The organism is Cryobacterium flavum (assembly GCF_900103805.1).
Classification (GTDB): Bacteria; Actinomycetota; Actinomycetes; order Actinomycetales; family Microbacteriaceae; genus Cryobacterium; species Cryobacterium flavum.
Genome location: NZ_FNIB01000009.1, coordinates 1 through 54,558 on the forward strand (window position 1 = coordinate 1; position 54,558 = coordinate 54,558).

A 54,558-nucleotide genomic window follows, 5' to 3' on the forward strand; every position below is an offset into this window, starting at 1 on the left:
CCGCGCAGCAACATGCCGGGCGACAGTGTGGTGCGAACACCCCGTCAGCTCCGCAGCAGCGCGAAAAGATCGTGTCAGATCATACGCAGCGAGAATTTCCATAACTTCTACGTCTACCTTCATAAATGGGCCTCTTCCTGAACTGGCTTGATGCGTCTAGATACCGCAATCAAACCCCAGGGAGAGGCTCCCGCCGGTTAACCGGTCGGGCTCAGAAAAGGAAGTGGGCAGATCTCATGGCCACCAACGGGCAGATCTCCTGGCCGTCAGCGGGCAATTCCGTGGCCGCCTACGGGCAGCTTCTCATGTCCGCCGACACCGGTGCTTGGCGCCGGCGTCACCATCCGCAGCGGAACCTTCCGTGGCATCTCTGGCCCCGGCCACTGCCCCACGCTCGGCCGCAACTCCGTGATTCTCGAAGTGGTCCTGGCCGATGACCTGGCCGAAGAGCCCGGCCAGGTTCACAGGCCGGTGATGACTGAGGAGTGGGCGGTAGCGGTCGAACGCCGGCATCAGCGCTGTGCGGATGCTGGGTTGCTGTAGCTCACACCAGTCGAGTTGACCGGGGCGCTGCACTGAGAATTTAGTTTCGCGGTGTGGCACCCCGTAGCCAGCTCAGGTGCACGGATCCGTCACCTGACTGGGCGAGTCGAGACGCCCGGCTGTCGTCAGCATCCCAAGCTTGCGCAGGCTGACTAAGACGTCAGCCTCCGATCTTCCGGCCACCACCAAGGTGTTCCCTCCTATCAGCGCACGCCGAGCAGCTGATCCGCGGGCTGCGCTAAGCGGGGCAACGATGACTAAGGGGACTACTCCTGCCCACGCACCACCGAGGTCACCGCGGCCGGTTTTGTTCGCGTGAAGGCGATCTACCTCGTAGGCCGATGCAGTCTCTTCTGCCCAGGTCCCGTTCTCCGTCGCTTGCAGCATCAGCCCCTCCTGGGCGAAGGCGGCACACGAGACAATAAATTGATGGCGGGCTTCAGCCTTCTCAGCCGGGGCCCCGGCGACCGGATAATTCGGCACGAGGCTGGTGATCAGGGTCTCGACACTTTGCGAACACCAGATTTCATCATTCGTCAGCATGCCGCAGATGACGAAAAGCGGCTTGGTCTTGCGCGGTTCAGCTTCCATGCCCACGTCATGCGCGGCAGAGCCACTGCCAAACTGCTTCCTCAGCGCCCGACTACTCGTTTAGCTCCTGCAGGCGCGGGTCGTCGAGGTCGAAGTCGAGGAGACCCAGACTTGCCGCGTCTTCACAAACGGGCGTGTGCGGGTCGCGGGTGCATGTGAGACCCATGAAGTAATGTGCGTCGTCGGTGGTGTACTCAATCAACGACCCCGCACCTGGATGGTCCTTGACCGCTGCAACCCAGCCCTCGACATCATCACAGGCTGAGAGAGTGGCGATTAACTCAGCGTCGTTGTTCATGCCGACTGCCTCCGCATCAGCCATAGCTGAACTGCATTCAGGGGATGCAGAAGATGAGCAGCCCGTAAGCGTTCCCAGCAGGAAAAGGACGGGTACGACGGTCCAGGCGAAGGTCTTCCTCATGCTCGCACTCTACCGGCTTTGGAGTGATACAAGATATCAAGGAGGGGTTCTGTGTCGCTACGATTGGCTCATGCAGCGGATAGGTGTCGCAGTATCAGTGCTCTTGCTTACTGGGTGCACTGGCAATGCCCCCGCGGGAGTAAGCACACCGTCGCCGACGCCAACAATCGCCCAACCGGCTGCGCCGATCTCAATTGAAGAGGCTTGCGTTGACTTGCTCGGCATGAGCGACGAGCCAGAGCTCCGTGGCATGTCTCTGATCGACTACCAAGGCGATTATTGGAACTGGCTTCTCGAGATCCGGGATGTTACCCACGCCATAGGGCCGGGACTCGGCCTGACCAGTTCATCTGCCAGTCTGGCAGTGACTCAACTAGGCACCGCGGCCGCTGCAGAGTTCTCAGTTCTTGTGCGTGAGATGAACCGCGAGCGCGTGCGCGGCGTCGAATCCGGTCCCATAAAGACTTCGCTCACCAACGCCCTTAAAAACGTTGAACGGCTCTGCGAATAGCACTTCATTCCGCAATCCTCCCGAAGGTCGGGACGGGCAGTGATCGGTGGGGTGCAACCGAGACGCGTTGACGCAGTTGGGCTGCGATTTTTCTCTTCGGCAAATTACGGATTCCTGCCGCGCATGCATGTCTCGGAGCCGCTCACCCGAGGGGCTCTGGCCCTTCTGCGTCAGATAAACGAACGGCGAGTCCCACTGCATGCGGAGCTCGCCGTTTGTCATTGGAGGGCCATCTGACAGAAGAAAACGAGAGCATCATGAGCAAATCAAATACAGACAAGAAGCCGGGCCAATGGTTGGTAATTTTCGCCACCGTATCCGGCGAGCATTTTCACGGCCGACGGGTGATGAACACAGAGTACGAGCCCTACTCGACGAGGGCTGAGGCCCACGCATTCGTGCAGGCCGCCCTCGACTTGTACAAAGAACTGCGCCCGTTAAGCGACTTGTGGAGGCGCGGCGCCGATGGTGACACCGTAAGTTTTGACATGACAGCGCTTGCGATTCGACCCGTTCTCCCTCAGGGACATCTCGCCACCGCCCGGAGCTGGCAAGCCGAAATGCAGGCGGCAGTTGTTCGTGACGGCCGTGACGTAGTTCTCGCCCACCACGGATGAGCTCAGGCCGCGGCGGTCACTGCAGCAGGTGGTGACCGCCGCGGAGGGCGTAGAAGACGGCCCCGTGCTCCGCCCTCACGTCTCGTCCTCCTCGGCCACCAGCCCACGATACCGCTCACCGTAAACCGCGAGCAGCGCAAAAATCTCGTCAACCGTCCCCAGGTATGTTCTCCCGGAATCCCGCCAAATATCAGCTATCTAGTTGACCGCCTCCGCATCCGTGATCAGTCCGTCGTAAGCACTGCGCGCGTAGAACGCCACCAATTTGTTGGCTGCACCTCGCAGCCGGTGGATGCCGACATCGGTGTTTCGAAAAGGATCCGAAGAACTCATACCCGTCCCATGCGCGGCACCCCGCCCAGAGTCTCGGGCCGTCACCCGATCAGCCGTGCGCCACCGGGCGGATGATCGAGGGTGTGGTGAGCAACGGTTGTGCGGGTTGCGTTGTCGTGCGACAGCGGTCGGCAGCCTAGAGCGGCCTATGTTGTGGTGCGGCCGGCAGTGGCGGCGGGCGACGGGCGTCGTAGTGCGGCCGGCAGGAATCACTTACCGGCAACCTTCACGAAAGGCTTTCGTGAAGATCAGGCTTTCCGGGCGGCTTGCCGGCCGTTGTGCGTTAGATTCCCGATCTGACCCGGCGGGAGTCAACGTTCTTCAAAATAGAGGTGGTGAAACCGAGCGCGGGTGAATCCTCGCCGTCACTGTTCGACCTATCCTTAGGCATCTGTGGCCTGAGTTGTCAGGAACCAACGGACTACCCCGCCGCCATGACTCAGCGCCAGTTGTCTTCACTGTAAATATAGTCGCCAGAATATTCTCTGCTTAAGCTTTCCGGTTTGAAAACTGGAAGCCCGTCTTCGACTCGAGCGCTGAAAATCATAGACATCTCCTCGAGGTCTTCGGAAAACACAGTAGGCGTGTCATTGTAGACACCGCCATTGTAGGTGTATGACAGGTGCTGTTCTGTAGCTGTTTTCTGGCTGGCGCCCAAAGTTTCAGCTGTCACACTGAGGGCGAAAGTAGGCGCCTTTCGGAGCTCCCATTTCACCTCAGCGACCGCCGCACTTCTGACATAAGACCAGTTTGGGCATGCATGGTCCCGAGTGTCTGCTGGTTCCGCAAAGCAGGCGCTGATGAACGTAGCCAGCTCAGACTCGAACTGTTCGACGACGGCTTTCGCCGGTGTGAACTGCCAGTCAATTACATTGTCCGAGGCCGTACTTAGCTCGATCGGCTCAGAAGAGACCAGCGTGTTATCGGCAACCGCAACTTCGTACGTACCTGGGAAAACGAGCAACGCTCCGTCGTCTGAATTTGCTGGCGTCACCTTGGCATCATTAACGGCGAGCTTCGGAAGCAGTGTGCCGAAAGGCGCCGCGATGGTTGCGTATCCACCTTTCACCATCCAGCCGTCCGTCGTTTTTGATGCCAGAAACTGAACTTCAGCGGTCTCGCCGTTGACGTCGTAGGTTGCGGAGACTGGGACCTCTTTTTCGGAATACATGTCGTCGGAAGAGGCGGCAGAGGACCCGGCGATCAGCACAACAATGTTGGTGATGGAATCCGACTTCTTGAGGACAGCGTCTGTGAGAAGAACACGCTGTTCATCGGGTACGCCAGGGTTGATGAGCTCAACCGCTCTTACTGCGTCCCCTCTTTGGACGGCTTCTAAGAATGACTGGACGATTTCATCGGGTGTCTCGGCTGCTGCAGAACAGCCCGAGAGCATAGAAACAGATAGTGTGACCGCGCCGATGACGCCGACGCTCTTTCGGAGTACAGGAGATTTCTTCAATGACTATGCCTTTCGGACGGATATTGCGGCTCGGAGATGTGCGAGTGATCAAAAAGTCTTAGCGGGACGCACGCGTGTGTTGATAAGTCAGTCATCATGGAGGCTGAGAATCCCCCGCCGCGGGTTCTTTGTTCTGTTTGAAGATCGACCAATTACCCCACGCGCCGGTCGCTTCAATCCCAGCTCTAGTCTCATGCTAACCGTCGAAGAACTTTGGTCGTCTGCAATCGGATGCCCTGAAACTGGGTACAAATGATGAATTTCGACAAGGGGGATATTAAAATCCACGGTCTGGACCTAAACGCTGTACTGTCCTGCCCGACTCCGACCAAGATCCGTATATGCCCTCACCCCTCACGCTGCGATTGCCCGGGCGAGCACGCTCCGAACCTCGTCGACGCTGGCGAGAGAACCGTGACGTTTCGGGTCTTTTTCTCTCGCCCACCTGTTGGCATGCTGCGCGGCCAGCGCCTCGCCCACGGTCGGTTCCCGCATGAGCTCTTCGCGTAGCCCCTCGACGATCCATGCTGTGTGCGCTAGGCGACGTTCGGTCGGCTCGAGCTCAGCGAAGCCGGTGACTGCGCTGGACTTGAACCACCGTCTAACTGATCCATCGAGAGCGGACTTCAGGTACGCGTCCCAGTCACGGACCTTGGAAGGGGTACGTCGCTTCGCGATAGTGCCAATCAGCTTGGTGACGATCAATGCGGCTTCACCCTCGACGTCTGCGAGCTGCGTGTACCAAGGGTCGGCGTTATCTCGGCACCATTTCTTTGAGGAAAACCCGATGGCCGGTAGCACGCTCATGATGATCGCGTCCCGTGCCGCCCGGCGGTCGTCGTGGGGCATCTCCAGCATCTGACGGACGGCGGCGTCCACATGGATCATCGGGCAGCCCCAAAGACTGCACCGTTCGGGCGGATTTTGGCACGGATCGAGATGCGATTCATGGCCTCATCGCGGATCGCTGAAACCCGATATTCGCCGAGCCCCAAGTCTGCGGCGATCGCGCGCATGGTGCGCGGTTCTTGACCGTCGAAACCAAAGACGCCGCGAATCACATACTGCTCGTCTACCGTCAACGTGGCGACGATCTCGTTGAGGCGGCGAGCTCGGATCTCTTCCTCGTCCAGCTCCTCCATCACCTCTTCAGCGGAGGGGGCGTCAGACACCAATCTCCCGAAGAGAGATTGGCCTGTTTCAGTGACATCATCGAGTGAGGCGAGATAGAGCATGGTGCGGTCCTTATGTGATGGGCCGCCTGTTGACTGCCTCACCACATAGATGTGGTCGCCTGCGCAATAAAACGGCTATTAGAGCTTCTCGCCCTACCCCCAGTTCGGGGGTCATTTAGTCAAACCAGAGGTTTGCCTAGTTCGCGAGGCCCGTGCTCTGATCGTCGACCGGCGCTACGCCGTGGCTGAGTCCCGCCCAGCCTTGACGCGCTCGACGCTCACACCGAACTTCGTGGCCAGCGCACGCAGTGTCGGAGCTGGCCCGTCAGCCAGCGCAAACTCAGCCTGGATCCGCAGATCAAGATCTCGATCCGTGGTCGATTTCGCTCTGCTCACCATCGGCTGTGCGGCGACCGCCGGACCCTGGTTCGCGAGTCGGGTCCGAGCAGCGGCCAGCTCCGCCGAATCTGTGGTCTCAGCCACGAGGATGCGAAGCAGTCCATCGGTGGCCGTCAGCACACCAAGAGGGAAGAGCGTGCTGACCACAGCCAGCCCAATCTGCACCGGAAGCCCGGCATCCTGCGATACGGCGAAGCCGTGCCATATATTGAGCCCGACACTCGCCAATGTCCACCCCCACATCAGCGCCCACTGGCGACCTTGGGCTGAGCGGAACCAAGGCACCCGTGAACCGGCGGCAGGCATACCTTCGCGATCACGAATGATGACGAGGGCGAGAGCGCTGGTCAAAATGAAGCTGTCGACGCCGGCCGGCAGGAGCCAAACTTTCCAGCTGCTCAGGTGCATGAGTTCCGCGATCGCGACTTGTGCGGAAAACGAGAGCATGAAAGAAGCAGCCATAGCTAGAAGCGTCACCGCCGAAGTCAGTGCAATAAACCCGGGGCTCTGAGGGCTGAGCTGTTTAGAAATTTTTCTAGAGCCTGAAGTAGTTGTAGAGCCTGGTTTAAAAGATGCCACGAGTTGTCCGCCTCCTGCAGATATGAATTCCGACATCACGTATGTGTCCGGCAAAAGCACGCATCTGCGAAACCCGAGCCACCTGCACCACAGCACCACCTGCCTCAACAGCCCGGCGCCCCGTCACCCATCCAGAACAACCACGCCAAGAACCCCGACCAGCACCACGCCCAGAAAGACAACAGCTATTCGGAAAGCTGGCCGGCGATCAGGGAGGTAAGAGGCGCGAAGCGCCGGGTTTGAGCTGCTCATCATTTCGCCGGACACATATAAGGCATACAACTTCGCGGGTGCGCGTCGGCTCCGCCGCCCGCCCCGCGAATAGAGCCTTAAGTACCAGGAGAGAGCATGACCGTATTTTTCACCGAAACCCCAGATCTAACCCCGCGCCCCGAACCCATAGACCTGAACGCGCTACTGCGCCCTCAACTCTTTTCTAAGCACGGATCACCTGACATCGAACCGACCATCCTTCGATGCCTGACCACGGCCCTCACGAATGAACTTTCCCCAGCCCTCTGCCGTCGTTGGCTCATCGCAAATGCTGAACCTCCGATCGTCACCGCTTGCTCTTCCGCCCCTCGTTGGTTTCGCCTCGTGGCCGCCTGCCGTCAATACCTGGCCACCACAAATTCAGAGGAGGGGGAGCAGGCCCGGCGGTTTGAGGTTGCGCGGCGCATGGTCGCACGTGTCACCTCACCACTGCCCGCCGGTCGCCTGTCATGGCAGCGCGAAGTCAACGCCCGCGTCGCACTCACGATCATCGCGATGCGCCAGCTCGAGCAGGGCTTCACCAGCGTGCGGATCAGCGGCGGCTATCTCGCCACGCAGATGAACCTCGCTCGCCATTCGGCCACCGTCCTCCTGAAGACGATGGAGAAGGACATCCGCTGGATCCGTAGGGTTGGTGCACGTCACGGCGCCCTCAAGTGGAAGCAGCCCCACCTGGCCGGCCCCACCGGTGCCGAGCTGCGCGATCGCGCTTGGGAGCACGCCGCGACGATCGACGCCCTGGCCAGCGGCAACTTCGCTCAGGACCCGCTCGCCGAAGTCCTGGCGTCCGTCGCCCATCCCGCTTGGTCGTACTCGCAAGCTCTGGCCGCTGAGGGCTCAGAGAAGGAGGTCCGTATCCTCGGGCCGCGCGCATGGATCGCCTTAGTTCACGAGCGTGCCGGCCTCCCCGATGACAGCGGCCTTGGCCTGACAAAAGCCGCCGTCCGCAAGACGAAGCGGTCGCTGCTCGCGGAGCTGCCCGAGGCATTCGACACTGATGGTGACCTGGTTGCGGCTCTCGATGAGAAAGCGCTGGCGACGGGGGCGCTCGTCTACAGGGCCGAAAAGGAGCGGTTGTGGTTGGTCGAGGCCGCGGAGACCGCACGACTACTGAAGGAGTTCAAGGCGATGAAGGCGGCGCGCGTTGTTGCTCGGCGCGCTGTTGGTGCCGTGCTTCGAAAGGCAGAGCATAATGAGGGCGTGCTGGGGCCGATCCCACACGATGTCAGCGCTCTTCCCGCCTGGGCTTCAGCGGCCGCCGCCCACTTCAACGGCACAGTCGACCACCTGGGCGACCGCGAGCTCTTGCCATTCGCCCGGGAGATGCTGGCCGAACATGTGGCGGCTCACGGGCATGATTCAGCAAAGGCCGAAAAGGTCGCTGGCTTCGTATTTCGGGTCGCAGCATGAGCCTCGAAATTCGCCGCACACATACACAACGTGTGGCTGATCCCTCGCCGCGACCGCTGCTCGTGCCTCCTGCCGGGCAGCGGTCGTGCACGCAGCTGGCCGATGAAACCGGAACCCTCCGATGACCGGGGCTGTCTCTATCCGCTCGACCGGCGCCGCCACCATCACCGCTCCCGTGTCGAGTCGCAGCACGCAGAAGACCGTTTGGCACAAAGCAGCTGCCACCTTCACCGATCTTCCGCGCACCGCCCAGACCGCAGCACCCTCGTCCGGCGTCCTAGCTGAAGCGGTCGTCACTCTTCGTGGTGCGACCCGCGATTCGGGCCGGCTGATCCAGACGAGGCTCGGTTTCCGTGCGTACGCCGACCGCGTGTTTGTGGTGATGGTCACCCGCCAGCTGCGCGCTCGGGCTGACGGCAAGCTGGCGCCTGTCGGGGAATGGACGGTGGCCGATGCCGTGACGCACAAAATGGCTGCGGGGACTGCGGCCGTTCACCAGACCGCGACAGTAGCCGCAGGTGCGGCCGGCCCGGCTGCCGGCGGTCTGGCGGTAGCCGCACCCGGCCGTGGAGCTGCGGATGCCATCGACGCGGAGAGTTATCTGCCGCCGAGCATCCGCAACGACTTCGAGGCCGCCGTCCGGGAACCGAAGACACACCTCGGAAATCTTCTCCGCTGGCCCACCACCCCCACAGCCCATCAGGAAGTGCGTGTCTTGCGCCTGGCCGCTGGCAAAGCCGTGGTCATTGCAGCGGACCGTCCCGACCACCACGCGGCAGCGTGGACCATCACAAAGTGGACTTACACCTTGGCGTCCCCATCCGCCGGGTCGAAAAGCCTGCCGACCCGCACCCCTTCACGAACTCTCGGGCAGTAGTAACCGACCGGCCAGCCTGCGGCAAAGCCACAGCGGTCACCGTCCTGCTGGTCGTCCCGGTCATCGAACCGGGCGGGGGAGGTCTGGGTTCGGGCTCGCTGTTGCCGGCACGTTACCCGCTCCGGACGACGGGGCGGCTGGTGGCCGAGGCCTTGTCGTCAGGAGATCGGTCCTTTTCGTGGGACTTTGACCCGATCACCGAGCCAGAGGTGGCCGTCGGCTGCACCGGATTGATGAGCTTCAATCCAGACGGGGCGGCGTTCACCGGACGATGGATAGAACTGTAAACGTAAGTGCCGGCGCACGATCCAACGTTTCTCCGCTTTCCTGCCGCTGCCTTTTGAGATTTCGCGTTCGTGGGTTTCGCCAGGTGCGTAGATCAAGGAGACGTGATCAGCGGGGGCGTCGGCGTCGTCAGCCGGGCTCCGTAGTGGCCGACCCGCGGGCGTGACTGTGCGCGGCCGCCGGGCCGGAATCGGGCGGTCAATCTCGTCGGACGGCGGTGGCCGTCGTATGGCCCGGGCTATCGCTGCGACAAGGGCGAGTGCCTGATCGCCGTTCTCACCTTGAACGGAACCGACGTGCGCGGCTGCGACCAACGGGGGTGTTGCCAGCCCGGCTCGGAGGTCAGCCACTGAAAGTACGGCCGCGGTCAGCTCGTCAGCTCCGTGGCTCCACAGGAGAATTCGGTCTCCCGATTGGCTGCCGGCGTTGGGTACGCACAGGACAGCGAATCCTGTCGTTGATGGCAGCTCATAATCTTCGGGTATCGGGATTCGCCCATCCGCGTCTTCTTCGACAGCGAGAGTTGCAGCCGCCGAAAGATAGTAGAACTGCCGATCTCGAACTGCGTCACTGATGATGTTTGTGAACGGCAGCCCGCGGCCGAGCACATGAGAGGGCAAGTTAGCCAGAAGGGCACTAGTCAACTTTTGGTCACCGAAGACACCGTGGGCTGCCGCATAACGCCTGACGAGAGGCCCCGGCCCCTTACCGCTTTTTTGTCCGGTGCGTTTCTTGTGCTCAGTTCCCCGACGCTCTCGATTGAACGTGAAAATGGCATGCTCATCCTGGGACGGTCGAGTGCGCAGCAAGAGATAGTCGGCGAGTTCGGGTACACCGGTCGCTTCAAGATTCAGCGGGAGTGACACTCGTCTTGTTAATTTTTCAGGAATCGAATCCCGGAGGACTGGAACGATGCTGGCGAGGTTGGTGTCGAAGCCGCCCGTAAAATCGCGCTTCCGAACGAGGGCGAGCTGATCCATTACCTGAACGATATTCGATCCAGCTTCGAACATTTGGAGGACCGTAAGACCGTTGCCAAGGACGACATTGAGATGATCGGGTGTGACTATCCAGCCACGTGATCCGAACGCCCGGCACATCGCCGGAATGTGAGCTCGGTCTTCTGGAAGGCCGGCAGCCACCCACCTCCTGTGTTCTTGGTTGCTTATCCCGTAGCGACTCCATTGAGTGTCGCTGCGGGCGACAATTGCCTGTCGTACGTTCCTGCCCGAATTCTTCTCGGAGACTACAGGTACGGGCTTGGGCACAAATAATGGCTTGGGTGCAGGTAGTCTTCCGTCGATGCGCCGCTGCGCTCGCTGAGCACGGTCGGTTGACTCTTGGTCCGCTCTCGCTCTTCCCTTCCGCGCAATATCTTCAATTCGTGCGTCTATTTCTGCGGAGCGGAACTTCCCGAGCTCGACTGAAACGGCCTGCTGCTCTGCTTCTTCCTGCCTGCGTTTGGCGACTGCAGCAACTGCAATTTGAAGCGCTTCCCTCTTGGCCTCACCAAGCCGTGAGGCGCGACTTGTGTCGATGAGGACTCGGGCTGAGCGGAGCGCCTTCTGCTCTTCCCTGCCAGCATCCCGGGCAGCTTGCTGAGCGGCGAGCAAAGCGCGCTGTTCCGCACGCGCGGCGCGGACCACACGTTTAGCATCGGCGATCTCAGCCGGTGTCGCTGGCGGCGGTGGCGGTTGCTTGAACGCAACAAATGGTTCCGTGGCATCCCACCGTTTCCCTGGCGGTGCGGGGACGGGGTACGGGGTCGACCGGATTGGCGCCGGAGGCGGTGCGGGGGCAGGATCCGGAACTGACCGTATTGGTGTCGGAAGCGGTTTCGGCGCGGGCGCGGCGAGCGGGTGCTTCAGTTCGACGTACCCGGCGGCGATGAGGTGCGCGCGAGTCCGCCGGGCTATTAGCGGCTCCATTGAGCTGCTCGGACCTTTCAAAAATTCACCATCGGCCTTGAGCATCCGAAGAACGATTTTTACATCGATTCCAAAAGCGCGTGCCAGCTCATGAACTCGTGGCTTTGCTGACATTAGGTTCCCCATCCCCTTGCGTCTTTGCTGTCTTCGATCCTATTGGGGTGGTCCGACGTTACCGCCGACCTGCACCCCGTCACGGATCTTCGGGCAGCAAAGCCGCGGCTGCCGCCGGCTCCGCCGTCGACGAGCTGGCTGCCGGGTTGTAGGCGGGCGCCCGGCCACCGAAGCCCTCCCATCTGGCGTCGCCGAACATGACCGTCAGCCTTCACCACCACCGCCTGGTCGTGGACCGGGCCGTGTTTCGGAGAGCCGGGTTTGAGGGGTTGGCTGGGATGCCGGACACATATATGACATGGACCAAACTTTTTACGATGTTCTGAATGTGGGATCTGATGCGCCGGCGGCCGAGATCAAGCAGGCGTATCGTCGGCTGATCCGCGCGTACCATCCGGACCAGGCTGGCGATCGTGGGACTGAGATGACGCAGCGGTTGAACGCGGCGAATGATGTGTTGCGGGTTCCGTCGCGTCGTGCGGCTTATGACCGGGAGCTGGCGGAGGCGAGTGAGCCGATTGTGGCGGAGCCGGAGTTCGTGCCGTCGCCATACTCAGATCCGGTCGACGTTTCGGTGCCACGCCCGGCCAGTGGAACCGCCAGTGGTCCTGCCCGGTCGCCGGCCCGATATTCGGAATTGCGGCGGGCATGGTGGGCAGCAGCCATCGGGCTTGTTGGCGCCGCTGTCGCCTTGCTAATTCTGCCACCCAGCAATTGGATTCTGCTGACGTTCGCGGTGATCCTGGCCGCGGCGATCGTCGCCCTGCGCCAGCGGCTGACCGTTTGGTGCGTCGTGATCCTCGCTGTGGCCACGGTAGTCTGGCCGCTCGCCGCTGGTGACGTCCTTTTCTTCCCGGCGTGGCTCGCTGACGCCGGCTCGGTCTCCATACTCGCCCAGTCCCTCCTCGGCCCGTTGGCGCTGTCCGTGAACCGGCTTCGAGGAGCCCTGGCCGTTCTGCGGGCCGCACGCCCAAACTCGTGACCCGGGTTTCGGGGGTCGACGTTTTTGCCGGACACATATATGGCATGACCTCCTACGAGAAACACCCGAACCGCCTCACCGCTCGCCTGATTGGTGAGAACACAATCTCGCTTGAAACGAGCCGTTCGAAGCCGACGCTGCCCTATGTGGTGCGCTGGACTTTGCGCTCTCTGAGCCTCGGCGGCGCGTTTGCTGGCGCCGAGATTGTGGAGGCGAAGCCCGGCATCGTCGTCGTGAAGGTTGAAGACGCGGACGTCATCGACCTTGACTTCCTCGACGCACTGCTCATCGCTCTGGCTTCACGGTGGGCGCTGGTTCACGGGCTTGATACGGACGACATCGACCTGAATGTCCGAGCTGCCTGATTGTGCAGCGGTTCGCTCGCGACTCAGTCAAGACGTTGCTGATTTCAGCGGTCACCTTATCCATCTGCCTGGCGCTGGCTACGAGCTGGGGCTGGATTTAGCCGGACCAATCTCGGCGGTCGACGTTTTTGCCGGACACATACATGTAGACAGAAAGAAGAGGCTCATGACCAGGTCCACCGAATATCGCGGCGTCATCTCGGTTTCCGTCAACGATTTTGGTGGGCACCAGGAACTTTTGGAGATCCACGCGACACCGCGTGGCCCCGTCGATATCTTGGACGCTGATCTGACAGCGGCTGGCGTCGGTCGCCGCGGTCCGATTGCAGCTGCGGTCACCGAGCACGGTGTCTTCGCGGAGGTTCCCGCGTCCGGCGTCCGGCCGGTTATCACCGCGCTCGTCGGCCTTGGCTGGACGGTTTTTCACGACGGAGGGCTCAACTAATGGCCGCCTCACCAACCGCCCGCCGGGCTGGGCGACATGTTATGCGGATGGTTTTGCGTTCCATGAAAAGATTCCTGGCTTTGGTGCCGGTCATCCGATACGACGGTATGGGGCCGGGAGCTGCCGGGTATCCGAGCAAGTTTGATCTGCAGGCGAGCCTTTTTATCTGGGTCGCTGTGCTGCCGTTCTTGGTCGTTGGAGCTGGCGCGATTAATCCTTGGGCCTACCTGGGGCTCATACCGCTGCTGCCGGCGGGGGCATATTTCGCGGCGAGACGATCGGCTGCCGCGCTCAACAGCGAGCCTCTGCGTCGTCGGGAGTGGGCGACGCGGTTCGCCGGGATGGTGAAAGCTACGCCGGCGACGGTCGAGGGTGGGGCGCCGAAAGTGCGCGGGTCCTTCTATGCGATTGCGGTCGCCGTCGTTCTGCTGGGTTTCGGTGCGGCGCTGCCTTGGCTCGTGAACGGGGCGTTTGCCGGTGAGCTGTCGTGGCTTCAGCTGTTCGCATCCAAATGGGCTCTCGTCTCATGGGCTGGATACGCCATCGTGCTCGTCGTCAGCTGGATGGTCGGCCGGGCATACGGCCGCGAAGGCTCAGATGCTCGGCAGGTCGAAGCGCTCTGGACAGCGCAGGTCGCAAAGATTCTGGACGTGAGTGTCTCCGACTTTGAGGCCGGGTCAGGCGCTCTCGCCTGGAGCCGCGACCAAGAGAGCCTGACGGTTACCGTCCCCGTCGCCGCCAGAACGCGGTTGAAGGGAATCGATTTAAGGTGCGAATTAATCGCACCGGGCTGGTGTGTCGCCTCCGCCGGCTACGACATCGTCGAACTCGTGCGAGTGGAGAACCGGCCCGAAGTCATGCTCGGCCGCCAAGCGATGGCTGCTTCTGATGGCCTGGTTGTCGGCGTTGAAGACCTTCCAGACAGCGAGCTGCGCCCCCACGCCGCCCGCTGGGCACTCAATCCTGATACCCGCGTCACCGTGGATCGCATCAGTTTCCTCGCCGCTGAACAGGGTTCGCAGGTCGTCGAGTGGAGCGAATGGAAGCATGAAGCGATCATCGCGAAGCTCTCCGCACGCGTCGTTCAGGTCCGTGGCCGTCTGGCCGAACTCCTGAACTGTGCACCACACGCCATCGAACTTTCGATCACCATGCACGCGACCGAGCACCGTATCGAAACAGTAAGCATCATGCGCGCGCCGAGCCTCGGGGTTGACGCGGAGAAGCGACTCACGCTCTGGAAGAACCTGATCGCTGCGATCCCCGGCGGCTCAAACGGCTGGCGGATTGACGACGACCCGATCACCGGCCGCGTCGTCCTGACTTACGGCGGCCGGCTTGCCCTCCGTCCGAGTGTGTCGATGGCTGAGATGCTGCCGGAGACATTGGACCCCGACGACTGGGCACGGCTCCCGCTGGGAGTCGGCCCCGACGGTGAGGTTGTGAGCATCAACCTAAAGGCGGGCCCACACACGATCGTCGCTGGTCCGACGGGGTCCGGGAAAACGGTCGCCCTCCTCCAAATCATGGCCTCTGCTATCGCCCGCGGTCACCAGGTTGTGCTCATCGACCCAACCAAGGGCGGGCTGGACTTTCTGCAGATCCGTCAGCTGACCGTCGCCTGGGCAACCGAAAGTCTTGAGGCCGCGCAGGCGGCGATGGAAGCCATCTATGCGGAGGTCGGACGGCGCAAAGCCATTCTCCAAGAGCACGGTGAGGTGAAGTGGAGCGACCTCTCGCCGGAGGTCCGCGAGCGTGAAAACGTTCACCCAGTGCTCATCGTCATCGACGAGTTCGGAAGCCTGGTCCTCGGTGAGGATGTTCCGAAGGGGCTGCCGAAAGACAGCCCGTACGTCGTCGAAGCGGAGACGAAGAACGCTGCCAAGAGCATCATTCGCACGCTAACTGGGCGTATCGCACGTGAGGCTCGTTTCGCCGGCCTCCACCTCGCTCTCGGCATTCAGCGCCCGGACGCCTCCATTCTCGGCGGCGAGTTGCGCAGCAACCTGACGAGTGCCGTGCAGCTCGCACCCCCCGGAAAGCCAATCTCTCGAGAAGCCATGACCATGCTCATCCCCGGCGACCAAGCCCCGATCGCCTCACAGACTCTCGCCGATCTTGACGACGGAAAATCGCCCGGACTCGCCGTGGTCGCAGCCGACGGTGGTGGTGTCGCCGGATTTCGCGTCGCATACGCGCCCGCTCGCGAGATCCCGGTACTCCTCGAACGCCTAGGAGCGCCGTTGCCCAAACAGTGGACGATCGCCACGTCAGTCGCAGCGCCCGTCTTCGGCGTTCGGAAGCCGAAGACCGTTGAGCCAGAGGTCATTGATCTGGGCACCGTCGTCGTCGACTTCGACTTCGAAGCCGCCGAGCCTGCGGCCACAGCTTTTCCATTCTCATTCGACGACTAAACCAAAGGAATCACACATGCAGTTCATCATCCCAGCCGCCATCCTCGCCGTGGCCACCGCACTCACCCTGCAGCCGTGGCGCTGGTTGTGGCAGGCCCGACTGCTCGCAGCATTCTTGCCTTGGGCAAGTGTCGCACTCTTCCCGATGTACGGCGGCCCGGTGGTGGGAATCACGCTCATCGCTGCCACCGCATGGTTCTCGATCCGCTGTCTGCAAAGCCTGATGCCCGTGTCGATCGCCCAGTTCGCCGCCGACCTGAAGCCGCGTTCGGAGGGCAGTGTCATCCGCCTCCTATTTCAAGGCTTTGTCTGCCAGGTGCTTCTGATCGTCCTCCTTTTCCGATCCGATGATGAGAAGGGGAAGACAAAGGAGCAGGCCAAGGAAGCGGGCTGCGATCAGCGCAACCGCCTCCGCACCGGCATCCGAGAGTCCCGCCGCGCTCTCCCCGCCGCTCTCGCCTGGCGCCGATCCCACTGGGCCGGATTCGCCACGGTCGTCGGCGTCTGGGCGCTCCTCACCGTCACCCACCTCGGCGACCTGGCCTCCGTCATCCTGCTGGCGATCCCCGCCGCCCTTTTGACCGTGGCCCTCATCGAATATCGGCGAGTGGTACCGGTCCGCGTAGTGCCGCGAGCTCGTCGTGGTGCCGGCGTTGTTAGCACCATCGAAAACTAGGAGAACAAAATGGAAAACGAAGGGCTTGAAATGGCAGACCAGACAGAGGGTGCCGAGAGCGTGGCACGTGGCGGACGTCGGAACATGCGGAGCGGCCGTGGTCCGGGCAGCGAGAAGGTGACGCGTGTTCGCACGCCCGTCATGCTAGCCGCAGGATTTGTCGCAGGGGTCGTGATCACTGCGCTGATCGGCTCGGGAATCGGGCAGGGGGTTGGGGATGCGGTCGCCTCCATCGCCAAGCCGGTGGCGACCGCTGAAGCCGCTGAAGCGGCTCAGGGACCTTCCGCCGAGGAGCTGGCCGCCGAGGCCGCAAACACCGCCCTGGTCGCAGCTGTGGCCGCTGCTGGCATGACAATGACGCCGGCAGCTGACGGGCTTCCGGCTGTGGTCACTGGGCACGCGAGCGTGACGTGTTCCGATTATGCGTGGATCCGCTTTAACGTGGAGGGCCCGGGCATCGTCACGGTAACCACCGATGGGGCCACAGTTACAGGTGAGGGAGTTGCTAGCGGATCCAAGATGCTTTCTGAGGCGGGAACAGCGACGGCAACGTTCACGGCCGAGGGTGGGCTGCCGGTCCTCACCTGGGAGGCCGGCGCGCGAGGCGAATGCGTGCTGGGCTAAAAACGGGCGGGACACAGCCTCGGTGCCAAGCGGCACCGGGGCTTCCTGCTGCCCGCAACCAGGGTGGCAGGCAGCCGAATTTCTGGGGAGCTCTGCGGCACCAGCTTTTCCCAACCGTGTGACATTGGCGGCGGGCACGACGAAGCCTCGGCGCGGATTGCGCCGAGGCTATCTGTTCGGGGGTTGGGGTTAGGCAGTGGCCGACCGACGGCTCAATACACCGTTATCGAAATCCGACTTTGGCGTGCTGGCTGGCGTGCTTTGTCCGCTTCGTATTTTTCCTTCCAAGCGTCAAACTCCTGAATGGCCTTATCCAAATCAGCGAGCCGGTCCTCTTCGCTTCGGCTTGCCTCCCAGCCGACAGGAAGGAGAAGGTAGCCGGCTGCATCCCTGTTACCGTTCGCGACAACCTTGGCCGCAGCGCCAATGTTCAAGGCGTATGCCGTCTCGATTGTCCACACCTCGTAGTCGCTGTAATTCTTTGAGGATTCGCCAAGATGGGAGCGAATATATTCCGGGTGATAGTCGCCACCCTCGCTCCATGGTTCAGTTTCGCCACTGGTCGCACCCACAGCCCCCGCTCGAACAGCCGGAACTTCCGAGCCAACCGCCACTGCGGGCCTAGGTCCAGCACTGGGCGACCCCGGAAGATTCCTCTCAGCCGGCACCAGGTTCTTATGCCTGATACCGGTGCCGACGTCGCCATTTGGTAACCTCACCGCGACACGGACCGGGGTGAGCTTGCTGGTCATTTTGTTTCTTGCCATTTTGTTGCTTCCTTTGAACTGTTAAATGGATACTGCTTGGGATAAAATCACCCGCTTTCGCAGGCTTCGGACATATCATGCGCGGCGGATCTCGGCCTGCGGCCGAAACCACGACCGCCGGCAGGAGGTGCGTGCCGGCGGTCGGTTCGGGGATTAGGAGGGGGTCGTCTTGCGAGCGGCCAGCGTTGCTTTGGCGGCGGCCGCGATCTCAGGAATCGCGTCCTGCGCCAGCAATCGCAGCTCAGCCGTTGTCGACAGGGTGCTCGCTGCGCGGTCGGCTCGATACACCGGCTTGTGGCTCTGTGACTCCCAGCCGATGTCACCGTGCGGCTCACGGAGTTCGAAGATTTGTTGGCGAAGCTCCAGCGCTTCCCGATCGGCCGGCCACCCCTCCGGCAGGTGATGGGCATGGGCATCGAGCAGAAGTTCGAGCTGGCGGGCCTCCGTGAGCGCCGCGACTTTGGCCCGGCTGTCGGTGCGCCGTCGGTTCGGGTAGCCGAGATCCTTCAACTCTTTGAACTCGGAGGCGGTCATCGGGGCTTCAGGCTTCTCGGTCTGAAGATCAGTGAGGGCAGCAATCAGAGTGGCGGAGTAGGAGCCTTTGGAGCCTGCCTTTACCCACGCCTCCATGACCTCATCGAGCTGGGGGTAGCGATCCTGGACGGTGTCCGCGGCCAGGGCTCCGATCAGACGGTGCCCCGGGTTCCGGCTGTCGGCGAGGATGCGCATGATCGTGACCAGCTCATCGTCCGTGCGGACGTCAAGCGATTGAGTGTTCGCCTGCTCGACGATCTGCTCTCGGGGATCGACGGGCTTCGGGCCGGCAGAAGGTGCGCCGGGGGCGGAGGTTGGTGTCAAGTTTTTGTAGCGGGTGCCGAGGGAGGTACCGGAAGCACGGCGGATTTGAACTTTTACGGGTGTGAGTCTTGGGTTGTTTTTAACGATGAGCTGTTCCTTTGTTTGATATTCGATGTCAGTCTCGGAATGCGGACGACGGGTGGTGCACCCGCACGTTGCGGGCTTCGCTCCGCGGCTGGGGGAGGGGCCGCGGAGCGAAGGATGGGGCGGTGGGTTACGGGGTTAGGCCGTCTCGGCCGCCGGGGGTGGTCACCTGGAACTCATGGAGCGCGGCAACCAACGCCGTCGCGTACGAGCCGAGGGGGCCGCCCTTCTTCCAACGCGCCATGTCCGCGCCGAGCTCCGGGAAGCGCTCCTGGATGGTGTCAGCAGCCAACTTCAAGATGAGGCGGCGCATGGGGTTGCGAGCACTGTTGAGCACTTGCACGATGACGACGAGCTCAACCGTGGTCCTACGGTCGAGCGATTCGGCTTTGGCCTGCTTGACGATGAACTCGGCGGTTGGCTTTGCTTTGCGAATTGCGATGATGATTCCTTTGAACGGTGATGTGAAACGCACTCGGCGAATGCGTTGTGAGACAGCGGCCGATTGCGGGCTGCAGGAGGACTATGCGCGGCACAAACGGGAGGTGCAGATTTTGGTTGGCGGTGGGGGTGCTGGACGTGTGGCGGGTCGAAGGGCGGACAGATGCTTCGGCGGCTTCTGAAGCTCGGCGGTCAGCCTCCGATCGGGTAAAAGCCGGTGCTGTCTTCCCACGATTCGGCGGTGACACCAGAGAACGTGAGCGCATAGTAGTTGGCGTCCCAGTCGCGAGAGTTTCCCCAGTTCCCCTGGATTATCCAACTGCCCCCGTTAGCACTCCATGTCTCTTGCGTTTCATCATCATTCGTCTTGAACGCGGCCACGGTTACGTATGTTCGGAGGTCGCGATCGGTAACGGTTCCTCCTGGCACCTCATGTTGGCCACGGTCTGGATCGTTGAAAATTTCAGGCGGCAGCTGGCCGCCGGTGACTTTCATGTACGCGACGATCTGGCTTCCTACTCTTTGAACTTCGGCAGCTACTAGAGCGTCTCGATCCTCTGTCACCGCTTCTACACAGGTACTGGTCCCACCTTCTCGAATCTCTCGGCTTGAGCTGTCAGCCCAGAAGGTGCGCCCGGTCTTACTGGTGGAGCTGGTGAAATAGCAGTTGTCGCCGGCAATAACTTTTACGTACACGTTTTCCTGTAGGAGCCCATAATCACTGAGCCCTTTAGCGGTCTGATATTTGGCAGCTCCTGATTCGGTGCTTTGTGCATAGGTGACGGATTCGGCACTGTGCACAGCATCGAGCTGAGCCTTAGCCGCACGATCCTGCGCCCACGGAATAACCGCAAACACGACGGCGGCGATGATTCCGGCGACAGCGCCAGCTACCAGAACTCCGACCATGATCGACGCCAGGTCAACGGCGCCATCCGCGTTCCGCAGCCCCGGGCCGCCCAATCTTTTCGACCCGATCTTCATTTGCTTTCCTTTTCGTTGTGCATGTCGTCCATCAGGCCGAGGATCCAGGCGGGGGTCTTTTCTTGAGGGGTGCAGAGGGGGTCTGGGGAAGTCGATTCGGCCGCGTAAACGTAGGCGGGGGCGCCGGTAGTCGGGTCGGTGGTGATCACGACGTCGAACTCGGTCCACGCTCGGCTGGAGGTCGTCTCTTCTGGCCACGTGGACTCCACGAAGGTTTTCGCGCAAATCACCGAGGCGACGGTGACCGTCGCTTTGACGCCTAGAGGCGCGCCCCAGTGGTCAGTCGCCCAAGCTTTGGCGGCGGTTTGGAGGACGGAGGGTGGGGGAGTGGCTTCGGCGAGCGTTGCTGCCGTGGCTTCGGCGGCGGCCTCATGGATGCCAGCGAAGCCGCTAATCGAGACCGTGCCAAGGGTTACGGCGAGAAGGCCGCAGGCAGCCGCGGTCATCAAGCGCCACGCGCGTACATCTGGATGTTCTTTCATTTGGTGTTCCGATCCCGTTCGGCCGTTTCGTTCCGGCCGCAATAGATATGTGTGCGGCGGAAACGGGGACCGGGCAAATTGGTCGGAAGACGGGCTCGGATCGCCTGAAAATGGCCCGAAATGATCAAAATGACCCCCGAAGTGGGGGTACGTGAGTTCGGTTTTTCGGGTGGGGGCCGCACACGTACTCAGTAGAAGGCCACCTCCGGTGGCCTCTTATGCAAGGGATCGAACCATGGAAACCATCACTACGACCATCGCCACGTTGAAACTGGATCAGGCGGCGCTCCTCAACGCGAAAGCGACAGCAGCCTCGAACGACGAGTACCTGCGAATCACCGCGGCTATCGCCGAATTCGAACGAGTTCTCGCTCAAGGGGAGGTGCCGAGCTTGTTCCGTGTTCGTCAGGTACGCCGCTTCTCACGCCTCTTCGGCGGCCGTTTCGCGGTTGCGGCCTAAGCGACCGGGACGATAGAGGACAGCGAATATGACAATCACACAGCCAGCACATGCTACCGAGATCCGCGCACGCTACCGTCTGCAGGAGCAGATTCTGACCCGTTTTGACTTTGGGCCGTGCCCGGACGGTGGACCAATGCCGCGCGAGAAGTACTCCAGGGCCATCTACGCGTGGAGAGTCAACGTGAGCGCCGCCGTCGATTTCTACGGCTCTGAGGCCGGCCGCGCAGCGTGGGCTTTGGCTGACGAGCGGCTCGACGCGGATCTTTTCGATGCGTGGGAGGAAGTGCGACGTCGTCGGAACCTGAGGTCATATTCGATCGTGCGGGATCAGACAAAGCCAAGTGAGGCGCTCGTTAAGGCTTATGGCGCCCGGGTGAAGGCAGCGGGTGGTGGGTGGCCGGTCCGGCCGGCGGAACCAGCCAGCTTGAGTTAAACCTGGGTTGAAGTGAGCGGTCCGTGCCTTGGGTGCGGGCCGCTTTTTCGTTTGCGGGCGGGCGATCTTGACGGTCGACGATGACCGTCGGCAGTCTTGTTTGCGACATCTGAATTGAGGGGGTGTCTCAAGCGACGTTGCCGGGGAGCCGCAGACGCCGGTGTAAAGCGTTGTGTTGCAACGTCGGGGCGACTGCTGCACTCCTCTCTATAGGGGCACTCACGGCAGCGTGGTAGCGCGCCAGGACCGATCGTGACAGTGGGGTCGGTCGAGAAGCTGTTCGGAAGTTCCAGGCAACGGCGGATCGTAGTGAACCGGACCGCAAAACGCCGCCTACTTCGCCTATCTCGTACCGGTTGAAATACGGAGCATCCCGAGATCCCTTTGTTTCATTGGGATCCGCAGCCTATTTCGCCTATTTCACTATTTCAGCCGCGGGGGGGGCATGTATGTATGTCTGTCTGTTTTTGGGGAGAGCACACATCTCTATGGGTGGGTCACACCCTCCTATTGATATATCTGTTTTTATGAAATAGAGAGAGAGAGAGAGAAAGGCCCTACAGCCCAGTAAAACAAAGGGATCCACTATTTCATCCTTATTTCAGATTCGGGCCACTATTTCAGATTTGGCCTCTTATTTCAGATTATTGGTGGTTTTCGCCTCTTTTTCGGGTCCGGCCCGGCGCCGTCTATGTACAGGCCTCCACACGTAGAGGCCCCCAGGTCCTCGGAGGATCACATGGAATCTGCAGAACTGGCCACGGCAGCGTCGGTCTTAATCACCGAAGGGCACAAGGTGCTGGCCGCGCACGTTGAGACGGTTTTGATCGTCGCCGGCGCGACCAGCTGGGAGATGGCGGTCGAAGCGAACGTAGTGGGCACTGTCATCGCCGGGATTCAGAGCCCGGCTGAGTGGGTCTCCCAGGTGACGAAAGCCCCGCACCGCGAGTTGGAAGTACTTGTGCGTCGCGACCGTAAATCGAACGTGGTCTTGGCCCTGGGTGCCACTGAAACCGATTCCGAAGTTTTCGATCAAGCCAAGGCCCTTGCCGCCCACCTACTCCGCATCGGTGCCGCGTCCGTAAAGTTCATCAAGCTCGACTTCTTCACCCTGGATGCAATGCTCGCCTCGCGCCCAGAATCGGAGCAAGGCCCGTACCTCGAAGCGCTAATTGCTGATGCCGCCGACAAACTAGGTGCCCGGCCCAAAGCGACCGTCGCTGAGAAGGTTGCGCCGGCGAGCATTGCTCCGACTGTCGACACGGAGATGGGACGCACCTACATCCCGCGTGGTGACGCACCTCCGCTCGTCATCATGGAAGCTGCCGCACGGCGACTCCGCACCCACTCGGTCATTGACGACCTGCGCGACCCCCGCGGGATCAATGCCGAATTCACCCACGACCTCGAGATTTCGGTGATGACCGCTTCTGGGCTCGGGGTTTATGAGGTGCCGGGCGTCCGCGATGCTGACCTGGTTCTGCCGCGCAAGTGGTTGAACCGAATCCCTCAAGGCACCTCTATTGTCGTTGCTACGGACGCCTGGATTGGAAAGGCCATTGATGCTTCAATCCGCGCCCACCGTGCGGACGAGGTTATTGAGAGTCCGGTTCTCAAGCGCACTGGTTGGAAGCAGGTTGACGGTACCTGGGGCTTCCTCACCACCTCGGGCTTCATGACTTCGCAAGGCCTCACCAATCGGGCGCACTCCCAGCTTGCGACGGCGTACAACATGATCGCCCTCAACGACCTCTCCGGTCTCACGATCGACGATGAACGAGCCGCGGCCGCGAACACGCAAGCCATAGCAGCCGAACTCACCGACACCAACTTTTGGGCTGGCGTGTGGGGCCCAACGATCTGGAGCGCGGCTGGTATGGGCGTCGGGGCCGTCCCGTTCGTCGCTGGCCACCACGGCTGCGGCAAAACGACAATGGTTCAGGGCCTGACCGCCCACATTTCCGCGGCTTTCGCCCCCTCGGGTAAACCGATGGGCATCATTGACGGCTCGGTTCCGAACGTCGGCCGCATGGGCGCGGGCTTAGATGGGCTCATCGTAGCTATTGACGACTCACGGAAGCGCACCTCCACGCACGGCAATGAGGATCAGGAGAAGGCGCTCGAGCGCCTGGTTCGTGCGGGCTATGGCGGCGGTAGCGCTCGCCACTCCGTTTCCATGAAGAACACTCAGACGGGGGAGTGGGAACTGGGTGTTCCTGATCTATCCTCGCCGACGGTCGTCATGGTGGGCGAGCAAATCCCCGATGCCGAAGAACTTGATAGCTCCCGAGAGCGCCTGTACCCGATCGTCATCGAGCCTGGATTCAACATTTTCCGCTCGGGCAACTCCGAAGTTTACGAATCGCTCGCCAACAGTGGTCTACCTGCCATCGCGCTCGCTGCCTTCATCCGATGGGTCGCCGCTCGCATCGAAGAGGAGGGAATGGATGCATGGCGTGCCCGCTGGGCCAAGTCCCGCGTCGCCGCAATCGCTCTACTTGAGGACCTTCCGGTTTCCCGGCGCGTTCGGGAGGTTGCAGCGCTCGTCACGGCCGGGAACCTGATCTGGTTTGAGTACCTGCGTCATCTTGCTGTCATCACAGTCGAGGAGCAAAAGGTGTTGGTCCTCGCTGTTCACCACGCCGTCAGGAAGACAGCCCTTTTCCACGGCACGACGAACGTGACGAGGGGCGAGAAGCCCAGCTGGGAGTCGCTCCTTGATGCGCTCCGAGCTGCGGTTGCGGGGTCTCAAGCGTACGTCCAGATCGACAAAGCTGCCCCGATCAAGGACACGGAGGGGCTGGTGATCGCCTTCGACGAGCGTAAGAAGCTGCTCGGTGTTCGCCGTGCTGGCCGCGGCGACAACGTTGAGTTCCTCGCGTTCCAGGCGCGGGATGCAGCCGCTATCCTTCGCATGGAACCGCGCTACCGAACGATCACGGACCAGGCAATCATCACGGCATTTGCACCGGTCGCCATCGTTGATTCGGGCCACAAGCAGAAGGTCGTCCGTATCAACTCGCTCAACGTCAAGTGCATCGCTGTCCCATGGTCGACGTTTGCTCCGACCGAAACTGAGGGTGAGTAGCTGATGACGATCGAAGAATTCCTAGTGGCCACCTCCGGACCGCTGGCCATTCGGTTCAGCACCGGCCGCGAGGCCATCCGCGTGTACGGCGCTGACGGCCAGGTTTTTACGGCCGCCGGTGTCGAGGCGGGGTTGTCGCTGTTCGCCGCTTTAACCGTCGCCAATCGCCCGGTGTACTCCGAGGACGCAGCGATCATGGACCGCGAGCATGCCGCGTTCCTGGTTGCTCTCGGCAACCCACGGATCGCTAACGGCCGAGTCCTCGACCTGGCCCTGGCACCCGTAAAAGGTAAGGACGCACCAGCGCCAGGATCAGCGCTCGCCTCGCTCATACGAGCGCACAGCGCCGCTGCACCAGCCGCCAAGCGCGCCGCACGCAACGTTGAAAACGAAGACCAGATGTGGCGAAATGCCGCCCGTCGTGGATATCGCATCGACAGGTTCGCAATGCAAGAGCAGCGGCAGATTCGCCACCGTGAGTTGGACGCGGTCAAGCGTGAGTTGGGTGTTGATGTTCGGGTTTCGGATGCCAAGAAGTCGCAGTTCCTCGACCGTCTCGGCGTCAGCTATACCCGCACTGGTGAGTACGGCTGGTCGCGCCCGAGCGAGTGCGATATCACGGACATGCCCCTGATCCACAAGGAGGCTTGGGATCGCTATACGAAAGCTCACAGCACGCTGAAGCGGGCTCAGATCCTCGACGGGATCGCCGGAAAAATGACACAAGAAGGGCGCGTGCACCCCATCTGGCGAACGAACGCCGCGGCCACCGGCCGTATGAGTGGGCAGCTCCCGGGGCTCATGAGCGCCATGCGAGAGCTCCGGTTCCTGTTCTTGGCCGAGGAGAATCACGATGTCGTGTCGGTCGACCACTCGAACCAGGAGGGCCGCGTTCTGGCTCGCCTGATCGGTTCACCGTCCTTCACTAGAAGTGTGCTGGACGGCGACCCATATGCCGACCTGGCGCTGGCCTCCGGCCAGGAGCGGAAAGCCGCGAAGGTGCAGTTCATCTCGTTCCTCTACGGCCAGAAGCAATCGACCCTCGCCAAGACCGTTGGTGCCGACCAGGCCGCCGCAACGCACGACGGAATGAAGAAACTCTTTCCGGAGGTCGTCGCGTTCTGCGCACAGCAAACTGAACGCAGCCGCCGTGGCGAAGCCTTGACGACGTTGTGGGGCCGCCCGCTCCCACGTCTTGACGGCATGACCTACAAGACCCGCCATGCGATCGCCACGAACCTGCAGGTGCAGTCATCTGCACGTGACGCCTACGGTGCAGCGGTCCGGGCGATCGCCAAGTCGATGGGCCCCGAAGCGTTGTACATCCCGCTGCACGATGAGGCGTTCATTCTTTCGCCCACCGGCCGTTCAGCCGAGTATGCGGAGAAGCTGCTGGAGGCCATGACGGTCGACCTGGGCGAGGGTGTTGTGCTCACCGGCAAGGCGAAAGTCTCCTTCGGTCGCTGGGCGCAGCAGGCCTAGAACTCAACCTCGATTCCTGCCCGGTACCTGAGCGGTGCCGGGCTTTTTGCTGCGCCTAAAACCGAATGTAACAAATCTATAACGCTTTGTCATCGATCGCCGAATATCAGGCTTTAGGCCCGGTTTCGGCGTCTTTCCGCCGCATGTCTCTTCAGTGAAGGCAAAGCGCAAGACAAATTTTGCCCCGATCAGGAGGCATTTTCGTCATGCAACACATGTTCTCGGTAAACAATCCGCACACGCCGGGCACCGAAGCCCACGAGTTTTTCGAGCTGGCGGCGAGCATCGCAGCCCGTCGCATCGACCCGACGTTCGCCGAGGAGCTGGATGCAGCTCGTGCCATCGTCGAAGCGGCGGCCACTGCTGAGGCTCGTGCACATGCGAAGGTCGCTGAGAAGGCCGCGAAGAGGGCGCTGGAGGATGCCGAGCTCAGCTTTGAGCACTCCGCAATTCTCGACAGTCGGCACTTGAAGTCGAAGAAGACGACATTGGGCCGTGAGAACACCCGCGTCTGGCGCAGTGTTCGTGGCCGGGCACTGCTCGAGCTGGGCGCCGAACGGTTTGCGTACTTCGCCCGCCAGTACGACCTCGACCGGGCAGCGGCCGCAGAACTCACGATGATGCGCACCGACTTAATCTCGTACATCTGGGAAATCTGGAACTCACCGGCGTTCCTCGAAGCGAAAACTCCGTGGGGCTACACAAACGAGGTGCTGGGCAAGCGCCTCGGCTATGCCAACAAGCTCGACCGCCTCCGCACCAGCCACAGCGCAGATGAGCGCACTCCGATGACCGGCGAGGTCCCAGCGGACGGTTCCTATAACCCGATGACCGTGCTTTTCGCGGATAACGGTGGCGAAGCTATCACCAACTCAGAGGACTCGGTCTCGATTGAAGCTGCACGCCGTTCAGCTGAATTAGAGCCAGCCTTCAGGTCGCCCGCGCTGAACCGTGTCGTCACGCTCCTTGTTACCGGCGGCCTTGTTCCGGAGCAGGCGTCGGCTCTCGTCGAATATGTCGTTGAGCGGGCGACTGCGGCGACGTCGCCGGCCCGCGCTTATGACGCCGCAGCTCGTGACGCCAAAGTCGTCGCCGCTCGCCTTGAGATTCCTGAGGCTCTGTACCGGGCGACCGTCAACCTGGTGCTCGGCAATTCCAGCGGTGATATCGGCGTCATCGAAGCGGAATTACGGGGCATCGACCCGCGGACCGTGAAGAACATCGTGAAGAACAAAAAGAAACTTTCGGCATTTTCTCGATAATGAGCTCTTTTTCGGGTGGCGACCGGCGCCGTCTATATAGAGGGGAAACAGCCTCTCTCCAATCCACCAGGTAGAGGAAATCAAATGGCTCACTCAACATCATCGGCCGCGGTCGAGCTCGCAGCTCTAAAGGAGTTGCGCACCCTTTTTCAAACCATTCGTGACGACGCCCAGGAGGATCTCTACCCGGTCCTCGTGCAGATCGGCAAGCTCGAATATCGGATTGCTGTCGAAGAGGCTGCTGGCCTCACTGGAAGCAGCCGGTCGTGACCGAGACCACCGTCGTCAACGGGATCAAATTTTTCCGCAGTGTGCACCGGGTTTTCCGCGACGCGGGCTATTACCGCGGCTATGAGGAGCGGAAAGCAGCCATCTGGGTCTCGGCCGTCAACGAGCTGATTCATGGCGGTTACGGCTGGGCGGTTCTCACCGAGGATGCCTGGGGCGAGCCCCTGGTCACCGAGTTCGCCACGAACCACTACGGCGAAGGACTGTGGGAGGACGACCGGCAAACCCTCGGCACATGCGATCTCCGTCTGCGTGGCGACCGGCGCCGAATTCGAAGGGTGGTGCTCTCCCTGCATATTCCGGCCTAGTACGCCGGCTCCACCTACCCCCTAGTCCAAGCAGCATAACCATCCAACAACTTCAACCGAAAGAAAGTTCAAAATCATGCGATCACAGATCATCAACACCTTCACCAACAACCCCCTGCTCAACGCCGCTCTCATCGAGGCGGTGAACGGAACATCGGACCGACTGATCATCCTCACTGGTCGCCATGGAATCGGCAAGACCGTTCTCATACAGGCTGTCGAGCGGCTGGCAGGAGAGGTTAGCGATGACCGCAGCCGCCTCCCCATCGTCGAGGTCCTGCAACTGAACGAAGGTCTAGCTCAACTGGGTACCGTCTTCGTGCTCGAGCAACGGGACTTGAACCATGAAGCTGTCACGGGGTTCACGACGACGGCCGAACCACGTGAAAGCCTCGGGTGCGAATGCCCGGATGTTCTTCTGCGTCTTGCAAGTGAAGTTGTGAAGAATCCAGACCTCGCCGCGGAGGCAGCCAACGACCCGACGTTTGCAACGAGGTTTATCCATGACATCACGCGGGGTATTCGTTCGGCTCCTTGGACCCGACCACGCGCCACCGCGCCGAAATCCGTCAAGACAACCAACTAAAGGACCGTAGAGAAATGTTGAACCAAGCTCAAATCGCCGCCCGTCTCCTGGCAGCCGCGGAACTCATGGAAGCCGTTCAGACCGCTACCACTTCCTACGGCGAGGCCGAACAGGAGGCCGGTCGAACCGGCGTTCTAACCGCTCGCCAGCATGATTTCTACCGGGCCGCCCAGGCGGCGGTGATCGCAGCATGTATGGGGGAGTGATGTCGTGGGACATCTACATCTGTGAGTGTGGCGAGTACGCCAGCCACCCGGACCGTTTGTGCGGCTCGTGCTCCCTTCAAGAGCTCGTGGACCAACATGCCCACGATGACGATTGCGAGTGCTAGCCGCCGGCCCACCCCCGCGCGGTGATCACTCCGACCACCCAGAACCCCGGCACGCATTCCGTGCCGGGGTTCTTTGCACCCCAGCCGCCTCTACCCGCGCAGCTTCTGCACTTCGAGACGAATATCGAGGAGAAGTTCGGAGGAGGTGACGGCCGGGAGCTGAAAATGTGAGCGGATGTGCTTCAGTCTGTAGCTTGAGTAAATATCGCGCACAGTGCGGTCTTGGCCGTTAATCGTCAGCGTCGATTCAAGGACCGAATTTTGATCTTCATCGTTGAGAACCCTGCTGAAAAAGAACAGCTGGGCGGCCCTAGCGATTAATCGAGTGTGCTGCCCTTTGATCTCTTTTGGGTTGTTGGCGTACCAGCCGCCCATGAAGTCTTCGTATGCGGCTTCCCGAGCCAGGTCAGCGGCCGCCTCCCGGGCGCGATTCGGATGGTGAAGCTCGGCGTAATGTTCCTTGTCGTAGCCAGCACCCCACCGAATCCCTGTAGCGATCGCTTCTTTGCGCATGAGCTCGGCGTAGCCAACGGTGATGTTCCCTAGGATGCTGTCGCTTATCGGCACTTCCAGCCAGAATTTCACGTAAGCAGCTGCTGTTCCATCCCCGTAGGTGGCCGGCGGGAAGAGGAAAGTCCCATCTTCATCTAGGTCAAAGTGCATGTCCAGCCCCAAACGTTAGGCCAGTTCAACCCCCCGGCACGGAAATCGTACCGAGCCACGCAACCCCATTCACCTGCCTTAAAACCCCCATTTCGCGCCACGCTCAACATCCACCCCGTTCTCCGGCACGCCCCTCATGCCGCCCCCGCCTTGCACCGAGTCCAGCCCGTGTTCACCTCAGGCTTCGTGCCCAGCTGCGAGCATCGCCGCCAGCGTGCGCCGATGCACTTCGGAACTAATCAGCCCATCAGTAAGAGCGTCGTGCAGCTCCGCGACCGGCCCACAGGCCGGAGAATCCGCGTCAAGCCGCCGAACAACCGGTATGTTGACGACCGCCATAAGGAAGTGGGCTTCCGTAAACCGGCCGGCCGCGAGGTCACCCGCCAACTCAGCTACTGTCCGCGTGTAGAGCGCCGAGATCTCATCCATCGCCTCCTCATAGCTGATCTCACCACGTAATAAGCGCCGGACTCGATCCTCCGCCGCATCGGTAATCGGATGGCCGATCGCACGGAAGGCGTGCCAGATCTCTGCCACGCGCTCGTCAAGCTCGGCGCCCGAAAACTGGCGGTCTGCATCGGTCACTGATCCCTCCACTCTGTTCACCTGGTCCCATGCGCGGCAACCCAACCACCCCGTCCCGACTTCCGGCCTGCCACCCGGACCGGGCGGGTGCCGCGCATGATGGGGTTATGACGACGAATGAGACGGTTGACGATCTGAGTTTGCCCGGTGAAAGCGTGGTCGCGATGGCCGGGGACTGGCACGCAGATTCTCGCTGGTGCGGCCAGGTCATTCCCTTCATCGCGCGGAAGGTGCCAGGCGTTCGGACGATCTTGCACGCTGGCGATTTCGGATTTTGGCCGCCGCTCCGCGGCAAAAGTTTTTTGGGCACGGTTGACTACTGGAGCGCCAGAGCCAATATTTCCCGCGTGCTAGTGACACCTGGAAACCACGAGCAATGGGCAAATCTTAATGCCGAGTTCGCGAAAAATCCGAATCAGATCGTGCAAATGAGCGAGGTTGTTTGGGTGATGCCCCGAGGGTTCCGGTTCACTCTCGCCGGTCGCTCGTTCATGAGTTTTGGGGGAGGAGCATCGCTGGACTTTCAAGATCGCGTGCCAGAAGTGTCGTGGTTTTACGACGAGATGGCGTCCGACGCCGAGGTTGACCAGGCGATCGCCGGAGGCCCCGTCGACGTTCTTTTGACTCACGAGACGATCGATGGCGGCACCCCGCTTGTCGAACGGATAATCGGTGCCAACCCGATGGGGTGGAACGCAACGGAGCTCGCCTATAGCGCTGTCAGTCGCCGCAGAATCACGCGCCTCTATGAGGCTGTAAAACCCGAGGTCCTGGTCCACGGCCACATTCACGTCAAAGACGAAACAGTCACAGCCACTGGAACGCGGATCTACTCACTGGCCTGCGACTGGGAGCAGGGTAACGCGGCCAGTTTTGACCTCGAGTCGGGCGCCTGGCAATGGCTCGGTGACCCTCGCCGCCGCTAGCACCCAAACCCTGAAAACGGGTGACGATTGATCGTCTCTACGATGCCGCCTGTAAACGGGATCAGTCGGTCTCCGTCCTCAACATCGATGAAGGTCACCGACGCCGCCTCCCCGGGCACCAGGCGAACCGTATCGACGATCGCGTATGGCATGTCTTCGCCAGGCGAGGCGATAGATTTACCTGTTGTCCAATTGCGAACGACCAGGATCACCTCCGTACTCGTGACGATCCGGAAGAGTTCGACGGTGGGCTGGGTCGTGGTGGTCATGAACCTTGCATGCGCGGCACGCTGAGGGCGGAGACGGGGCGACGAACATCGACCAACGCGCACAGTGCTACCGAATAGCCGGGCGCGCCGTCCAACCATCCGCGCACCCGAACTTCGAAGAGCTCAGCCGTGCCGCCGGTCATCGAAGAGCTGGGCACACTGTTGGTCCTCGAACAGCTCGCCGCACCGTTGGCCGTTGCGATCAACCTCAAAGGATTCTCTGTGCGCCCAGGTGCCCGACGCCGCCTTCGCTCCGCAAGCCACCAGCTACCGGTCGAGCGGCTGCTTCCGAATTTCGCTTGGCGCCAGCCAATCGATCCGATAGATCGGTTTGTTGGTTGTGAACCCCGGCATGCCTTCCTCTGGATCCAGTCCCGCCCAGGTGACGGTGGCCCGCTCACCAACCGCGAAAATGAAGGACGAAACTTCGTGAGCTCGCCCGTCACCCCGATATTCGTAGGCCTCCGTTTCGAGCACCGGCCCGTGCGCTATCCGCGCGCCATCGCCGTTCAGCCACACAACCACGTGATCCGCTTTGGAGAACGCACGATAGATCCCAGCTGGAGAGCCGGGGAGGAGGGTGGGAACTGACTGAGCGACGCATTCGATGCTCTGGACCGTGCCTTGGTCGAACATGGCGGTTCCCTCCCGGACTTCGACCGTCATGGGCCACCGGCCGCCAATTCGAAGCTGCACATCAATGATCCAGGCGCCGGCCCAGCGCACAGCGGGCCGGAGCCACGGTTCGGGGAAAGCGCGTGCAATCCCGCCGGGACCCATCAACACTCGGACCAGCGGCCGGCCAGCGCACTGAACCAAGTACTCGCCGACCCGGGTCTTGGCATCGATCCGCGATTCGTAGGTCATGACGTGGGCCGAGGTTGAGGGCCGAGGATGCGGACCGCATTCTCGATGACGATGCCGCCGATGAAGCAGCCACTCTCGAGGTTGACGACGGCCGGTGACCCAATCTCGAAGAAGGCGCCACTGCTCGGCTCCCACCGGGCGCCGGCGCGAACGGAGGCCGAAGCACCGCCATCTTCGTGGAGCGCGTAGAAAATCGGCTCGATGGTCGTAGCTATCGCATAGGCATGGAGGATCGGCGGACGTTTCATGAGAGGGTCATGCGCGGCAGCGAGGGTGCCGCGCATGATGGTCGCATGAGAATCCCACCGGTCTTTGATCGCAGCCACCCGGTGCCCGCCGGTGTCCGGCCTGGCTTTTGGGAGCTTCGGTCGATCTGGGTAGCCGAGGACCTCGGCACGCTGACCGGCCCGAGCAGCGGCACGCTGATCCTGCCGCCGCACCTTCAATGGTCAAGTCGGCGGCCAGTGCGGCTGGATGATCCGGCTTCGGTAGGGGAGTGGTATGCGTGCGTAATGCGAGAATCTTTGAGCGCTGAGGACCTCGCGATCCTGAACCGTGAATTGTTCCTACGGGTTTGGCCGGATCTGTTTCTGCCGGGCAGGATTCGGGCCGCGTGGCAAAATTCGTTCCCAGAGCTGCGTTGATCTGATGGGGGAGTGCTCGGGGCCGCCCTTGGCACGCCCGAAAATTCGGTAAGCCCTCCGCGCATGTGGCGACCATGACTACTACCGCCGACCCGCTCACCCTCCTAAATTTTGCGTTTGACCCGGAGCTCGGGGCGCTGCTCGATGTGATGCCGGACGAGCGAAGCTGGTGGTGGACGGCTGCGCACACACCGATCGAGCACACGGCGTGGTCGGCCGTTTTTCTCCACGACCTCGTGTCCGTCGTCAACGCCCGAACCGGACTCCCGTGGGCGGTCTGTGGCGATACGGGCTCGGGGCGCTGGTTCCAGGTTTATGGCGAACCGGACGCCTGCACCGTCGAGCTTTCGATTCCTGGAGATACGAACGCGATGGCGGTACTCGGGATTCCTGGTGGGAGGTCAGAGATGGTCGCAGTGTTCGGCGGGGAGCACACCGTCGTGGTTGAGCGCCGGCAAGTGTTGACGCTGGCGGCGGCCCATGCGGCTTTAGATTCTTGGGTGCTCGGGCTTGGCCGTGTTCCTGAAGGCTTCGACGTTCGACGCGTCCATTATTGAGAGGCCGGAACGGCCCTCGCTAAAACGGTCGAATTTGGAATTGTCCGCGCATGTACGCCTCAGGAGCCAAATCGAGTTCCGGAAGTAGTCCCGATATCGGCTCACTCCCGGAATCGGCGAATGGCGTTTTAGAGATCGGATCGACATGGCACTCATCGGATACGTGAGAATTTCTACGGTTGAGCAGAAGACCGACCTCCAGTACGACGCACTGAAAAAAGCCGGTGTGACCAAAATTTTTGAAGACGTCGGGATCAGCGGTTCGGTTGCCGTCCGCCCAGGTTTGACAGCAGCGCTCGCGTTTCTTCGCGACGGCGATCAGCTTGTGACCGTCCGCCTGGACCGCCTTGGGAGAAATACGTTAGCGGTCCTGCACCTGATGGAGGACCTGGATGCAAAGGGCGTGACGTTCCGTTCTATTACGGAGGGCATCGACTCCGCGACGCCGGCCGGCCGCATGCTGCAAACCCTGCTCATCTCTTTCGCAACCATGGAGCGGGAGATCCTGATCGAACGAACGAACGCCGGACTTCGAGCAGCACGGGAGCGGGGGAGAGTCGGCGGTCGACCGCGTGCGTTGAACGATGCCAAGACCGAACTAGCCAAAGTCATGTACAAGCGTGGGTCTACTGCGCGCGAGATCGGCGCCGAGCTTGGCTGCTCACGCAGCGTGGTGTACCGAGCTCTTGAGCTAAACCCGGCTTAGTCCTTCCACTTCACTTCGATCAGGTCCGGGTCGAACCTCTTGCCGGACCCTGCCGGCAGGATGGTGACCGTCAGGAGGTCAGTAACAACATCTCGTTGTGCGTCGATCGGCAGAGCGCCCCAGTTTTCGCGTACAGCACCACCGTCGGTGAGTGAAGAGAGCAGTGTGCGCGGGCGGGCTCCGTCCAATTTGCGCTCGGCATCTGCTCGCCGGAGTCGAAGCTTCTCCGTACCCCATTTGAATTGCTCTGCGGTGCAGAGGTCATCCGTGAACCGGTCGACCAGGAGAACCAGTTTCGCGTCGATAGCCTCGATCGAGGCCTGCGCTTCATCTGCCAGAACGGAATCGCCGGTCTGGTGAAACGTAGCAGCGTCAGGCATGGACAGCCGGGCAATGATCAACTCGACGATGAGTTCGTCGACCGCCTCTTGGTGGCGCCTGACTTTGTAGCAGTCTGCGCAATTGTAAGAAGGAGGCTGACGTTTGATTGCACCGGTCCGCTTGCTCACGACCTCGCGCCCGATCTGCCGGCGCATTGGGCCATCGCATAGCCCACAGATTGCTAAGCCACTCAGAAGATATTTGTAGCTGGATCCGGAGAAGTTACTTCGTCGGCTCGGGTCTTTCAGCAGCGCCACCAGCCGATCGTGTGTGGCTGTGTCGTAGAGCGGCTCGGTCGTCGACGGTCCGAGCACCTTGCCTTGATACTGGCGGAGACCGGCATTGGTCGGCCGTAACAGGATCTGCCTGAGAATCGTCGAGTTCCACTTGACGGCCTTGGGGCCGTGGATGCTGCGGACGTTGAAGTCGGTGACAATTGAGCGGAGCGATTCGCCTTTTAGCGTTCGCCGTGCCGCCTCCCGCACGATCTCGCCGTGTTCCTGGTGGATGATGTCACGGCCGATCCTGCTGGTGATGCCATTGACGTCGACCGGCTGGACTCGCGTGTAACCGTACGGGCTGAAACCGTGTGGCTCGCCGAGCTCTGCCTTCTCCAAGAATTTGCGTTTGAGCCTCTGGCTCATCTTGCTGGTTTCGTAGGAGGCAAGAGCACCCATCGTCCGCGCCAGCATGCGATCCTCTTGGGTGGCGATGTGGATGCCGCCGCTCACCGTCGCCATCTGGAAGTCATAGACGTCGGCCAGCGCGATTATTACTTCAAGCTCTGCCGGGCGCCTGGTGAGCCGGTCGATGCTGTAAATTACGACGGCGTCGATTCTCCGCAGCGCGATGTCCGCTAGCATGCGCTCGTACTCCGGCCGACGCTTCGAGCGGGTGGCGCTCACATCGTTGTCGACGTAATACGCGACAACATCCCAGCCTTTTTCGCGAGCGACCTTCTCGCAGTCCTTCTTCTGGCGTCCGACGCCGAGAGCTTTACCGCCTGCGTCTTCACTGATCCGGGCGTAAATTCCTGCTCTCATATATTGCATCATAGTCCGGGCACTAGTCCTGTGAGATTGGTCATTTTTCCATGGCGAATTGCGACAGCCATCGTCCCAACGTCTCCGTGCTGAGGATGACGACACCCCAGTAACGACCGCCCTCGATCACCCTTGGTAGAAAGTAGAGAAACGAGGACGGCTTATGGGGCGTTCTCCCGGGTATCCGGAACTACATGCACAAAAATGCGAGGACTGGGACGTAGCTGTGATGTGAGCGCACGTACAACAGATTGGCACACCTTGGTCTCCCATCTTGGATGAGCCGCGCTCTATGTGAGCTTGTTGGCGGTCATCGCTAGTCCACTAAGAAGAACCTCCAGTGTCTTTCGCGCCGCCAGGCAGGCTTACGTGAAGGTTCGTGCTTCGTGGACCGAGAGCGGATGGTGAATGGAGTTCGCGGTCGACCGTGAACTCATTCGGCCACTTGTACCCCCTTCTGAATGAAGGCAACCGTCTCACACGCCAGCGCCACGACACATCGAGAATCCAGATAGCGATTACTAGGAGCAACACTCCAGCCATTGTGAACCACGGACCCCAGAATCCTCGATCGGCCAGCCACCTAAAAGGAACGAGCGCCCATGTCTCACCGGGCTCGGACGCAGGCACGGAGTTTAGGAGTTCCCGAAGGGGCGGCACTGCGACCAAGAGAGCGATTAGAGTCGCCGCCGAGGTGACCCACCACGCCCGCCGCGACGCACGCTCGGCGCTCAGGGTCGCGTACGCTGACGCGGAGAGGTTGAGCGCCGTCTCAATGGTTCGCCGGATGTCGGGTACCCCAAATTCTTGTAGAACGTGCCGCACGACATCCCGTGCTTCGCCAGATCGCAGATCGCGTTGCCTCAGCTCAGAGAAGATGCGCACCGCCCCGCGGTATCGAGCACGCATACTCCTCTCACCGAGAGCCATTTGCGAAACGTGTTCTTCCATGGTGTGGAGCCGCATGTACTGCAACAGTGCATACTCGAGCACTAGGACAGTATCCAACTCGGCTACTCCTCTCGGAGCAGCGCCCCTCCATTGGAAGTGGACCGCTGAGCCCAAACCGGCATACAGGGACCGGTCTCGCCCGAGCGAGAGATCTCGCGGGATGGCGACGTGCGGGGCAACTTCTCGCTCGACTGATCCCCGGATGGCAAGACGAATCAAGTCGTCTCGATGAGTTTGCTTCCATTCTTCGGGATTGCAGCACTCGTCTGCATCGAGAATGGCGAACGGATAGATGACCCAATGCCGATAGGAACGCTTGATGATCGCGAGTACTGCACTCAGGTGTATTTCCAACAGCTGAGCCATGGAAATCGGGGTCGGGTGCTCGATAGTTCCGAGTGGCTGCCCAGCGTCGACTTCGCCGCTCGAGTAGTCGGCAACTTGTTCCCATTGAGTCCCCCGAAGCAGCGGTTTGGACATTTGGGAGCGCAGGAAGAGCTCTTCCGGTCCCCACATCATCGCGAGCGCTTGGCGGACGTCCAGCGTCGTCTGGGCACTAAGAACTAGGTCCAGTTGCACCACGCCGGACTCATGCAGCAGCAGCCGTGGTTCGAAGACGACGTGATGCTGTTCCTCCGATCCGGGTAGAACAAAGTCGTGATAACTCTCACGTAGCATCAGCCTGACAAATCCATCTTCGTCACGGTCCGGCCCCCCGAAAAGACGGGCGTCGCTGAGACGTATCGCGACGGAGACGACTTGACGGTCTAAGTAGAGCCGCTCGGCTTCGGCGAGCACATCCAAGAAACTCGACTTGTCATCGTCGATTTCGGCTCCCTCGGCAGCCTGCTCAACCGATCCTTCGTGCCTCCCTTCCACTGGATCTCCTCGCTTCTTGTTCCAGGTGAATCGAATGCTCGGCAGCACGCGACGGATAGTGAAGAACGGGTGCAAAGCGAGAAGGACCAAGAGCCTTCCTTCCGAGGGAGACTCGGCGAATTTCTTGAAACGCGGGGAAATTTTCGTCGTCACCCACTTCGCGTGAAGGTACTGGATGCCGAGGCGCGGGAACCGCAGCGCGAATGCGAGAGCACTCCGCCATGAGCCCGTGACATCTGCTCGCTCGTGCAGCATCGCCATCGCGCGAACACTTTTCAACTGTCGGGCTTCCTTGCGCAAACGGTGAGAAACGCGAATGGCTGTCTCAGACGGCCAAGCTGCCGACACGGCGAGTTCAGCGTCCAAAAGCTTGCGCACTGAGCGCGCAAGGTTTGGGTCGCCCCGCAGCGACGCTGTGAGGAGAAAATGTACTGACGCAGATTTCAAGGACGGAGTGTGTGGGGCATTCTCGCGGACCCCGAACGCCGCGCGCACGCGACGCCATGTCCAACTTGAGTCGCTGTTCTTTGGATTCATGTCGCGACTCTCAATTTAGGCGTTCCTCAATGTCTTTGTCAGGTTGAGCCTCGTGATGAACAGTTGCTTGGTCATCGCTTGCTTCCGACGCCAATGGTGCGGTTGGGATTGGGATTGGGATTGGGATTGGGGTTGGGGTTGGTGGCGATTGAGGCCTGAACTGCCACTCGCACCCGTTCACTTGCGAGACCTCGCCTTGCTGGGGACTAGGCGTGCTCGGCTTCGCGGGGCACATTCAATGGCGCTCATGGCGCTGCGGCGGCATGCTTAGGCGGACCTGTTGCCCGGGGAGAATAGATGGACAGCGCCTTGCAGATCGAGGACCTGGGCATTCTGGAATGCTTGTTCCAAATTGAGATCGATTTTTGCCTCTTTCATCCCCGGAGCTCGATAGAAATGCCTGACGATGAAATCGACAAAGACGCTTGGCGTAACAGGGGCACTCACTGGAATACGGCAGTTTTGGTATTGTCCGAGCGTCAGGTGGGCGGCGGGGTGTTGCAGGCCGTTCGGAACTCCGTCGCGGACGTCGTAGTCAATGCGAATCGGAACTGAGACTACTTGGTATCCAACCATGTCAGCGTAGAGCGTTTCATGCAGGTATAGGTCCGGGTTTGTCTGAAACTCAATCAAGCTGGGTGAGGGGAGGAACGCCAACCTGTGCCTGAGCAGTTTCCCGCTGGCGATCTCGTAGCTCATTTGAATCATTGCCTTGTCTAGAAAGACAAAGTTAAACGCACGCTGCCGTGCCTGTTCTGCGTAAACGACCGCGTATGGAACTGACTTCAGCACGCTGCTGTTCACCGGAAACCTCGTCGTCACGTGCTCCACCCCGCTTTCATGGTGGAGAGCTGGCCACTCTTGGTCATCGACGAGGCCTTGCCTAACAAGTTCAGTTGTCAGGCGCGTGATCGTCGAGTGGAGATCGCGCGCTGACGGTTCATTCGTTGGCACTGTCCCGCAGAATTTCAAGCAGTCGACCTCTGACCGTTGGATCTAAATCGTCGGCATAGATGCGTTCCTTCTCGAGATCGTCGAGAAGGGCCATTGCCGAAGTTCTCTGTCGAGAAACGTTCGCTTGTTGTTGGGGCGTAAGCTCGCGGTGCAACAGATTCAACTTTGCTCTTTCGGGCTCCGTTGGATATCGGAATTGAAGCGTGAACGCATTGGCCTCAACATGCTTATACTCGGCAACCAATTGATCCATTAGAGGGCCAACGCCGACCACCCGCACCCATGCTTTACTGCGGGTGATGGCCGTGAACAATCGATTCCTGATTGCCGACAAGTTCGCTACTGCATCCATCCCCTCTTGGGCATTCACTACGTAGACCATTCCAGCTTCATTGCCCTTAGCGCGGTGGATGCCTGTGAACGTAATGGATTCGTTATCCCGGTTGAAGAACACATCGGCGGAGGTGTCGACACCCGCCAGGTGGTTGGGAACGCCAGCGGCAAGGAGGCGGGCGCGAAGGGGCGACAAGTTATTGCGGGCTGTAATACCATTCGGGTTGATCACGACGACGTCATCGTACCGAAGCTCGTCGTCGCCGATATTCTTTTGGATCTCGTTTGCCACCCATTCGTCTTGCGCCGCTTGGGACTCAAAGGAATGAAACTGGATCAAGTCGCTAAGGGGAGAAATTCTCTCCAGGAAAGGGGGACTAGATTCCGGGGTTCTGGCAAGGACGACATCATCGTTCTCGCGCAGTTGCCCGCTCTCGATCGAGTATCCGATGTCTGTCCAGAGATGGGGGTTGTCGAAAAGCTGGACGAGGCCGGTACTTTGGCCGAGTGGAGGTTTTCGGTAGATGCCGAAGCCAAGGGCATGGGCACTCACCAGAACGGGCCGTGAATTTCTATAGCACTGCCTCAGCACTATGTCGCGTGCTGTTTCGTCGCTGGCGCCGGCGACCTCGAAATCGACGTGGGGGCGGCCTTGGGCGTCTGACCCGAAAATCTCGGTAGGAGATGGCAGTCCTCGGCCGTTCAAGCTCTGCAGTTCATCGTATGCGTACACCAGCCGTTTAGAGGGCTGCAGCATCTCGAAGCACATCTTTAGGAACGCCGGCGGGAGGTCTTGGGCTTCATCGACAAGGATGACGTCGAAAACGGCATTCGGTCTTTTGCGTTCTTCTAGAGCAAGCGTGCATGCGTCTTCGAAAGCATATTGAGATCTGAACTTTTGCGATGCAGCACCAAAGTTGAAGTACTGAGCATCGTTCGTTTCGCAGAACGTGCTGTATATGCCGCTCTTTTCTCCGCCTCCCAGGCCACCCCAGGCGTTGAGTATGCGGAGGTTTTCCCAGTTGGGTTCTTCCCCAGATTGGTCCAGACTGAATGACGTGATGAGCCGACGAAATTGATCCTTAAGTGATCTGGTGTTGAAAGTTACCGCAATCTTCCAATCCGGATTGCGCGCGTGCAGATACGCGGCTTTCAGGGCCAAAACGACGGTCTTGCCGCTGCCAGCGAGACCCCGGATACGCTGGACGCCCTCTATCGTCTCGATCACTGCCTTACTCTGCAGATGGTCGAGGGTCGCGATCGACAGTTCAAGCTCTGCCAGTTTCGCTCCTCGGGAGGCCGGATTGGCGGCAGCTCTTGGAGTACGTGATTTCCGCAATGTCGTCAAGTTCTGTATTGCCGAGAGCACTGTTGGGTAGTAAGCCGTTTGCTCGATGCTCTGGGGGAGCGACTGCATGACCGCCCCCAAAGTGGCGCTATCCGCGAGGAAGTAGTCGTCGTCTACTGCGGAAGCATCGGCCGATGCCGCCGGGGAATCAAGTCTCAAAGCGGGCGCGAACGTCAGCGTGCTGATATTTGGAACCAGACGGCGCTTAGAAACAAGGCCTTTGTGTTGGAGGAGTCTCGACAGGAGGACCCTCTGGAGTTCGTCCTGCCTGGTGGAATATCCCTCAGGATCGCTTCCCTCAACTAAATCGAACACGACGACACCATGATTTGGGGAGACGAGCAGGGCGTCTGCAAAACCCAAGTCAGATTGAGCCAACAGAATGGGGAATCCGGTATACAGCTGGCCCTCGAGGTCTGGAAGGTTCCGAAGTGCTGCAACAAGGGCCGCCGTGGCCACGGGTTTGGACGTGCTGCCGTTCACGACGTTTATGGCCATGGCTCGAATCTAGCGGATCACCCAGGTCCGGCTGCTCCCGGAAAGCAGACAGATCTCCGACCTGTGCGCCTTTATGATCTGCCCGCGCTGTCAAGATTACATTTTAGTTCCTTGACGAGCCCACTGGTCTTTCTGATTTTGCCGATGACCGTTCTGTTCGCAGTTTTTCCCGGGCTGGTTGTTCTGCAGGCCGGGTTCTGAACGCACCGCCCGTACCTCCCTCCCACCAGAAAAGAGAATGCTATGAACCGAATCATGCTTCGCCTCCAGGGTCTGCTTCGCGATGAAACGGGTGACGTGCCCGGCTGGGTGCTGATCACGTTAATGACGGCCGGATTGGTACTCATAATCTGGGGACTCGCCGGCCCCGCCCTCAGCGGGGTGTTCCAGCAGGCCATGGATCGCGTCAGTAGTTTCTGACCGGTCGGCGTGGACAAACTCGGTAACCGGATGCGACACCTCGCCTGGCCCGGCCCTCAGCGGCTGCGGGACGAGGCTGGTTCCGCCGTGGCCGAATTTGTCATGGTGGTGTCGCTGCTGACCTTTCTGACGCTCATGGTCATGCAGCTGGCCCTCGCGCTGCACATTCGCAACACCGTGCTCGACGCTGCCGCCGAGGGTGCCCGCTACGCGACCCTCGCCGACAGCAGTCTGTCCGCGGGGGCAGAGCGCACGCGCGATCTGATCACGACGGCCATTGGCGCGAGCTATGCCACCGATGTCGTGGCCCAGTTCGGAGTGAGCGCCGGGTTTCCCAGTGTCGAAGTGCGGGTCATCGCACCGCTGCCGCTCATGGGGCTGCTCGGTGCTCCGCGCGGATTGGAGGTGGTCGCTCATGCTGCGGTCGAATCGTTGGAATAGCCGCTCTGAGGCTGGCTCTGCCTCACTGGAGTTCATCACGGCCGGGATGATTCTGCTGGTTCCCCTGGTCTACCTGGTGCTCGCACTGTCAGCCCTGCAGGGTGGTGCTCTCGCCGTGGAGGGCGCCGCCCGGCAGGCAGCCAGGGTCTACGTACAGTCCCCGGACGAGGCCACGGCCACGGTGCGTGCCCGCCGAGCCGTCGCGTTCGCGCTCGAGGACTACGGCCTTTCGGCCGGGGACGCCGAGGTGCAGATCGAGTGCGCTGGCGGTTCGAGTCACTGCCTGACTCCACGGGGGCTCGTGACGGTCACCGTGCGCATCGGCATCGCGCTGCCGCTTGTGCCGGATCTGCTCGCCCTGAACCAGAGTGCGAGTGTGCCCATGACTGCGGAGTCGTCGCAGCTCGTGTCCCGGTTTGGCAGCCTCGGATGAGAAGACGTCTGCCGCCCGCGTCGAACGAGGACGGCTCCACCCTGCTGCTCATTATTTTCTACGGCTTTCTGGCGCTTTGCCTCGTACTCGTGGCCCTGTCAGCGACGTCGCTCTATCTCGAACACAAACGGCTGCTCGGCCTCGCCGACGGTGCGGCGCTCGCCGGGTCCGAGGCGTTCACCCTCGATGCGGTTCAGGTCGGGGTGCTCGGGCCGCGGCCATCGCTGCGCTCGGACGACGTTTCCGCGGCGGTCGATGAGTACCTGCGGCTCGTTCCGCACGACTCGTTCGAGGCGCTGGCCGTGACGAGCGCGGTATCCGCTGACGGGCAGAGCGCGTCGGTGACGCTGCGATCCTGGTGGCGCCCACCGGTACTCACCCTCGTCGTGCCCGACGGCGTGCCGTTGGAGGTGACGGTGGTCTCCCGAGCGGTCTTTCACTAGTTCTGCCCGTGAGGTCGCGAAAAGTCGCACTGGTAATTTCAGAATAGAAGCGTACGATGCACAGAAACGTAGTCGACAATGGAAGCCTCCTACCTCGTAGGGGGCTTCGCGTTTTTGCAGGAAGTCGACACTCGTGCCGACCCCGGTCCCGGTTGGTAGTGCCGGCGATCTCGGGTCGTCGTTCATCCGGGCTGGTCGCCGCCGGATGACGTGGCCCAGGATGGCGGCTGAGCAACACCAAGATCGGCTGTGAAATCATGGATGCACTACTGGACGCTCAGATTGTGGAGCAGCTCGACTTCGAGTCCCTTCTCCCCTGTGAGGGAGTGCACCACGACCGCGGATTGAGTGGTCATGATCCGGCCGAGTCGGGCGGTTTCATGGTGATTTCACCGTGCTGCGGTCCCAAAGTGATCCAGTGTTCCTCGCGCGTTGACGCGATGCGGGTGTCGGGCGTGCTGTACTGCGGTGATTGCCAGCACGAGCACCTGACCAGCGAATACCAGTTCATCCCGCTGCAACTGTAGACCCAAGTTTGCGCCCGCATTTCAGAGCGGATGCCGCGAGCGGTACTGTCGGGAGGTGCCTCGACGGCGCCGACAGGAGCAATGTGCGTACCAGGCGGGACAAACTGAGCGGTGCGGGAGCTCAGCTCGCCACCGAGGTCAGCATCAATTTCGGCTCCTCACTGGCCGGACTGCTCATTCCGGTCGTCGGTTCGCCCATCGTCGTCGCGGCCCGCCAGATCGTCATGGTCATCGTCGTGCTGCCGCTCGCCCGGCCCCGGCTGAGAAATCTGACCTGGGCCCGAATCTGGCCAGCGCTGGCCCTCGGCGTCGTGCTGGCCGTGATGAACCTCACCTTCTACCAGGCCGTCAACATGCTGGGACTCGGCATCGCGGCGACGATCGAATTTCTTGGACCCTTCGCCCTGGCCCTGGTCACCAGCCGCCGCATCCTGGACTTCGTGTGTGCTGCGGCCGCCGCCGGGGGAGTGTTCCTCTTGACCTGGTCGGACGGCACGCTCGACCCGCTCGGCATCGTGCTCGCGCTCACCGCGGCGGCCTCATGGTTCTGCTATATTCTGCTGACCCGCAAGGTGGCGACCGAATTCGCCGGCCTCGAGGGTATCTCGATCGCCAGCCTGGTCAGCCTCGTGATCGTGGTGCCCATCGCCCTGTTCACCCTGGATCTGTCGGCCTTCACCTGGGGTATCGTCGGGCTGCTGCTGCTCGTGGGCGTAGTCTCCTCGGCCTTTCCGTACACCCTCGACACCTACATTTTGCGTCGGATCAGCCCCCGCCTGTACGCGATCATCACCAGCTTCGGCCCGGTCATCGCGGCCGGTTTCGGCGCGCTCGTGCTCGGTGAGACCTTCACCCTGCTGCAGCAGATTGCCATCGTGGTCGTGTGTGTGGCGGCCGGCGCGGCCATCGCGACCCAGCGCGACCGGCCGACGTCCGACCTCGAGCTGACCGCGACCGCCATTCCCTGAGCCGGTCTCAGCTGCGGGGGCCTATCGGGCACTGGTGTCCGGCCGTGCTATTCGATGCGCAGGCCCAGGTGGGCGGCGAGCAGCGGCGCCAACAGGCTCAGCTGGGCGTCATCGAGGGTGGCGCCGCGCAGTCCTTCGAGGCCGTGCACGGCCGAGAAATCACTGGAACGCAGGTCGACATCTTTGAGCTTGGCACCGCCGACATCGAGCGTGCCGATGCGGCAATTCTGCAGTTCCAGGCGCTGCACGGTGGCACTACCGAGGTCAAACTCCTCGATGATGCAGTTGCTCAGGAGTACATCGGTGAGCGTGGCGTTGCGCAGGTTCACGAAATCGAGCTTCGAGCCGTCAATGTGCACCGACCGGAGTGTCGCCTCGTAGGCCGCGACCGAGCCAAGCCGGGCGTGCTCGATGCGCACGTCCCGCCAACTGGAGCGCGGCGCGCTGAACACCGGTGCGTGCAGGTCGGTCATGAGGCACTCCGCGAAGGATGCCCCGCGCAGTTTGGCCTCGTGCAAAGGCACCTTGCCGAATTCGCACTCCCCGAAGGAGATGCCGGTCAGGTCGCGGCCATCGAGGTCGACGTCCGTGTAGCGTTCGGCCTCCCGACCGTCGCCGGAGCGCAGCTGCGAACCGTCGTCGTCGGTCAGGTCAGGCAGGGTGATGCGGTCGATGGACGCCTTGCGGGTGCTGGGCACTCTGTGGGTGCTGGCCTTCGCCACCCTCAGGCGGTGGGTTCGAGTACGAAGACGGGAATCTCGCGGTCGGTCTTGACCTGGTAAGCCGCGTAGTCGGGGAATGCCGCCACGGCGCGCTCCCACCAGACGGCCTTCTCGTCGCCGGTGACCTCGCGGGCGCGCATGTCCCACTTCTGCGGGCCGTCCTGCAGCTCGACCTCGGGGTGCGCCACAACGTTCGCGTACCAGACCGGGTTCGTGGGGCTACCGCCGAGCGAGGCGACAGCGGCATACTGGCCGTCGTGCTCAACGCGCATAAGCGGCGCCTTGCGCAGCTTGCCGCTCTTCACGCCGACGGTCGTCAGCACGATGACGGGCATGCCGCGCAGGGTCGTGCCCTCGGTGCCGCCGGACTTCTCTATCTGGTCGACCTGGTCGCGCACCCACTGGGAGGTGCTTGGTTCGTATTCTCCGATGAGGGGCATGCCTGCCGTAACGCGCCGGCCGCCGGGAACATTCCGCCCGGCTGGCCACGGCGAGTCGTACTTGAGTCGAGACACTCCTGGTAACGCGGCCTGGGCAGCATAACTCCTGCAAATCGTGGGCCTGATTTGCGGATGCCTGTAATCTCCCGAGAGTCTTCTGGCCGGCGCGCAAATTGCAGGAGTTATGCTGCCTGAGTAGGTGGAGTGGGGTATGGCAGGTTGGCTAGAGCAGGCGGCCAGGGCGGTGCGGCGCGTATCGGGGAATGTAGCGGCGCAGCAGAACGGCGCCACAGAGGCCGATAGCTCCCATGACCCCGCTGGCCACCGACAGGGACACGAGGGCGGTGATCCCAGCCACGGCCAGCGGTGCCGCGGCGCTGCCGAAGTCGGCGGTGAACCGCCACGCGCCGAGGAACGGTGCCGGATTCGGGCGCGGCGCCAGGTCGGCGCCGAGCGTCATGAGCAGGCCGCTGCCGATCCCGTTGGCCAGCGACAGGAACATGGCCACGCCGATGAACCACTCCACGTTGCTCGGCAGGTCGTGGGTGAACGCGAGCGCCAGGTGGCCCGCGCCGAGCCCGATCATCGAGGGCAGGGCGCTCCAGATGCGGCCGAACCGGTCCATGATCTGGCCGCTGACATAGAACAGGGCGAAGTCGATTGCGCCGGCGATGCCGATGATCAGCGCGGTGTCGGGGGCGCTGATGCCGATGCTGACCGCCCAGAGCGGCAGCATCACCGTGCGGCTGGCTCGCATCGCCCCGATCAGACCGGCGCCGGTGCCGAGCCGCAACAGTACTTCACGGTGACTCCAAATGGTCTGGAATAATCCCTGCACCGGCACGGCCGGTCGCGCCGTTCCGGTGCTGCTGATGGCGCCCGTGCTTGTGTCGGTGGCGTCGAATACAGTCTCATCAGCGGACGGAGTGGCGAAGGTTTTCGACGGGTCCGGCAACAGCAACAGCATGACCGACGCGCCGACGCAACAGACGATGAACACCCAGAACACGGCCTGGGTGCCACCGGTGAGGTGAATGAGTCCGGCCGAGAGAAAGGGGCCTACGAACCAGCCAGCCCGAAATACACCGCCCAGGGTCGAGAGCGCCCGCGCTCGATAGACCAACGGCACATAGTTGGTCATGAAGGCGTGCCGGGCCAGGGCGAAGATCGCCGTGGCCAGTCCAACCAAAAAAATACCGAGACCCAGCACGAGCGGGTTGGGAGCCACAATGCAGACGATCACGGCACCGATGGTCAGAGCGGATGCCCCGATCATCGCGTTGCGCTCGCCGATACGCGAGACGATCCATCCGCTGGGAATGTCACCGACGAGTTCGCCGAGCATGACCATCGCCGCGATGACGCCGGCGATGGCGAGAGACGCCCCGAGATTGCTCGCCACCACCGGAATCAAGGGGATGATCGAGCCCTCACCGATCGAAAAGAGCAGGGTCGGCAGAAACGCCACCAGGGCGACCGAGCGCAGGCTGAAGGGGCGGTCGGCGTTGCTCATCGGTTTCGATGCTACTCCCGGCGACCCGGCCCCGCCGCAAACTTCGCCCGGTAGGCTGAACGGAACATGATTGACTTGGATTTCTCAGTACAGATCGCCGCGCTGCGGACCACGTTCGGCGACATCCGCTCGGTGATCGACATTGATCGACTGCGCGCGGACATCGACGACCTCAGCGGCGAGGCTGGCATGCCCGATTTGTGGGACGACACCGACCACGCCCAGAAGGTGACCAGCGACCTCAGCCACCGGCAGGCGCAACTGGCGCGCATCGAGAGCATCACGACCAGGCTCGACGACCTCGAGACTCTCGTCGAGATGGCCAACGACGGCCAGGGCGATCAGGAACTGGCCGATGAGGCCACCGTCGAGCTCGCGAGCCTGCAGAAACTGCTCGGCGAGCTCGAGGTGCAGACCCTGCTCAACGGTGAGTTCGACGAGCGCAACGCCGTCATCACCATTCGCGCCGGCGCCGGGGGAGTGGATGCCGCCGACTTCGCCGAGATGCTGCTGCGTATGTACCTGCGCTACGCCGAACAGCATGACTACCGCACCACTGTGCTCGACATCAGTTACGCCGAAGAGGCCGGCATTAAGAGCGCGACCTTCGAGGTCGACGCGGCCTATGCCTTCGGCACGCTCAGCGTCGAGGCCGGCACCCACCGCCTCGTGCGGATGAGCCCGTTCAACTCGGCCGGCAAACGGCAGACCTCGTTCGCCGCGGTCGAGGTGGTGCCGTTGATCGAGCAGACCGAGTCGATCGAGGTGCCCGACGGTGACATTCGCGTGGATGTCTTCCGCTCGAGCGGTCCCGGCGGCCAGTCGGTCAACACGACGGACTCTGCCGTGCGCATCACCCACCTGCCCACCGGCACCGTGGTGAGCTGCCAGAACGAGAAGAGCCAGATTCAGAACCGCGCCGCCGCCATGCGCGTGCTGCAGTCGCGCCTGCTGGTGCTCGAGCGCGAGAAAGAGGCAGCGACCAAGAAAGAGCTGGCCGGCAACATCACCGCGAGCTGGGGCGACCAGATGCGCAGCTACGTGCTCGCGCCCTACCAAATGGTCAAGGACCTGCGCACCGAGTACGAGGTGAACAACCCCAGCAACGTCTTCGACGGTGACCTCGACGGATTCATCTCGGCCGGCATCCGCTGGCGCAAGAAAGCTCCCGAAGACTAAACGGATGCTGAGGCTTCGGCCCCTCGGGTATGTCGCTGTAGGGAAAACGCCAACGGATGCCTAGGCTCTAAGAGCTATGATCCGTTTTGATCACATAACCAAGAAGTACCCCGGCACCACTCGGCCGGCACTGAACTCGATCGACGTCGAGATTTTGCGAGGCGAATTCGTCTTTCTGGTCGGCGCCTCCGGATCGGGCAAATCGAGCTGCCTGCGGCTCGTGCTCAAGGAGGAAAAGCCCACCAGCGGCAGCATTCACGTGCTCGGCCAGGACCTACGGTCGATCTCGAACCGCAAGGTGCCCTACTTTCGCCGCAACATGGGCGTGGTCTTTCAGGACTTTCGCCTGCTGCCGAACAAGACGGTGTTCGACAACGTCGCGTTCAGCCTGCAGGTGATCGGCAAGAGCCGCGGCTTCATTCAGGAAGCCGTGCCCGACACCCTCAAAATGGTCGGGCTGGCCGAAAAGGCCCAGCGCCTGCCGCACGAACTCTCCGGTGGTGAGCAGCAGCGCGTGGCCATCGCCCGCGCCATCGTGAACAAGCCGCAGATTCTGCTGGCCGACGAGCCCACCGGAAACCTCGACCCCACCACGAGCGCCGAGATCATGTCGCTGCTCGCGAGCATCAACGCGGGCGGCACTACCGTGATCATGGCCACCCACGAGGCCGGCATCGTCGACAAGATGCAGCGCCGCGTGATCGAACTCGTGAACGGCGAGATCGTGCGTGACGAACGCCAGGGCGGCTACGCCACCGCTTCTATTCCCGTCGTACTTCCCGCAGCCATAGCGGATGCCCCCACCAGCGCCCCCGCGCCCGTCGCGTCGGTCTACGCCCGGCCGGCTGCTGCACCCGAACCAGCGTTGACGCATCCGTCTGCCCCGGTTCCGGAGACCAGCGTGTCGCTCCACCAGGCTGCGGCAGCTGCCGTCGCGGCGGCGTCGACCGCGGAGCCCGAGCCGGTCGCCGCGACCCGCGTGGCCCCGGTGCCCGCCGTCGACGACGAGGTTCCGCCGATGACGCGCCCGGTGCTTCCGGTTGCCCCAAACGATGCCCCAGAGCAGCTCACCCTCGCCGAGAAACTCGGCCTGCGGGCGCCGGGGGAGAAACCCGACCAAACGGGCGAGCAGAACGTGGGGCCGACCCGATGAGGCTCGGTCTGGTGCTGTCCGAGGCTGCGAACGGTCTGCGGCGCAACGCCTCGATGGTCGTCTCCGTCGTGCTCGTCACCTTTATCTCGCTCACTTTCGTCGGTGCGGCCATTCTCATGCAGATGCAGATCGGCCAGATGAAGAACTTCTGGTACGACAAAGCTCAGGTCGGCATCTACATGTGCTCCGACATCTCGCCCGGCGAAACCTGCACCGGCGGCGACGCGTCGCCGGAGCAGATCGCCGCGGTCGAGGCTCAGCTGAAGTCGCCGACACTGGCGCCGTTCATCGACAACTACTATTTCGAGACGCACGAGCAGGCGTTCGAGAACTTCAAGAAGCAGTTCGCCGGCAACCCGGTCGCCGACTATGTCACGGCCGACCAGCTCAACCAGACCTTCTGGGTGAACCTGAAGGATCCGTCGCAGTCGGCGGTGCTGGTGGAGAGCCTATCGGGGGTCGCTGGTGTTGAAAATGTCGCTGACCAGCGTAAATACCTTGACCAGATCTTCTCAGTGCTCAACGTGGCCAGCTATACGGCCATCGGAATCGCCGGTTTGATGCTGATTGCGGCGGCGCTGCTGATTGCCACGACCATCCGTTTGTCGGCGTTCTCCAGGCGGCGAGAACTCGGCATCATGCGGCTGGTCGGTGCCAGCAACCGCTTCATTCAGACACCGTTCATTCTGGAGGGCGTGTTCGCTGCCCTGCTTGGCTCGCTGCTGGCGGGAGGTGCGATCGTGGCGCTCGTATACTTCTTCGTGCAGGGCTATCTCGGCGCGAGGCTCACCGGCTTCGCCCTGGTCGGCATGGATGATGCGCTCGTCGTGGTGCCGATCCTGCTCGTGGTCGGTGCGGTGCTGGCCGCCTTCTCGGCGAACTTCGCGATCACCCGCTACCTCAAGGTCTAACGTTTAAGCGGATGCCGCTAGACTGGTGGGCTGTCTGCCGGATCGGCCGGCGGCATCCGTTTGAATGAAAAGAATTGAGGTGAGGTGCATGCCCAGGGAACGTGGCGAAAAGGTCGTGGCGACCAACCGCAAGGCCCGACATGACTACCTCATCAGTGACACTTACGAGGCCGGGATGGTCTTGAGCGGCACCGAGGTGAAGTCCCTGCGCGCCGGGCGAGCGACCCTCGTCGACGGCTACGCCTTCATCGAGGGCGGCGAGGCCTGGCTGGATGCGGTGCACATTCCGGAGTACTCCGGCGGATCGTGGACCAATCACCCGCCGCGTCGTAAGCGCAAACTCCTTCTGCACAAGAAAGAGATCGTGAAGATCAGCCACAAGACCAAGGAGGGCGGTTACACGCTCATTCCGCTGCGAATTTACTTCGCGGACGGTCGGGCCAAGGTGGAGATCGCCGTGGCCAAGGGCAAGAAGGAGTACGACAAGCGCCAGACGTTGCGCGAACGCACCGACAAGCGCGAATCGGATCGCGCCATGTCGGCGCAGCGCCACTTGGGCGACTAGGCGCCCCAGGCCTTCTGTTGTAAGATAGGGGGCTGCACCGAAACTGGTGCAGATTGGTAACTCAACAGCGTGTGACACGAACCCGTCGCTCTGCGCTTTAAGGCGTGCGATGTGTATGGGGATGATCGGTTTCGACATTGTTTGCGCAATTGTGAGAAGCGGGTCGAGGATGCAGGGTTATCTCGTAAACGATCTCTGCAAAACAATAAGTGCCAAATCAAACCGCACTGACTTCGCTCTCGCTGCCTAAGCGAAAGCACTAACGAAGTCCGCCAGACCGGGAATGCTCTCTACCCGGATCCTGACGCCATTTAGAGAGCTTGCTTCTACATTGAGCCACGGGGCGTAGAGGGACTTAAACGAAGGCTGGGCCTGTCGGAGTAGATGCCAGTGGCAAATTCCGGGGCCGAGAAAGCGATTTCACTGGATACACCCGTAGAAGGCATATGACCACAGCAGTGGACCGGGGTTCAATTCCCCGCATCTCCACCATAGGTTCTGTCACACGCTGTTGAGCTTCCGCGCTCTACTGAGGCCGCCTAATTGGGCGGCCTCAGTATTTTCAGCGCACTATTTAGGCACCCTGATCTTGCCGGGACAGTCTTGGTAGCGGTGGTGGCGTTCAGAACTGCGGAAATTTCTGTCCAGAGCTGTGGATTTCGGCACTTCCAGGCCGATTTCGCGGAAATCTCCGCAGGTGCAGCGTTCAGGGCGTGGTGGGTCAGCGCAGGCGCAGGCCGATCGCGGTGCGGATGGGGTCGCGCTGACCCCCGGAGTGCACGATGAAGTCGCCGTCGACCGTGAGCTGGCTCGCGTGGCAGCGCAGAGCCGCCGCGACGGTGTCGTGTTGGGTCTCGAGGTCGAACCATTCAGCATCCGCTGTGGGGGTGTCGATGATCTCGGCGTAGGGGATCGCGAGGCTGCGGCTGGCGCGGAGGGCGGCGTCGTGCACGCGCACGTGATCGGGATGGCCGTAGCCGCCCGTGGCGTCGTAGCTGATGACGAGGCTCGGTCGCACGTGTCGGAGAATGGCGACGAGGTCAGTGGTGATCTCGGAGAGCGGTGCGCGAGCGAGGGCATCCGCTTCTGAACCGGCGGCCGGGCCGGCCAGCCCGGGACGTATCCACTCCATGCCGGAGTCACGGTAGCGGCGTGCGGGCAGCCCGGGCGCGCGGGCCGGTTTGTCGCCGAGCCAGAAGCCGTCGTTGATGCCGAGGGTGAAGGCGGCGCGTTCGAGTTCGCGCTCGCGCTCTTCCGCCAGGGCGGGGGTGCCGGCAAGCATCGAGAGCGACCCGGCAACGACTTCACCGCGCTCACCGCGCGTGGCGGTGACCAGGCTGATACGGATGCTGCGGCTCGCCAGATACGCGATCAGCCCGCCGGTGCTGATGGTCTCGTCGTCGGGGTGCGCGTGTACGAACAGCACCGAGGTGACGGAGTCGAGAATGCTCATACGTCAATCAATCGGTGGCCGGACGGCGGGTACGGATCGACGAGGTCGTCGTGGTGGATGGCGTCGACGAGGGTGTGCAGAGGCTCGCCGCTTCCGCCCCACTGCAGCGAGATGATCTCGGCAGCGATCGAGACGGCCGTCTCTTCGGGCGTGCGCGAGCCGAGGTCGAGCCCGATCGGGCTGCGCAGCCGGGCGAGCTCGGTGTCGGTCACGCCGACCTGGCGCAGGCGTTCCAGGCGGTCGAGGTGCGTGCGCCGCGATCCCATCGCACCGATGTACGCCACCGGTGGGCCGTGCAGGGCCGCTTCGAGAAGGGGAACATCGAATTTAGGGTCGTGGGTGAGCACACAGATGACGGTGCGGGGGTCGATGAGGCCGCCGACGATCTGCTCCCGCAGGTAGCGGTCTGGCCAGCTGACGATGACTTCGTCGACGCCGGGAAACCGGGCATGGGTGGCAAAGACCCCGCGGGCGTCGCAGACCGTGACCCGGTAGCCGAGAAAGGTGCCGAGGCGGGCCAGGGCGGTGGCGAAGTCGATCGCCCCGAACACGAGCAGGCGGGGCCGGGGCGAGTAGCTCGCGAAAAACACCTGCATGCCCTCGCCGCGTCGCTCGCCATCCGGGCCGTAGGTCAGCGTCGTGTTGCGACCGGCGGCGAGCAGTCCCTGGGTGTCATCGCCGATCGCGTGGTTCGCACGATCAGAGCCGAGGTCACCCTCGAACCCGTCCGGCCGCACCACGAGGTGTCGGCCGATCCAGGCGGCGTCCGGATGCTCGATCACCGTCGCGACGCCGACCGGACGCCCGGCAGCCACGTCGTCGTGCACCCCTTCGAGCAGGCTGAAGGTGTCGCGCGAGACGGGTTCAACGAAGACATCGAGGATTCCGCCGCAGGTGAGCCCCACCGCGTACGCGTCGTCGTCGCTGATGCCGTAGCGCACGAGCTGCGGCACGCCGTCTTCGGCCACCTGGGTGGCCAGTTCGTAGACGGCGCCTTCGACGCACCCGCCCGAGACCGAGCCGGCCACGGTGCCGTCCGCGCTGACCAGCATGGAGGCACCGGCCGGGCGCGGCGCGGACTGGAAGGTGCGCACAACCGTGGCCAGACCGGCGGTAGCACCGTTCTCCCAGCCGCTGAACAGAGTATCCAGTACTTCACGCATCGTGGTCTCCCTTCGCTCTAGCGGCCGGACGCGCGCCGACCGATTTGGTATGCGATGAACGCTACCGTGGCCAGCAGTCCCAGAAGTTTCACCGGGTCGCTCAGCTGGTCGGTGATGACGCCTTTGACCAGGGTCATGGCGTCCAGGCTCGGCGCCGCAGCGGGTGCCGAACGGTGCGGGGCCGCCCGGTGCCCGCCGGCGGGTGCGACGCGGGGCGGCACCGGGCGGGGCGGCAGGCCGGGCCGGGCCGGGGCATCCGCTGTGACGTCGGGCAGCGTGTCGGCGGCGGGGGCGTCTCCCGGCGGAATGTCGGTCACATCGGTGACCGCCCGCGGGGAGGCCTGCGCGAGGGTGGCTGGATCGTCGACGTGGTCGCCGACGGGAGTTGCAGTGCTGCCGTCGTCAGACCCGCCGCTCTCGATCAGCTCCTGCAGATTGCCGGCAAACAATCCCATCATCTGCTCGGTGACGCTGCTGATGACGCCTTTACCCATGGCCGCAGCCTTGCCCGACAGGGACAAGTCAGCACTGACCGTGCCCTGGGTCACGCCGTCGGTTTCGACCAGCACGAGCGTGACCGTGGCCTGGGCCGTGCCCTGCCCGCGAGTTTCCTGAGCCTTGCCCGAGAAGACGGCGCGGTGCGTGTCAGCGTCGCGCTCGTCGACATTCATCTGGCCGCGGTACTGCATGGTCACTGGGCCGAGTTTGACCTTCATACCCACCTGGTAGTTGTCATCGGAGAGCTTGTTCAGAATCTGCGCTCCCGGCACGCAGCCGGCGACACGCTCGAAGTCCATCAGGGTGTTCCACACCGTGTCGACGGGGGCGGCGACGGTGAAGGTGGTGTCGATTTGCATCAGGGTGTCCTCTGCTGAGTCATGACGATTGGGTGGGAAGTTGGTCGGCGAGCGGATGCCAGCGGGTTGTTCTCCGATAGGTCGCCGCGAATTGCGGCCGCCACCTCGGCAAGGGCGACGTAACTGTGCCCGCTGACGAAGGCGTCGCAGTAGGGCAGGGCGGCGGCCATGCCCCCGACCAGTGGCCGGTAGTCCACGGCGGCCTTGCGCGGATTCACCCAGACGATGCGGTGCGCGAGACGGCGGAGCCTCGCCATCTGAGCGTCGACGTCGCCCGGGTCGTCCTGCGCCCAGCCATCGGAGAACACCACGACCACCGCTCCCCGGGCCAGGCCGCGGCGTCCGAAG

At 62.0% G+C, this 54,558-nt stretch carries 64 protein-coding genes and 1 other RNA gene (1 of these 65 only partly in view); 35 read left to right on the plus strand and 30 right to left on the minus strand.

Annotation, left to right across the window (positions count from 1 at the left end; translation table 11 throughout):
* Nucleotides 1–321 precede the first annotated feature (321 nt).
* On the plus strand, nt 322–543 hold the full coding sequence (locus BLS91_RS13655; RefSeq protein ID WP_092341320.1) for a hypothetical protein: 222 nt from the start codon (nt 322–324) through the stop codon (nt 541–543).
* A 72-nt stretch (nt 544–615) separates the two neighbouring features.
* On the opposite strand, the gene BLS91_RS13660 is transcribed toward BLS91_RS13655, so the two are convergent.
* Nucleotides 616–1,134, minus strand: a complete 519-nt coding sequence (locus BLS91_RS13660; RefSeq protein WP_134505284.1) for a hypothetical protein — start codon at nt 1,132–1,134, stop codon at nt 616–618.
* Nucleotides 1,135–1,186: 52 nt separating this feature from the next.
* Nucleotides 1,187–1,555 carry a hypothetical protein gene (locus tag BLS91_RS13665; RefSeq protein WP_134505283.1) on the minus strand — a complete coding sequence of 123 codons (369 nt, stop codon included), beginning with the start codon at nt 1,553–1,555 and terminating at the stop codon, nt 1,187–1,189.
* Nucleotides 1,556–1,805: 250 nt separating this feature from the next.
* On the opposite strand from BLS91_RS13665, the gene BLS91_RS13670 reads away from it, so the two are divergent.
* Nucleotides 1,806–2,066, plus strand: a complete 261-nt coding sequence (locus tag BLS91_RS13670; protein ID WP_140426009.1) for a hypothetical protein — start codon at nt 1,806–1,808, stop codon at nt 2,064–2,066.
* A 257-nt stretch (nt 2,067–2,323) separates the two neighbouring features.
* Entirely contained in the window at nt 2,324–2,683 is a 360-nt protein-coding gene (locus BLS91_RS13675) for a hypothetical protein (protein ID WP_092341324.1), read from the plus strand.
* A 198-nt stretch (nt 2,684–2,881) separates the two neighbouring features.
* Here BLS91_RS13675 and BLS91_RS20970 read toward each other — a convergent pair whose 3' ends face one another.
* The 5 genes from BLS91_RS20970 to BLS91_RS13695 form a co-directional block, all read right to left on the minus strand.
* Complete coding sequence (locus BLS91_RS20970; protein ID WP_276326811.1) at nt 2,882–3,016, minus strand: hypothetical protein; 135 nt, start codon at nt 3,014–3,016, stop codon at nt 2,882–2,884.
* A 439-nt stretch (nt 3,017–3,455) separates the two neighbouring features.
* A complete protein-coding gene (locus BLS91_RS13680; protein WP_134505282.1) occupies nt 3,456–4,478 on the minus strand; it encodes a hypothetical protein in 1,023 nt (340 codons plus the stop codon).
* Between the two features lie 354 nt (nt 4,479–4,832).
* A complete protein-coding gene (locus BLS91_RS13685) occupies nt 4,833–5,366 on the minus strand; it encodes a hypothetical protein (protein WP_092341326.1) in 534 nt (177 codons plus the stop codon).
* Complete coding sequence (locus BLS91_RS13690) at nt 5,363–5,713, minus strand: sigma-70 family RNA polymerase sigma factor (protein ID WP_092341327.1); 351 nt, start codon at nt 5,711–5,713, stop codon at nt 5,363–5,365. Before BLS91_RS13690 ends, BLS91_RS13685 begins: the two co-directional genes overlap by 4 nt.
* A 174-nt stretch (nt 5,714–5,887) precedes the next feature.
* Entirely contained in the window at nt 5,888–6,667 is a 780-nt protein-coding gene (locus BLS91_RS13695; protein WP_134505281.1) for a DUF2637 domain-containing protein, read from the minus strand.
* 312 nt (nt 6,668–6,979) lie between these two features.
* Between BLS91_RS13695 and BLS91_RS13700 the strand changes: the two genes are divergently transcribed.
* Nucleotides 6,980–8,314, plus strand: a complete 1,335-nt coding sequence (locus tag BLS91_RS13700) for a hypothetical protein (RefSeq protein WP_134505280.1) — start codon at nt 6,980–6,982, stop codon at nt 8,312–8,314.
* 121 nt (nt 8,315–8,435) lie between these two features.
* Nucleotides 8,436–9,191 (plus strand): hypothetical protein, encoded by a 756-nt coding sequence (locus BLS91_RS13705; protein ID WP_092341330.1) that lies wholly within the window; start codon nt 8,436–8,438, stop codon nt 9,189–9,191.
* Between the two features lie 158 nt (nt 9,192–9,349).
* On the opposite strand, the gene BLS91_RS19640 is transcribed toward BLS91_RS13705, so the two are convergent.
* A complete protein-coding gene (locus tag BLS91_RS19640; protein WP_134505279.1) occupies nt 9,350–11,122 on the minus strand; it encodes a hypothetical protein in 1,773 nt (590 codons plus the stop codon).
* A 694-nt stretch (nt 11,123–11,816) separates the two neighbouring features.
* Here BLS91_RS19640 and BLS91_RS13720 point away from each other — a divergent pair.
* The 6 genes from BLS91_RS13720 (at nt 11,817) to BLS91_RS13745 (ending at nt 17,024) form a co-directional block, all read left to right on the plus strand.
* Entirely contained in the window at nt 11,817–12,500 is a 684-nt protein-coding gene (locus BLS91_RS13720; RefSeq protein WP_092341333.1) for a J domain-containing protein, read from the plus strand.
* 44 nt (nt 12,501–12,544) lie between these two features.
* Nucleotides 12,545–12,865 carry a hypothetical protein gene (locus BLS91_RS13725; RefSeq protein WP_092341334.1) on the plus strand — a complete coding sequence of 107 codons (321 nt, stop codon included), beginning with the start codon at nt 12,545–12,547 and terminating at the stop codon, nt 12,863–12,865.
* Between the two features lie 166 nt (nt 12,866–13,031).
* Nucleotides 13,032–13,310: a hypothetical protein gene (locus BLS91_RS13730; protein WP_092341335.1), complete on the plus strand. Its 279-nt coding sequence runs from the start codon at nt 13,032–13,034 to the stop codon at nt 13,308–13,310.
* 62 nt (nt 13,311–13,372) lie between these two features.
* Entirely contained in the window at nt 13,373–15,724 is a 2,352-nt protein-coding gene (locus BLS91_RS13735) for an FtsK/SpoIIIE domain-containing protein (protein ID WP_159433865.1), read from the plus strand.
* Nucleotides 15,725–15,740: 16 nt separating this feature from the next.
* A complete protein-coding gene (locus BLS91_RS13740) occupies nt 15,741–16,400 on the plus strand; it encodes a hypothetical protein (RefSeq protein WP_092341337.1) in 660 nt (219 codons plus the stop codon).
* Between the two features lie 30 nt (nt 16,401–16,430).
* Entirely contained in the window at nt 16,431–17,024 is a 594-nt protein-coding gene (locus BLS91_RS13745) for a hypothetical protein (protein ID WP_134505278.1), read from the plus strand.
* A gap of 212 nt (nt 17,025–17,236) precedes the next feature.
* On the opposite strand, the gene BLS91_RS19645 is transcribed toward BLS91_RS13745, so the two are convergent.
* From BLS91_RS19645 to BLS91_RS13770, 5 genes are all read right to left on the minus strand, one after another.
* Complete coding sequence (locus tag BLS91_RS19645) at nt 17,237–17,776, minus strand: hypothetical protein (protein ID WP_134505277.1); 540 nt, start codon at nt 17,774–17,776, stop codon at nt 17,237–17,239.
* A 168-nt stretch (nt 17,777–17,944) separates the two neighbouring features.
* Nucleotides 17,945–18,649, minus strand: a complete 705-nt coding sequence (locus tag BLS91_RS13755) for a hypothetical protein (protein ID WP_092341340.1) — start codon at nt 18,647–18,649, stop codon at nt 17,945–17,947.
* A 214-nt stretch (nt 18,650–18,863) separates the two neighbouring features.
* Complete coding sequence (locus tag BLS91_RS13760; RefSeq protein ID WP_092341341.1) at nt 18,864–19,208, minus strand: hypothetical protein; 345 nt, start codon at nt 19,206–19,208, stop codon at nt 18,864–18,866.
* Between the two features lie 158 nt (nt 19,209–19,366).
* Nucleotides 19,367–20,158, minus strand: coding sequence for a hypothetical protein (locus BLS91_RS13765; protein WP_092341342.1), 792 nt, complete (start codon nt 20,156–20,158; stop codon nt 19,367–19,369).
* Nucleotides 20,155–20,640, minus strand: coding sequence for a hypothetical protein (locus BLS91_RS13770; RefSeq protein WP_134505276.1), 486 nt, complete (start codon nt 20,638–20,640; stop codon nt 20,155–20,157). The genes BLS91_RS13765 and BLS91_RS13770 overlap by 4 nt, the downstream gene beginning before the upstream one ends.
* A 235-nt stretch (nt 20,641–20,875) precedes the next feature.
* Between BLS91_RS13770 and BLS91_RS13775 the strand changes: the two genes are divergently transcribed.
* From BLS91_RS13775 to BLS91_RS13815, 9 genes are all read left to right on the plus strand, one after another.
* Nucleotides 20,876–21,100, plus strand: coding sequence for a hypothetical protein (locus BLS91_RS13775; RefSeq protein ID WP_092341344.1), 225 nt, complete (start codon nt 20,876–20,878; stop codon nt 21,098–21,100).
* 28 nt (nt 21,101–21,128) lie between these two features.
* Nucleotides 21,129–21,536 (plus strand): hypothetical protein, encoded by a 408-nt coding sequence (locus BLS91_RS13780; protein WP_134505275.1) that lies wholly within the window; start codon nt 21,129–21,131, stop codon nt 21,534–21,536.
* 739 nt (nt 21,537–22,275) lie between these two features.
* Nucleotides 22,276–24,624 carry a hypothetical protein gene (locus BLS91_RS13785; protein ID WP_092341346.1) on the plus strand — a complete coding sequence of 783 codons (2,349 nt, stop codon included), beginning with the start codon at nt 22,276–22,278 and terminating at the stop codon, nt 24,622–24,624.
* Between the two features lie 3 nt (nt 24,625–24,627).
* Nucleotides 24,628–26,106, plus strand: a complete 1,479-nt coding sequence (locus tag BLS91_RS13790; protein WP_092341347.1) for a DNA polymerase — start codon at nt 24,628–24,630, stop codon at nt 26,104–26,106.
* A gap of 206 nt (nt 26,107–26,312) precedes the next feature.
* Nucleotides 26,313–27,368 (plus strand): hypothetical protein, encoded by a 1,056-nt coding sequence (locus BLS91_RS13795; protein WP_092341348.1) that lies wholly within the window; start codon nt 26,313–26,315, stop codon nt 27,366–27,368.
* A gap of 84 nt (nt 27,369–27,452) precedes the next feature.
* Nucleotides 27,453–27,638, plus strand: coding sequence for a hypothetical protein (locus tag BLS91_RS13800; protein ID WP_092341349.1), 186 nt, complete (start codon nt 27,453–27,455; stop codon nt 27,636–27,638).
* Nucleotides 27,635–27,964, plus strand: coding sequence for a hypothetical protein (locus BLS91_RS13805; protein WP_092341350.1), 330 nt, complete (start codon nt 27,635–27,637; stop codon nt 27,962–27,964). Before BLS91_RS13800 ends, BLS91_RS13805 begins: the two co-directional genes overlap by 4 nt.
* Nucleotides 27,965–28,040: 76 nt before the next feature.
* Nucleotides 28,041–28,550: a hypothetical protein gene (locus BLS91_RS13810; RefSeq protein WP_092341351.1), complete on the plus strand. Its 510-nt coding sequence runs from the start codon at nt 28,041–28,043 to the stop codon at nt 28,548–28,550.
* Between the two features lie 14 nt (nt 28,551–28,564).
* Nucleotides 28,565–28,756, plus strand: coding sequence for a hypothetical protein (locus tag BLS91_RS13815; RefSeq protein WP_092341352.1), 192 nt, complete (start codon nt 28,565–28,567; stop codon nt 28,754–28,756).
* Between the two features lie 215 nt (nt 28,757–28,971).
* On the opposite strand, the gene BLS91_RS13820 is transcribed toward BLS91_RS13815, so the two are convergent.
* Entirely contained in the window at nt 28,972–29,544 is a 573-nt protein-coding gene (locus BLS91_RS13820; RefSeq protein WP_134505274.1) for a hypothetical protein, read from the minus strand.
* A gap of 177 nt (nt 29,545–29,721) precedes the next feature.
* Nucleotides 29,722–30,129, minus strand: coding sequence for an antitoxin VbhA family protein (locus BLS91_RS13825; protein WP_092341354.1), 408 nt, complete (start codon nt 30,127–30,129; stop codon nt 29,722–29,724).
* A gap of 107 nt (nt 30,130–30,236) precedes the next feature.
* Here BLS91_RS13825 and BLS91_RS13830 point away from each other — a divergent pair, with 107 nt between their 5' ends.
* Entirely contained in the window at nt 30,237–31,055 is an 819-nt protein-coding gene (locus BLS91_RS13830) for a metallophosphoesterase family protein (RefSeq protein WP_159433866.1), read from the plus strand.
* On the opposite strand, the gene BLS91_RS13835 is transcribed toward BLS91_RS13830, so the two are convergent.
* The 4 genes from BLS91_RS13835 to BLS91_RS19965 all read right to left on the minus strand — a co-directional run bounded on the left by BLS91_RS13835 (nt 31,052) and on the right by BLS91_RS19965 (nt 32,475).
* Nucleotides 31,052–31,324, minus strand: a complete 273-nt coding sequence (locus tag BLS91_RS13835; protein ID WP_092341356.1) for a hypothetical protein — start codon at nt 31,322–31,324, stop codon at nt 31,052–31,054. The two genes, BLS91_RS13830 and BLS91_RS13835, sit on opposite strands and share 4 nt — an antisense overlap.
* Entirely contained in the window at nt 31,321–31,482 is a 162-nt protein-coding gene (locus tag BLS91_RS19960) for a hypothetical protein (RefSeq protein ID WP_159433867.1), read from the minus strand. Before BLS91_RS19960 ends, BLS91_RS13835 begins: the two co-directional genes overlap by 4 nt.
* 109 nt (nt 31,483–31,591) lie before the next feature.
* On the minus strand, nt 31,592–32,191 hold the full coding sequence (locus BLS91_RS13840) for a hypothetical protein (RefSeq protein ID WP_092341357.1): 600 nt from the start codon (nt 32,189–32,191) through the stop codon (nt 31,592–31,594).
* Nucleotides 32,188–32,475, minus strand: a complete 288-nt coding sequence (locus tag BLS91_RS19965; RefSeq protein ID WP_134505273.1) for a hypothetical protein — start codon at nt 32,473–32,475, stop codon at nt 32,188–32,190. Before BLS91_RS19965 ends, BLS91_RS13840 begins: the two co-directional genes overlap by 4 nt.
* A 9-nt stretch (nt 32,476–32,484) precedes the next feature.
* On the opposite strand from BLS91_RS19965, the gene BLS91_RS19970 reads away from it, so the two are divergent.
* From BLS91_RS19970 to BLS91_RS13855, 3 genes are all read left to right on the plus strand, one after another.
* Entirely contained in the window at nt 32,485–32,835 is a 351-nt protein-coding gene (locus BLS91_RS19970) for a hypothetical protein (RefSeq protein ID WP_134505272.1), read from the plus strand.
* Nucleotides 32,836–32,909: 74 nt separating this feature from the next.
* Nucleotides 32,910–33,392, plus strand: a complete 483-nt coding sequence (locus BLS91_RS13850) for a hypothetical protein (RefSeq protein ID WP_134505271.1) — start codon at nt 32,910–32,912, stop codon at nt 33,390–33,392.
* Between the two features lie 145 nt (nt 33,393–33,537).
* Complete coding sequence (locus BLS91_RS13855; protein WP_092341360.1) at nt 33,538–34,098, plus strand: recombinase family protein; 561 nt, start codon at nt 33,538–33,540, stop codon at nt 34,096–34,098.
* On the opposite strand, the gene BLS91_RS13860 is transcribed toward BLS91_RS13855, so the two are convergent.
* The 4 genes from BLS91_RS13860 to BLS91_RS13875 all read right to left on the minus strand — a co-directional run bounded on the left by BLS91_RS13860 (nt 34,095) and on the right by BLS91_RS13875 (nt 41,022).
* Complete coding sequence (locus BLS91_RS13860) at nt 34,095–35,522, minus strand: recombinase family protein (RefSeq protein ID WP_159433868.1); 1,428 nt, start codon at nt 35,520–35,522, stop codon at nt 34,095–34,097. The genes BLS91_RS13855 and BLS91_RS13860 overlap by 4 nt on opposite strands.
* 324 nt (nt 35,523–35,846) lie before the next feature.
* Nucleotides 35,847–37,889, minus strand: a complete 2,043-nt coding sequence (locus BLS91_RS19975; RefSeq protein WP_159433869.1) for a hypothetical protein — start codon at nt 37,887–37,889, stop codon at nt 35,847–35,849.
* Between the two features lie 267 nt (nt 37,890–38,156).
* Nucleotides 38,157–38,693, minus strand: a complete 537-nt coding sequence (locus BLS91_RS13870; RefSeq protein WP_159433870.1) for a DUF2290 domain-containing protein — start codon at nt 38,691–38,693, stop codon at nt 38,157–38,159.
* 136 nt (nt 38,694–38,829) lie between these two features.
* The gene (locus tag BLS91_RS13875; RefSeq protein WP_092341364.1) at nt 38,830–41,022 is read right to left on the minus strand and encodes a DEAD/DEAH box helicase; all 2,193 of its coding nucleotides are present in this window, start codon (nt 41,020–41,022) and stop codon (nt 38,830–38,832) included.
* Between the two features lie 255 nt (nt 41,023–41,277).
* On the opposite strand from BLS91_RS13875, the gene BLS91_RS20220 reads away from it, so the two are divergent.
* The 6 genes from BLS91_RS20220 (at nt 41,278) to BLS91_RS13900 (ending at nt 44,254) form a co-directional block, all read left to right on the plus strand.
* Entirely contained in the window at nt 41,278–41,442 is a 165-nt protein-coding gene (locus BLS91_RS20220) for a hypothetical protein (protein WP_167552439.1), read from the plus strand.
* A 9-nt stretch (nt 41,443–41,451) separates the two neighbouring features.
* Nucleotides 41,452–41,883: a TadE/TadG family type IV pilus assembly protein gene (locus BLS91_RS13880; RefSeq protein WP_338061591.1), complete on the plus strand. Its 432-nt coding sequence runs from the start codon at nt 41,452–41,454 to the stop codon at nt 41,881–41,883.
* On the plus strand, nt 41,858–42,316 hold the full coding sequence (locus BLS91_RS13885) for a hypothetical protein (RefSeq protein ID WP_092341365.1): 459 nt from the start codon (nt 41,858–41,860) through the stop codon (nt 42,314–42,316). The genes BLS91_RS13880 and BLS91_RS13885 overlap by 26 nt, the downstream gene beginning before the upstream one ends.
* Nucleotides 42,313–42,759 (plus strand): pilus assembly protein TadG-related protein, encoded by a 447-nt coding sequence (locus tag BLS91_RS13890; protein WP_092341366.1) that lies wholly within the window; start codon nt 42,313–42,315, stop codon nt 42,757–42,759. Before BLS91_RS13885 ends, BLS91_RS13890 begins: the two co-directional genes overlap by 4 nt.
* A 284-nt stretch (nt 42,760–43,043) precedes the next feature.
* Nucleotides 43,044–43,286, plus strand: coding sequence for a hypothetical protein (locus tag BLS91_RS13895; RefSeq protein ID WP_140425691.1), 243 nt, complete (start codon nt 43,044–43,046; stop codon nt 43,284–43,286).
* Between the two features lie 83 nt (nt 43,287–43,369).
* The gene (locus BLS91_RS13900) at nt 43,370–44,254 is read left to right on the plus strand and encodes an EamA family transporter (protein WP_092341368.1); all 885 of its coding nucleotides are present in this window, start codon (nt 43,370–43,372) and stop codon (nt 44,252–44,254) included.
* Between the two features lie 47 nt (nt 44,255–44,301).
* Here the strand turns inward: BLS91_RS13900 and BLS91_RS13905 are convergent, their stop codons facing one another.
* The 3 genes from BLS91_RS13905 to BLS91_RS13915 all read right to left on the minus strand — a co-directional run bounded on the left by BLS91_RS13905 (nt 44,302) and on the right by BLS91_RS13915 (nt 46,929).
* Nucleotides 44,302–44,952: a pentapeptide repeat-containing protein gene (locus BLS91_RS13905; RefSeq protein ID WP_104130266.1), complete on the minus strand. Its 651-nt coding sequence runs from the start codon at nt 44,950–44,952 to the stop codon at nt 44,302–44,304.
* 26 nt (nt 44,953–44,978) lie between these two features.
* Nucleotides 44,979–45,416 carry a nitroreductase family deazaflavin-dependent oxidoreductase gene (locus BLS91_RS13910; RefSeq protein ID WP_092341370.1) on the minus strand — a complete coding sequence of 146 codons (438 nt, stop codon included), beginning with the start codon at nt 45,414–45,416 and terminating at the stop codon, nt 44,979–44,981.
* Between the two features lie 223 nt (nt 45,417–45,639).
* On the minus strand, nt 45,640–46,929 hold the full coding sequence (locus tag BLS91_RS13915; RefSeq protein WP_092341371.1) for an MFS transporter: 1,290 nt from the start codon (nt 46,927–46,929) through the stop codon (nt 45,640–45,642).
* Nucleotides 46,930–46,995: 66 nt separating this feature from the next.
* Between BLS91_RS13915 and prfB the strand changes: the two genes are divergently transcribed.
* The 5 genes from prfB (at nt 46,996) to ssrA (ending at nt 51,229) form a co-directional block, all read left to right on the plus strand.
* The gene (gene prfB, locus BLS91_RS13920) at nt 46,996–48,108 is read left to right on the plus strand and encodes a peptide chain release factor 2 (protein ID WP_092341372.1); all 1,113 of its coding nucleotides are present in this window, start codon (nt 46,996–46,998) and stop codon (nt 48,106–48,108) included.
* Nucleotides 48,109–48,184: 76 nt separating this feature from the next.
* On the plus strand, nt 48,185–49,261 hold the full coding sequence (gene ftsE, locus BLS91_RS13925; protein WP_092341373.1) for a cell division ATP-binding protein FtsE: 1,077 nt from the start codon (nt 48,185–48,187) through the stop codon (nt 49,259–49,261).
* Nucleotides 49,258–50,172, plus strand: coding sequence for a permease-like cell division protein FtsX (gene ftsX, locus BLS91_RS13930; RefSeq protein ID WP_092341374.1), 915 nt, complete (start codon nt 49,258–49,260; stop codon nt 50,170–50,172). The genes ftsE and ftsX overlap by 4 nt, the downstream gene beginning before the upstream one ends.
* A gap of 88 nt (nt 50,173–50,260) precedes the next feature.
* Nucleotides 50,261–50,737, plus strand: a complete 477-nt coding sequence (smpB, locus tag BLS91_RS13935) for an SsrA-binding protein SmpB (protein WP_092108491.1) — start codon at nt 50,261–50,263, stop codon at nt 50,735–50,737.
* A 117-nt stretch (nt 50,738–50,854) separates the two neighbouring features.
* Nucleotides 50,855–51,229: a transfer-messenger RNA gene (ssrA, locus tag BLS91_RS13940) on the plus strand.
* Between the two features lie 229 nt (nt 51,230–51,458).
* Here ssrA and BLS91_RS13945 read toward each other — a convergent pair.
* The 4 genes in view from BLS91_RS13945 to BLS91_RS13960 are tightly spaced (at most 17 nt apart) and all read right to left on the minus strand, a layout consistent with a single transcriptional unit that may run on beyond the window.
* A complete protein-coding gene (locus tag BLS91_RS13945; RefSeq protein WP_092341375.1) occupies nt 51,459–52,190 on the minus strand; it encodes a PIG-L family deacetylase in 732 nt (243 codons plus the stop codon).
* Complete coding sequence (locus BLS91_RS13950) at nt 52,187–53,353, minus strand: XdhC family protein (protein ID WP_092341376.1); 1,167 nt, start codon at nt 53,351–53,353, stop codon at nt 52,187–52,189. Before BLS91_RS13950 ends, BLS91_RS13945 begins: the two co-directional genes overlap by 4 nt.
* Before the next feature lie 17 nt (nt 53,354–53,370).
* Complete coding sequence (locus BLS91_RS13955; RefSeq protein WP_092341377.1) at nt 53,371–54,210, minus strand: SRPBCC family protein; 840 nt, start codon at nt 54,208–54,210, stop codon at nt 53,371–53,373.
* Nucleotides 54,210–54,558: the end of a vWA domain-containing protein gene (locus BLS91_RS13960; RefSeq protein WP_241983111.1), read on the minus strand. It continues 938 nt past the right edge of the window; only the last 349 of its 1,287 coding nucleotides appear in the window; its start codon lies off the right edge, out of view; its stop codon occupies nt 54,210–54,212. Before BLS91_RS13960 ends, BLS91_RS13955 begins: the two co-directional genes overlap by 1 nt.

What these genes read in the sequence shown, in the direction of transcription:
- BLS91_RS13660 (WP_134505284.1), bottom strand. Translation starts at nt 1,134, where the DNA reads ATGGAAGCTGAACCGCGCAAGACCAAGCCGCTTTTCGTCATCTGCGGC.
- BLS91_RS13665 (WP_134505283.1), bottom strand. Translation starts at nt 1,555, where the DNA reads ATGAGGAAGACCTTCGCCTGGACCGTCGTACCCGTCCTTTTCCTGCTG.
- BLS91_RS13670 (WP_140426009.1), top strand. Translation starts at nt 1,806, where the DNA reads ATGTCTCTGATCGACTACCAAGGCGATTATTGGAACTGGCTTCTCGAG.
- BLS91_RS13675 (WP_092341324.1), top strand. Translation starts at nt 2,324, where the DNA reads ATGAGCAAATCAAATACAGACAAGAAGCCGGGCCAATGGTTGGTAATT.
- BLS91_RS20970 (WP_276326811.1), bottom strand. Translation starts at nt 3,016, where the DNA reads ATGAGTTCTTCGGATCCTTTTCGAAACACCGATGTCGGCATCCACCGG.
- BLS91_RS13685 (WP_092341326.1), bottom strand. Translation starts at nt 5,366, where the DNA reads ATGATCCATGTGGACGCCGCCGTCCGTCAGATGCTGGAGATGCCCCAC.
- BLS91_RS13690 (WP_092341327.1), bottom strand. Translation starts at nt 5,713, where the DNA reads ATGCTCTATCTCGCCTCACTCGATGATGTCACTGAAACAGGCCAATCT.
- BLS91_RS13695 (WP_134505281.1), bottom strand. Translation starts at nt 6,667, where the DNA reads ATGTCGGAATTCATATCTGCAGGAGGCGGACAACTCGTGGCATCTTTT.
- BLS91_RS13700 (WP_134505280.1), top strand. Translation starts at nt 6,980, where the DNA reads ATGACCGTATTTTTCACCGAAACCCCAGATCTAACCCCGCGCCCCGAA.
- BLS91_RS13705 (WP_092341330.1), top strand. Translation starts at nt 8,436, where the DNA reads ATGACCGGGGCTGTCTCTATCCGCTCGACCGGCGCCGCCACCATCACC.
- BLS91_RS13720 (WP_092341333.1), top strand. Translation starts at nt 11,817, where the DNA reads ATGGACCAAACTTTTTACGATGTTCTGAATGTGGGATCTGATGCGCCG.
- BLS91_RS13725 (WP_092341334.1), top strand. Translation starts at nt 12,545, where the DNA reads ATGACCTCCTACGAGAAACACCCGAACCGCCTCACCGCTCGCCTGATT.
- BLS91_RS13730 (WP_092341335.1), top strand. Translation starts at nt 13,032, where the DNA reads ATGACCAGGTCCACCGAATATCGCGGCGTCATCTCGGTTTCCGTCAAC.
- BLS91_RS13735 (WP_159433865.1), top strand. Translation starts at nt 13,373, where the DNA reads ATGAAAAGATTCCTGGCTTTGGTGCCGGTCATCCGATACGACGGTATG.
- BLS91_RS13740 (WP_092341337.1), top strand. Translation starts at nt 15,741, where the DNA reads ATGCAGTTCATCATCCCAGCCGCCATCCTCGCCGTGGCCACCGCACTC.
- BLS91_RS13745 (WP_134505278.1), top strand. Translation starts at nt 16,431, where the DNA reads ATGGCAGACCAGACAGAGGGTGCCGAGAGCGTGGCACGTGGCGGACGT.
- BLS91_RS19645 (WP_134505277.1), bottom strand. Translation starts at nt 17,776, where the DNA reads ATGACCAGCAAGCTCACCCCGGTCCGTGTCGCGGTGAGGTTACCAAAT.
- BLS91_RS13765 (WP_092341342.1), bottom strand. Translation starts at nt 20,158, where the DNA reads ATGAAGATCGGGTCGAAAAGATTGGGCGGCCCGGGGCTGCGGAACGCG.
- BLS91_RS13770 (WP_134505276.1), bottom strand. Translation starts at nt 20,640, where the DNA reads ATGAAAGAACATCCAGATGTACGCGCGTGGCGCTTGATGACCGCGGCT.
- BLS91_RS13775 (WP_092341344.1), top strand. Translation starts at nt 20,876, where the DNA reads ATGGAAACCATCACTACGACCATCGCCACGTTGAAACTGGATCAGGCG.
- BLS91_RS13780 (WP_134505275.1), top strand. Translation starts at nt 21,129, where the DNA reads ATGACAATCACACAGCCAGCACATGCTACCGAGATCCGCGCACGCTAC.
- BLS91_RS13785 (WP_092341346.1), top strand. Translation starts at nt 22,276, where the DNA reads ATGGAATCTGCAGAACTGGCCACGGCAGCGTCGGTCTTAATCACCGAA.
- BLS91_RS13790 (WP_092341347.1), top strand. Translation starts at nt 24,628, where the DNA reads ATGACGATCGAAGAATTCCTAGTGGCCACCTCCGGACCGCTGGCCATT.
- BLS91_RS13795 (WP_092341348.1), top strand. Translation starts at nt 26,313, where the DNA reads ATGCAACACATGTTCTCGGTAAACAATCCGCACACGCCGGGCACCGAA.
- BLS91_RS13800 (WP_092341349.1), top strand. Translation starts at nt 27,453, where the DNA reads ATGGCTCACTCAACATCATCGGCCGCGGTCGAGCTCGCAGCTCTAAAG.
- BLS91_RS13810 (WP_092341351.1), top strand. Translation starts at nt 28,041, where the DNA reads ATGCGATCACAGATCATCAACACCTTCACCAACAACCCCCTGCTCAAC.
- BLS91_RS13815 (WP_092341352.1), top strand. Translation starts at nt 28,565, where the DNA reads ATGTTGAACCAAGCTCAAATCGCCGCCCGTCTCCTGGCAGCCGCGGAA.
- BLS91_RS13820 (WP_134505274.1), bottom strand. Translation starts at nt 29,544, where the DNA reads ATGCACTTTGACCTAGATGAAGATGGGACTTTCCTCTTCCCGCCGGCC.
- BLS91_RS13830 (WP_159433866.1), top strand. Translation starts at nt 30,237, where the DNA reads ATGACGACGAATGAGACGGTTGACGATCTGAGTTTGCCCGGTGAAAGC.
- BLS91_RS13835 (WP_092341356.1), bottom strand. Translation starts at nt 31,324, where the DNA reads ATGACCACCACGACCCAGCCCACCGTCGAACTCTTCCGGATCGTCACG.
- BLS91_RS13840 (WP_092341357.1), bottom strand. Translation starts at nt 32,191, where the DNA reads ATGACCTACGAATCGCGGATCGATGCCAAGACCCGGGTCGGCGAGTAC.
- BLS91_RS19965 (WP_134505273.1), bottom strand. Translation starts at nt 32,475, where the DNA reads ATGCGCGGCACCCTCGCTGCCGCGCATGACCCTCTCATGAAACGTCCG.
- BLS91_RS19970 (WP_134505272.1), top strand. Translation starts at nt 32,485, where the DNA reads ATGAGAATCCCACCGGTCTTTGATCGCAGCCACCCGGTGCCCGCCGGT.
- BLS91_RS13850 (WP_134505271.1), top strand. Translation starts at nt 32,910, where the DNA reads ATGACTACTACCGCCGACCCGCTCACCCTCCTAAATTTTGCGTTTGAC.
- BLS91_RS13855 (WP_092341360.1), top strand. Translation starts at nt 33,538, where the DNA reads ATGGCACTCATCGGATACGTGAGAATTTCTACGGTTGAGCAGAAGACC.
- BLS91_RS13860 (WP_159433868.1), bottom strand. Translation starts at nt 35,522, where the DNA reads ATGAGAGCAGGAATTTACGCCCGGATCAGTGAAGACGCAGGCGGTAAA.
- BLS91_RS19975 (WP_159433869.1), bottom strand. Translation starts at nt 37,889, where the DNA reads ATGAATCCAAAGAACAGCGACTCAAGTTGGACATGGCGTCGCGTGCGC.
- BLS91_RS13875 (WP_092341364.1), bottom strand. Translation starts at nt 41,022, where the DNA reads ATGGCCATAAACGTCGTGAACGGCAGCACGTCCAAACCCGTGGCCACG.
- BLS91_RS20220 (WP_167552439.1), top strand. Translation starts at nt 41,278, where the DNA reads ATGCTTCGCCTCCAGGGTCTGCTTCGCGATGAAACGGGTGACGTGCCC.
- BLS91_RS13885 (WP_092341365.1), top strand. Translation starts at nt 41,858, where the DNA reads ATGCTGCGGTCGAATCGTTGGAATAGCCGCTCTGAGGCTGGCTCTGCC.
- BLS91_RS13890 (WP_092341366.1), top strand. Translation starts at nt 42,313, where the DNA reads ATGAGAAGACGTCTGCCGCCCGCGTCGAACGAGGACGGCTCCACCCTG.
- BLS91_RS13910 (WP_092341370.1), bottom strand. Translation starts at nt 45,416, where the DNA reads ATGCCCCTCATCGGAGAATACGAACCAAGCACCTCCCAGTGGGTGCGC.
- BLS91_RS13915 (WP_092341371.1), bottom strand. Translation starts at nt 46,929, where the DNA reads ATGAGCAACGCCGACCGCCCCTTCAGCCTGCGCTCGGTCGCCCTGGTG.
- prfB (WP_092341372.1), top strand. Translation starts at nt 46,996, where the DNA reads ATGATTGACTTGGATTTCTCAGTACAGATCGCCGCGCTGCGGACCACG.
- ftsE (WP_092341373.1), top strand. Translation starts at nt 48,185, where the DNA reads ATGATCCGTTTTGATCACATAACCAAGAAGTACCCCGGCACCACTCGG.
- ftsX (WP_092341374.1), top strand. Translation starts at nt 49,258, where the DNA reads ATGAGGCTCGGTCTGGTGCTGTCCGAGGCTGCGAACGGTCTGCGGCGC.
- smpB (WP_092108491.1), top strand. Translation starts at nt 50,261, where the DNA reads ATGCCCAGGGAACGTGGCGAAAAGGTCGTGGCGACCAACCGCAAGGCC.
- BLS91_RS13945 (WP_092341375.1), bottom strand. Translation starts at nt 52,190, where the DNA reads ATGAGCATTCTCGACTCCGTCACCTCGGTGCTGTTCGTACACGCGCAC.
- BLS91_RS13950 (WP_092341376.1), bottom strand. Translation starts at nt 53,353, where the DNA reads ATGCGTGAAGTACTGGATACTCTGTTCAGCGGCTGGGAGAACGGTGCT.
- BLS91_RS13955 (WP_092341377.1), bottom strand. Translation starts at nt 54,210, where the DNA reads ATGCAAATCGACACCACCTTCACCGTCGCCGCCCCCGTCGACACGGTG.